The organism is Pseudomonas sp. MF4836 (assembly GCF_002018875.1).
GTDB lineage: Bacteria > Pseudomonadota > Gammaproteobacteria > Pseudomonadales > Pseudomonadaceae > Aquipseudomonas.
This window is the reverse complement of sequence record NZ_MVOL01000022.1, coordinates 1-55,500: the sequence shown is the minus strand read 5'-3', so window position 1 is coordinate 55,500 and position 55,500 is coordinate 1. Positions and strand designations below refer to the sequence as shown.

The following is a 55,500-nucleotide window of genomic DNA, read 5'->3' as shown; positions in this document are numbered from 1 at the left end:
AGAAGTTCTGGGGTTACCCCTTGTTGCACTGCGCTTCAGTCGAGGCCGCGAGTGCCAGGGTCGACAGCCTGCTGAGCCGCGCGCCGGCCACCCGTCACAATGGGTAGGGCGCGTTGTTGCCCGGGGCCCCTGTACCGGGTGGCTTCAGGCCGTGCCCGGGTAGCGGGTCTGCATCACGATCGACAGGGCATCGGGGCGCCAGAACTCCTGGTCGAACTCCACCGGCTGATCCGCTTCGCCGAAGTTCAGGCGCTCCAGGTAGACGCTGGTGGAGCCGGGAGACAGTTGCAGCAGTTCGGCTTGTTGCTCGTTGACCGTGCCGATGTGCATGTCCAGTTCGCAGCGCGATTGCACCCGCGAGAAGCGTTCGCGCAGCAGTCGGGTGAGGGAGGTGTTCAAGTCGGCGTCGAGCAGGCCCGGGCACCAGCTGGCGAGCAGCGCGTTGAACTCCAGAAGCACCGGGCGTCGGTCGATCCAGCGCCGGCGCTGAAGGTAGAACACGGGCTCGTCGGCCGAAGCCAGGCCCATGCGCCGTGCCAGCCAACTGCCGGCCGGGCGCAGTTCGGCCTGCAGGCATTCGGTGCGCGGGGTACGGCCCTGGGCGCTGACGTATTCCATGAAGCCGCTGATGCGCGTCGGGTCATAGCGGATGCGCTGCGGGCTGACGAACCAGCCCCGGCGGTTTTCGCGGTACACCAGGCCTTCGGCTTCCAGTTGCTGCAGGGCCTGGCGCAAGGTGACCCGGGTGCAACCGAAGCGTTCGATCATGTCGCGCTCGGAAGGGAATTTCTGATCGGCCTCGGGTACGCCATTGGCGATGTCGCTGGCGATCTGCTCGCGGATCCGCTGGTAGTGGGGGGAGATGGGATCGAAGGGCATTCGGTCTGGCGCCTGTTGGCGAAGCGAAGAGGACGATGGCGCCAAACGGCGCCATCAATAGGCTGCCTACACTAACCAATCGACTTGCCAGCCGTCGAGCGGGCTCACACGGGGCGCGCGTGTTGTTCCTGGCGCGCCAGGTCCTGTTGCCAGGCACGCAGGCCGTACACCGCCAGCACCACGAAGCCTGCGTACAACCCGGCCGTCAGGCGCAGGTCCTTGAACAGGAACAGGCCGACATACAGGCAGTCGAGGACGATCCACAACCACCAACTGACCACATATTTGCGCGCCGCCCAAACGCTGGCCACCAGGCTGAAGGCAGTCAGCAGCGCGTCCATCCAGGGCGCCGAAGCGTCGGTGTAGCGGTGCATCACGGCCCCCAGCAACAGTGCGCCGATAGCGCCGCACAACAGGCCCAGCAGGCCTTCGCGCAGGGGCAGGCGCGCCACCCGGACCTTGCCGTCGGCCAGGCCGCCCTGGCTCCAGCGCCACCAGCCGTAGCCCTGCAACACCACGAACACGCCCTGCAACAGGGTGTCGGAGTAGAGCTTGGCCTCATAGAAGATCCACCCGTACAGCAGCACCGCAAGCACGTTGACCGGCCAGCACCAGCGGATCCGCCGGGCGGTCAGCCAGACGCCAAGGATGTTGGTGATGACGGCAGCTATTTCGAGATCGGACATAGCAGGTTCCTTAACTCACACGTCAGGGGGGCAATCAGAAGTTGATCGAAGCACTCAGGCGGGCCGTCAGTGGCGCACCCTGGAACAGGTAGGCATCGCCCATGTATTCGCCGGCATCACGCCAGTAGCGCTTGTCGAACAGGTTGTCGACCGTCAGGCGAAACACCGTGTCGTAGCCGTCGATGCGAGTGCTGTAGCGGCTGCCGAGGTTGAAGATGGCGTAGGACCCGGTCTGCACCTGGCCCAGGTTGTCGGCGTACTTGCGGGCACTGTATTGCACGCCGCCGAGCACTGCCAGGCCATCGAACCAGGGCAGGGCGTAGTCACCGTAGAGGCTGGCCCGCAGCTTGGGGACGTTGATTGCCTGGTGCCCGTCATAGGCGTCGGTGCCACTGTCGCTGACCCGGGCGCGGATCGCTGCCACGCTCGCTGAAATCTGCAGGCGCTGGCTGGCCCAGCCATTGGCCGAGAGCTCCAGCCCAGTGTTTTTCTGTTGGCCCTGCTGGACGAAGGTGAAGGAGTTGGCGACGTCATCGTTGGGCCGCGAGTACTGGTAAGCCTGGCGCAGCTGGAACAGCGCGGCGGCGAAGCTGATGCGCTGCCAGTCATACTTGACCCCGGCCTCGATCTGCCGCGACACGCTGGGCGCCAGGATTTCAAATTTGTTGCTGGCAAACCACGGCGCTTCGCCGCCCAGGGACAGGCCCTTGCTGTAGCGGGTGTAGAGCGCCAGGTTGGGCGCCGGTTTATAGATCAGCGCCGCCTCGGGCAGGAACACGTATTGCTGGGTATGGCGGACGTCGCTGCCGTTTTGGTCGAAGGCCTGTTCGTCCAGGCGCACTTCGCGCCCGCCGAGCACGGTCTGCCATTGCTCGTTGAAGCTGATCCGGTCATTGACGAACAGCCCGTACTGGCGGCTGTCGAGGCGGGTGTGGGACTTGTTGAGCGGGCCGCTGTAGCGCGCCAGGTCCGCCGGTTCGCTGTTGATGTTGCCGCTGCCGAGCCACTCGTTGATCGGCTCGCGTTTATCCACCACGCGGCGCAAGGCGCTGGTGCCGACGCTGAGTTCATGGCCCAGGCCGGCGGTGTCGAAGCGGCCGCTGAGCATGGCCTGGGCTTCGTCGGTGCGCCGGGTGTCGTCGGGGCTGCGGAAGTCGTAGATGTCGTAGTCGCCTTCCGGGCTGAAGTAGTTGGCGACGCCGGGGGTGATGCAGCCGACGGTGCAGCCGCCCCAGGCGAACGAACTGTAGTCGTCGATCACCACCTGGCTGCGCGACGCGCTGAAGCTGCCTTTCCACTGTTCGTTGAAACGGTACTCGAAGTTGCCATTGAGGTTCAGCGCCTCGCTGCTGACCGGCTTGGAGCCGCTCTGGTGCGCCAGCAGTTTTTTCGGCGAGGCGTGGTGCGGCAGCTGGGTGCCGCCAAGCAGTTGGTAGCCCGGCACCGAGCGCTGTTCCTTGGTCTGGTACTCGGCATCCAGTTGCAGCAGGGCGTCGGGGCTGATGTTCCAGTCGAAGGCCAGGGACACGAAGTCGCGCTGGCCATTGGCGTGCTCGACGTAGGAATGCAGGTCTTCATGGGCCACGTTGGCGCGCAGGCCGAATTGCTGCTGGCTGCCGAACCATCCGCCGACATCGGTGGCCAGGTAGCCGCTGCCGCGATCGTCGGTGGAGACCGTCACCGAGCGCACGTCGGTCGGACGCTTGGTTACGTAGTTGATCAGCCCTCCGGGTTCACTGATGCCGCTCTGCAGGCCGGCCAGGCCCTTGAGCAGTTCCACCTGCTGCTTGTTTTCCAGGGCGACATTCTGTTCGCCGGTGATGGTGCGGCCGTTGATTTTGTAGCTGCTGGCGGCGTTCAGCGAGAAGCCGCGCACCACGAAGTTTTCGTAGTAGCCGACTGGTGCGTAGCTATCGCCCACCGAGGCATCGTTGCGCAGCACTTCGCTGAGCAGGCGGGCCTGCTGATCCTTGATCATGGCGTCGTTGATCACCGTGATCGAGGCCGGGGTTTCAAGCAGGGGCGCGGCTTCAAAGCCGCCGACCGACGCGCTGTGGGCCTGATAGCCCGAGGTGTCTTCGCCGGTGACGGTCACCGCCGGCAGTTCGGTTTCGCTGGCCTGGGCCGCAGGCATCGCGTTGGCCAGCAGCAGGCCAAGGGTCAGCAGGTTCAGTGCGAACCGCGGGGCGGACACTCCTTGGCGGGCCGTCCGGTAAAGCGTATCCATGTAAAGCTCCTCGACGACTGCGATCCCGGGCCAGGCGCGTGCCGGGCGCAGTAGCCCAGGCGCGCTCCAGGAAGGAGCCGTGCTGTTAAGACAGGAAAAAGCGATGAGTGCCCTAAGGGCGTCAGGCCGGAGTTGCTCCGGTGGTCATTGGCAAGTCTGAATCCGCGGCCCACTCTTGAAGCGAGCCATCATACAAGAGGACGTCGTCGCGTCCGACCCTTGTCAACGCCAACGCGAGCGCCGCCGCTGAAATACCACCGCCGCAATACAGCACCAGCGGGCCCGGAGCCTGGAGCAAGTCGCTGCCCAGTTCCTGCTGCAGTTGTCTGCGTGGCAGGTAGCGGCCCTGGGCGTCGAACACGGTGCGCGCCGGCACGTTCAGGCTGCCCGGCAGGTGCCCGCGGCGGGCGTAACGGCTGGCCGTGGTGCCATGAAAAAGCGCGGCCGACAGGGCGCAGATCAACAGCCCCGGGCGCTCGCCAGCCAGCACGGCCTGCACGCCCTGGCGCTCGATCCAGAACCCCGGGCCCTGTTCCAGGCGCTGGGGAGCGACCGGCACCGGCGTCGATTCACCCTGTTCCAGTGGCAGCCCGGCATCGCGCCAGGCGCTGAGACCGCCGTCCAGCACTTGGGCGTGAATGCCCACGCTGCGCAGCATCCACCACAGGCGTGCGGCCCAGAAACCGTCGCCACGGTCATAAATCACCAGGCGGCTGCTCGCGGCGATCCCCAGGCGGGCCAGGCCGTTGGCCAATGCCTGCGGGCCGGGCCAGGCAAAACTGAATGGGGCCTCGGGCAGGGCCAGGTCATGCAGCAGGTCGGCATGCAGTGCGCCCGGAATATGGGCCTGGCGCCAACCCTCGCGGCCGCTAGCCACGCGGTAGTCCTGGTCGAAGCGCGGCGACGGCAATTCGACGCTGGCGTCGAGCACCCGCCACTGGGGTTGGCCCAGATGCCCGGCCAATTCGGTGGGACTGATCAGGATCGGTTTCATCGGCCATGACCTCCCAGGCTGGCCAGGCGTTGCAGGTGTTCCAGCAGGCCTTGACCGGCATCGCCGGCAAACCAGTGCAGGTGCCCCAGCAGGTAGGCGTGGTAGGCCACATCGGCACTGGCGGTGGAGCCCACCACGCCCTGGAAATAGGCGATTTCCGACAGGGCGAAATCCACATGCACCACCGGCAGCAGGGCGGCCAGGGTCTGCAGGTCCCGGGCGGACAGCGGCTTGACGCTGGCGTAGCCGTCGAGCAGGGCGTCGATATCCCCGAGGGCGGCCCGGGCGCTGCCGCCCTGGTCGAGTTCCAGCCAGGGGATGGCGTTGCGTTCAATGGCCGTGGCCAGGTCGAACAAGGCAAAGGTGCGATCAGCCAGGCCGAAGTCGAGCACGCAACTGACGGCGGCATCCTTGGCGCTGGAACTCCACAACAGGTTGGAGCCGTGCCAGTCGTTATGGGTCCACAGTGCCGGTTGGCGTGCCAGCAGCGGCTGCAAGGTGCGGTGCCAGGGTTGCAGCAGCGGCAGCAAGTGCGCGTGCCAGTCACGCTGCCCCAGGTAATCGGCCAGCGCCGGATCGCGGGCGATGGCTGCGTTGAGGCTGGACCTGAGGTCGCCACCGGCGAGCACTGTGCAGTTGGCCAGCAGGACACGGGCCTGGCGTGTGGGCGCCGGGTAATCCTCGGCGGCACGGTGCAGGCGGGCCAGAGCCTGGCCGGCGGCCCAGGCCTGTTGCTGGCTGAAAAACGGCGTCCAGGACAACGCGTCGCGGTACAGGTCCTGGCCTTCAGCCAGGGCGTGCACCTCGTACGTCCATGGGCCCTGGGCGATGGCCGTGGCGCCGTTTGCGTCCGCCAGCACCGGGCTGACGTTGATGCCGCGCTGGCCCAGGTGCGCCATGAAACGGTGTTCTTCCTGGAGCCAGGCCGGGGTGCGCACACTCTGGTGATGGCGTTTGACGAACAGGGTCGCGGCGTCGGTCTGGACCAGGCTGGCGGCGGAAAACGGCCGGGGGCTGTGCCAGTCGATACGCTGCACCGACCCCAGTTGCGGGTAGCCGCGCAGCAACTGCTCGACGTCGTCGGCCTGCAATGCTGGCCAGTCGGCGGCCACCGGTTCGAGGCTCAGGCCGTGGGCGGTCAATGCCTTGAGCGCAGTCATCAGACTGGCTCCGGCAGGAAGGCATTGCTGGTGGCCTGGCGCCAGGCCTGAGCATCGTCCAGCACCCCGTTGGCGTGCAGCCAGTGGGCGTAGGGTTCGAGCAGTTCATCCCGTTGCCGGCCCCAGGCCCCCTCATGCAGCCAGGTGGGGGCGATCTTGTGCAGCGATGCCGCCAGCAGTTCGCGAGGGAAATAAGGCGTCACGTTTTCGTAGGCCTGCAGGGCGCTGGCCGGGTCCGCCGCGGCGGCCAGGTAACCCCGGGCACTGGCCGCAAGGAACGCTCGGGTCAGCTCCGGTCGGGCCTGCAACGTCTGTTCGTGGGCGCCCAGCAGGTAGCTGTGGTAAGCCGGCGCGCCCAGTTCGTCGACTGGCCAGACCACCCGCCGTTCAGCCTCGATCGGGCTGTCCATCAGGGCCTCCCAGGCCCAGTAGCCTCCGAAGCTGGCATCGGCGATGCCGGCGGCCAGTTGCTCGGGCCGCAGTTCGCGGGTGCCGCTGTCCACCAGGACCAGGGCATCCGGGTCGCCGCCGTCGACCCGCACCAGGTGCCGCACCATGGCCAGGCCGCGCGGTGTGGGGTTGAGCGCCAGACGCCGACCTGCGAGGTCTCGTGGGCGCCGGATTCCCGAGTCGGTGAGGGTCTGGATCGACTCCAGGCCCTGATGATTGATCGCGGCCACGCCTTGCAACGGCTGCCCCAGGGCCCGGCGTACCAGCAGGCGATTGCTGGGGAACAGCCCGAAGTCCACGGCACCGGCCAACAAGTGATCCAGGGTGTCGCCGCGCCAGGGGTCATGCACCACCAGCTCCACATCCAGCCCGGCTTCTTGATACCAACCACGTTCGCGCGCCAGATACAGGCCGGCCGAATTCGGCCAGGGGTGAAAATATTCCAGCATGACCCTTACAGAAACCATCGCATTCGACTCCAACCCGAAGCCTTCGACGGCCTCGTGCACTGTGTTTGATTGCGGCGATTTATAAGGGAGCAATCTGGTATATACCAATATCCTTTATCACTATGGATATACCCGGAATGCGCAACGCCCGCGCAGGGCGGGCGTTGCTTGGGGTGGAGCCGCAGTGCCGGTGCTCCAGGAACGTCGCGCGCAAGTGCGGACGACAACTCGGCGAGGACTTAAGCCCAGCGCTTGAACAGCACGCTGGCGTTGACCCCGCCAAAGCCGAAGCCGTTGGACAAGGCGTACTCCATGGGCCATGGACGGGCCTGGCCGCTGACCAGATCGAGGCCGGCGGCGGCGCTGTCTGGGGTTTCCAGGTTGAGGGTGGCGGGCACGATCTGGTCGCGCAGCGCGAGCACGGTGAAGATCGCTTCGATGCCGCCAGCGGCGCCCAGCAGGTGGCCGGTGGCGGATTTGGTCGAGCTGATGGCCAGGCCGCTGCCTGGGCCGAACACCGCCTGGATCGCCGCCAGTTCGCCTTTGTCGCCGACCGGGGTCGAGGTGGCGTGGGCGTTCAAGTGCTGGATCTGCGCGGCCTGTACCCCGGCCTGGCGCAATGCCTGGAGCATGGAGCGGCGTGCGCCGTCGCCATCTTCCGGGCCGGCGGTCATGTGATAGGCATCGGCGCTGGTGCCGTAGCCCACCAGTTCCGCCAGCGGCGTCGCGCCACGGGCCAGGGCGTGTTCCAGTTCTTCGATCACCAGCAGGCCGGCGCCTTCGCCCATGACGAACCCGTCCCGGGCCTGGTCAAAGGGCCGCGAGGCGCGCTGCGGGCTGTCGTTGTAATCGCTGGACAAGGCGCGGGCGGCAGCAAAACCGGCGAGGCTGACCCGGTGGATCGCGGCTTCCGCGCCACCGCATACGGCGACATCGACTTCACCGGCGCGGATCCTTCGCGCTGCATCGCCAATCGCCTGGACCCCGGCCGCGCAGGCGGTGACCGGCGCGCCCAGCGGGCCCTTCAAGCCATGGCGGATCGACACGTGGCCGGCCGCCATATTGCTCAGGAATGAGGGGATGGTGAACGGCGACAGGCGCCGCGGCCCCTTGCTGTCGGTGGTGCGCACGGCTTCGGCAATCGCCGGAAAACCGCCCACGCCCGAGGCGATGATGGTGGCGGTGCGTTCCTGGGCCTCGGCGGTTTCGGGATGCCAGCCCGCCTGGGTCAGGGCTTCTTCGGCGGCGGCCAGGGCGAACAGGATGAAACGGTCCATCTTGCGCTGTTCCTTGAGCGCCAGCAGGGCGTCGGGATCAAACCCGGCCTCGGGGTCCTGGTCACGGTCCTGGACCTGGCCACCGATGCTGATCGCCAAGTCGCCGATCAATTCCTCGGGCAGGCGACGGATCCCCGATTGCCCGGCCAGCAGGCGTTGCCAGATCTGTTCGACGCCACAACCCAGTGGGGTCAGCGCGCCCATGCCGGTGACGACTATGCGTTTGTTCATGAGGGTCCAGCTCCTTCAGCGTTTGGGGGGGGAAGCGTCTTATGGACGTAACTATCATTATGAAAGTAACATGGCACAGCGATAAAAGTCCTGGCCCACCCCGCCCGCTCGTCCAAGGAGACCCCATGCAGCGCAAGACCCTGATCCACGCCGAATGCCCGATTGCCCTGAGCCTGGAGCGGGTAGGGGAGTGGTGGAGCATCCTGATCATGCGCGACGCTTTGCAGGGGCTGCGGCGCTTCGAGGAGTTTTCCCGCAGCCTGGAAATCGCCCCGAACATGCTGACCCGGCGCCTCAACTCATTGGTCGAGGACGGCCTGCTCGAACGCCAGGCTTACAGCCAGCGCCCGCTGCGCTACCAGTATGTGCCGACCGCCAAGGGCGAGGATTTCGCTGGGGTGCTGCTGGCCCTGGTGGCCTGGGGCAACCGCCATTACGCCCCCGAGGGCGAGAGCGTGCAGATTGTCGAGCGCGGCAGCGGACGCCCGCTGCAACCGATGATGGTAGACAGGGCCGATGGGCGCCTGGTGCCCCTGGACCAGTGCACGGTGCAGGCCGGGCCTGCGGCCAGTGCCGGTATGCGCCAGCGCCTGGAGAGCCTGGCCCTGGAGAGCCTGGCCGAGACGCCATGAGCCTCGGCGGCCATTCGTCAGTTGCCTCGCACCTTGGTTGCCGTGGGGGCTCTTAGCTGTAGGCCGGCGCTTTTGCCGGGCCCTGAGCAGGAGGTGCACATGAGTGCCAGAACACCCACCGGGCCGCGATCGTCCGAGCATGGTTCAGGTCAGGATGATCTGGGTTTCGACCCTGACTCCCCGGACCTGGCCGACCCGCAAGTCGACCCCATCGGCCCGGCCAAGGCGCCACTGGACGATCACGATGACCCGTCCGAGCAGCGCTCCCGGGCCTACGATCCGCTGGCCAACCTGAAGAAAAAGTGAGGCGCCAGCAGCGGCGCCGTCCCGACGTCTGGCGGGCACGGCCCGACCAGCCGGGTGTAAGGTAGTCCAGGCCATGTGCTCGGTCTCGGTCGAGACGGAGCGGCGATAAGGAGGTGACTATGAGCGTTGCGATGCTGAACAAAATGCATATCAACGGCTACGACGTGCTCAGCGTGAACAATGGGCCCTGGCGAGTCTGCACCCAGGGCGACCGCCTGGGTTCCTTCGGTACCCGGGAAGAGGCCCTGGCCTATGCCGCCTGCCTGCCGGTGCGCAAGGAACGACCGGCACTCAAGGCGAGCACGCGCTGAACTATCATCCACGGGCCTGGAGCCTGGATCGGCCTGACCCTCGCCACACCCCCCTGTGGCGAGGGAGCTTGCTCGCGTCGGCGCGCGAAGCCGCCCTGAAAAATCGAACGGCAACCCTTGGCACCACTCAGTGACCTGATCCCCCCGCCTGACCCTGCGCTTTATCCTGCGTCCCCACCCCCAGCGAGACCTGCCGTAGCGGCTTGTCATCAGCCGTCAGGCGCACCTGCAACACCAGCAGCGGCAACCCCAGGAAGTAGATCAGCAGCACCCCGGCGGCGATCATCTGCAACACGCCCTTGCGCCGAGTCAGCGGCGGCCGTTGGCGCGGCGCCGGCTTGCGGCAATAGAAAAACCAGCCGATGCCCAGCCAGCCGATCGCCAGCCACATGGCCAGTTCAAGACTTTTCGGCGGTGGGCTGTATAGCAGGTTGCCGTCGAAATCATCCGGGAAGTTCAGGCGCCAGCCCAGGGAAATGCACAGTTGTACAAGGCCACCGGCAAACCACGCCAGGCGCGCTCCGGGCAGGCGCAGCAGGGCCAGCAGCATCAGGCCCAGGCAGGCCAGGGCCCAGCCCATGGCGATCCAGATAAACCCTATGGACCCGCCAAACAGCGTGCCGCCGATGTCCCTAGGGGTTAGCAGCTCCCAGCAGAAGTAGACGCAATGGGCCACGATCATCGCGGCGGTGAGCCCGCTCAGGGCGTAATACGGGCGTAACCACGAAGGCGGTAACAGACGGGGCATAGAACCTGCTCGGTTGATAAAGGAAAGCAACGCCATGGCTCAGGCCAGCAACAGCGCGGTGCCGACGGCGAACAGCAGCAGCGCCAGACCGATACCCACCAGCGGGATTCTGAACCAGTAGCGTTGCGCCAAAAGCAGCATGGCTCCCAGAAACAGCAGCCCGATGGCTAGCAGCAACGGCGCGTCCAGCAACATTGGCAGGTGCAGCAGGCCCAGGTAGCCGTAAAGGGCGCCAAACAGCATCGCCCCCAGACTGTGGCTGGCATTAAACCCGACCCAGGCGCGCCACAGGGTGGTTTGGCGGGTGATCGCGGGCGACACGCGCTGCATGTGCGCGGTCAGGGCCGCATCTCGGGGCACGAATTTGTCGCTGAAAAAGGTGTAGAGCAGGTGCAGGCTGCCGAGCAGCAGCACAATGGCCGCACTGGCCACGATCAGGGTTTGCGCCAACACAGTCGTTCCTTGGGTGTGTTTTGGGGGCGCAAGTATGCCGTGCCCGGCACTAATTTGCATGGGCAGGCGCCGGGCCTTGCGCCCGACGCCGGATGGCGCTCTAGAACTGTTCGGCGGGCAATTCGAACAACGGGCTGCTGCCGGCGCGAATGCTCTGTTCCAGGCTGAGGATGCGCGGCAGCAGGCGGCTGAAGTAGAAGCTCGCGGTGGCCAGCTTGGCGCTGTAGAACCCCTGGTCCTCGGCGCGCCGATGCTCGGCAATCTGCGCCATGCGCGCCCAGAGGTAGGCGTAGGCCACATAACCGAACAGGTGCAGGTATTCGACGCAGGCACTGCCAATCGCGTTCGGGTCGAGGGCGGCTTGCTGCTGCAGCCAGTCGCTGAGGGTTTCCAGGCGTTGCACCGCATCCAGCAACGGCGCGGCGTAGGCGGCGCCCGGCAGGACGGCGTAGGCGCGGATCTCGCTGGTGAACAGGCGCAGCGCCACACCGCCATTGCCCACCACTTTGCGTCCCAGCAAGTCGAGGGCCTGGATGCCGTTGGTGCCTTCGTAGATCTGCGCGATGCGCACGTCGCGCACCAGTTGTTCCTGGCCCCACTCGCGGATATAGCCATGGCCGCCGAACACTTGCTGGCCGTGGATGCAGCTGTCGAGGCCGGTGTCGGTGAAAAACGCCTTGGCCACCGGCGTCAGCAGCGCCACCAGGGCCTGGGCGTTGTCGCGCTCGGCCGCCTGGTCGGAGAACTTGGCCAGGTCCAGCTGTTGCCCGACATAACTGGCAAAGGCCCGGCCGCCCTCGGTCATGGCCTTCATGCTGAGCAGCATGCGTCGCACATCGGGGTGGACGATGATCGGGTCGGCGCTTTTATCCTTGGCCTGGGCCCCGCCCGGGGCGCGGCTTTGCAGGCGGTCGCGGGCATAGGTGCGGGCGTTCTGGTACGAGGCTTCGGCGCAGCCAATGCCCTGGATACCGATCGACAGCCGCTCGTAATTCATCATGGTGAACATCGCTGCCAGGCCCTTGTTGGCCTCGCCGATCAGCCAGCCGCTGGCGCCGTCGAAGTTCATCACGCAGGTGGCCGAGGCCTTGATCCCCATCTTGTGCTCGATGGAGCCGCAGCTCACTGCGTTGGCCGCGCCCAGGGCGCCGTTGGCGTCCACCAGGACCTTGGGCACCAGAAACAGCGAAATGCCTTTGGGCCCGGGCGGTGCGTCCGGCAGTTTGGCCAGCACCAGGTGGATGATGTTTTCGGTCAGGTCCTGATCGCCGCCGGTGATGAAAATCTTGCTGCCGCTGAGGCGATAGCTGCCATCGGCCTGGGGTTCGGCGCGGGTGCGAATCATGCCCAGGTCAGTGCCGGCATGGGCTTCGGTCAGGCACATCGAGCCGGCCCAGCGGCCTTCGTACAGGGCGGGCAGGTAGCGCTGTTTCAGCTCCTCGCTGGCGTGGGCGTCGATGGCCAGGCAGGCACCGGAGCTCAGGGCCGAATACAGGGCGAAGCTTGAGTTGGCGGCGTAGAGCATCTCCTCGAACTGCACCGCGAGCATCTTCGGCATGCCCATGCCGCCGAACGCCGGGTTGCCGCTCAGGCCCACCCAGCCGCCGGCGATGTACGTCTGGTACGCCTGCTTGAAACCCTCGGGGGTGGAGACCTGGCCGGCCAGCCATTGGGCGCCCTGTTCGTCGCCGCTGCGGTTGAGCGGGGCGATCAGGTTGCCGGTGACCTTGGCCGCTTCTTCAAGGATCGCGTCGGCGGTGGCGCCGTCGACCGTCTCGGCCAGGGCCGGCAAGCGCGCCCAGAGGGCCGGGGCGTCGAACAGTTCATGCAGGACAAAGCGCATGTCGCGCAGCGGAGCGTTGAATTCGGGCATTGCACAAAACCTCGTGTCAGGCGGGGCAGGCGGCCGCAACCGCCTGCTTCAAAAGGGTCCAGGCCGAGTGTCATCAGCCTGGCGTCGCAGGCGCCGCTAGAGCGCCTTGGCCATGTCGCGCAGGACGAATTTCTGGATCTTGCCGGTCGAGGTCTTGGGCAGCAGGGTGAAGACCACGCTGCGCGGGACCTTGAACCCTGCCAGATGCTCGCGGCAGAAGGCGATGATCTCGGCTTCGCGCACCTGCTGGTGATCGGCCTTGAGGGTGATAAAGGCGCAGGGGGTCTCACCCCATTTTTCATCGGGCCGGGCCACCACGGCCGCTTCCAGCACCGCCGGGTGCCGGTAGAGCACGCCTTCGAGTTCGATGGTGGAAATATTCTCGCCCCCGGAAATGATGATGTCCTTGAGCCGGTCGCGGATCTCCACGTAACCGTCGGGGTGGGTCACCGCCAGGTCGCCGGTGTGGAACCAGCCGCCTTCGAAGGCTTCGGCGGTGGCGCTGGGGTTTTTCAGATAGCCCTTCATCACCGTGTTGCCGCGCATGAAGATTTCGCCGATGGTTTGGCCGTCATGGGGCGTGGGTTCGAGGGTTTTCGGGTCGGCCACCATCACCCCTTCCAGGGTCGGGTAGCGCACGCCCTGGCGCGCCTTGATCTGCGCCCGCTGCTCCAGGGGCAACTCGTCCCAGGCCGCGTGCCAGGCACACAGGGTCACCGGCCCGTAGACCTCGGTCAGGCCGTAGACGTGAGTGACCTTGATGCCCATTTCTTCCACGGCGCCGATCACTTTGGCCGGCGGCGCGGCGCCGGCGACCATGGCATTGACCGGGTGGTCGATGGCGGCCTTGGCCGAGTCCGGCATGTTGACCAGGGCATTGAGCACAATCGGCGCGCCGCACAGGTGAGTGACCTGGTGCTCGCGGATCAGGTTGAGGATCTTCTGCGGGTCGACCCGGCGCAGGAACACATGCACCCCGGCCAGGGCGGTCACGGTCCAGGGGTAGCACCAGCCGTTGCAGTGGAACATCGGCAGGGTCCAGAGGTACACCGGGTGGTTGCCCATGGCCCAGGTCATCTGGTTGCCCAGGGAATTGAGGTAGGCGCCGCGGTGGTGGTAGACCACGCCCTTGGGGTTGCCGGTGGTGCCCGAGGTGTAGTTCAGCGAGATCGCCTGCCACTCGTCATCCGGCCATTGCCAGGCAAAATCCGGGTCGCCCTCGGCCAGGAACGCCTCGTAGTCCAGTTCGCTGACTGCCTGGCCTTCGCCGTATTCCGGGTCGTCGAGGTCGATCACCAGGGGCGGGTGGTCGAGCATGCCGATGGCCGCCTGCACCACGTCATGGAACTCGCGGTCGGCGATCAGCACCTTGGCTTCGCCGTGGGCCAGCATAAAGGCGATGGCCTCGGCATCCAGGCGCACGTTGAGGGCATTGAGCACCGCGCCGATCATCGGCACGCCGAAGTGCGCCTCCAGCATCGCCGGGATATTGGGCAGCATCACCGCCACCGTGTCGTTCTTGCCGATGCCGCGTCCGGCCAGGGCCGAGGCCAGGCGTCGGCAGCGGCGGTAAGTGTCGGCCCAGGTGCGGCGGATCGAGCCGTGGATCACCGCCGGGTAGTCGGGGTAAACGCTGGCGGTGCGCTCGATGAAACTCAGGGGCGAGAGGGCGATGTGATTGACGGCAGTCGGCGCAAGGCCTTGCTCGTAGATGGACATGGTTCGGGTACCCGGTGGCTGATTATTAGCTCTATGGACCGAGGCTTTTTTAACGGCGCTCGGTGACTTATCCGGGGTCTTTTATATACTGTTTGCCGGTTGGTATGGAAGTACTACCTGAGTTGTATAGTAGTTGTACTATAATCATAATTCGCTGCTCCGGCTCACAGGTTGATCGACGATGCCCAGCTCCACTCCCTTGAACCGCTGGTTGCGCCAGCAACGTGAAGGCCGGCTGACGGACACGCCCTGGCTTGGCCACGACCCGCAACCCAGTGTGCTGCTGGATGCCCAGGCGCAGCCCCTGGACCTCAACCCGGCCCTGGAGCAATGGCTGGAAACAGCGGCGCCGTGCACGGTGTCGGCGCTGTTGCCGGTCAACCACCCGGCCCTGGTGCGGGCCTGCCTGGAGCAGCAGCGGGCCATCGAAGACGTCGAGGCCCAGTGGGGCGAGCGGATCCTGCTCTGGAGCTTTATCCCCGACCCGCAACGGCAACGGGTCCTGGCCCGCTGCCGTGAGGCCACGGCGCAGATCCACGCCGAGCGCGAGTCGGCCCGGGCCCGGCGTCTGTACCGGCTGATCACCGAAAACACCACCGACCTGATTTCCCGGCACACCCCCGACGGCTGCTTCCTCGATGCCTCGCCGGCGTCCTTTACCCTGCTCGGCTACTGGCCCGAAGAACTGCGCGGGCGCCTGGCCCGCAGCCTGTTCCACAGCCAGGACCTGGCCGGGCTGATGCAGCGCACCCGCGATGCCCTGGAGCAGGACGGCTATCACACCATGACCTACCGCATCCGCCATCGCGACGGCCATTACCTGTGGTTCGAGACCGCCTGCCGGGCCATCCGCGAAACCTACACCGGGGCGGTGGTGGAGGTGGTCAGCGTGTCGCGGGACATCACCGCCCGGGTCCAGGCCGAGGAGACCAAGCGCCGCCTGGCCGAGGTGGTGGAAGCCCATACCGACCCGGTGCTGTTTATCCAGCCCAGCGGCGCCGTCACCTACCTCAACCCGGCAGCCCGGCGCACCCTGGGCCTGACCGCGCGCCAGGAGATGCCCAACCTCGACCGCCTGCTGGCCCCCGAGGCCCTGGCGCGCCTGCAGCGTGAAGGCTGGACCTGCGCCGAGCGCGATGGCCGCTGGAGCCTCGACACTCGCCTGCACCCCGTGGTCGATGGGCAATCGGTGGCGGTGTCACTGATGCTGCTGGCCCATCGCTCGGCCAGCGGCGAGCGCTTTTATTCCCTGGTGGCCCACGACCTGACCGAGCGCGAATTGCGCGAGGCCGAGCAACGCCACCACCAGGACGAACTGGCCCACACCGCGCGCCTGGTGACCCTGGGTGAACTGGCCTCGGGCATCGCCCATGAGATGAATCAGCCGCTGGCCGCAGTGGTCAATTACGCCAGCGCCAGCCAGCGTTACCTGCAAGCCCTGGGTAGCCAGCCCCAGGCGGCCGAGCGCGTGGCCCAGGGCCTGGAGCGGATCGTGGTCCACGCCACCCACGCCGCCGAAGTGATCAAGGGCCTGCGCGCCTTCTTGCGCAAGGGCCGGCGGCGCATGGAGGCGCTGGACATCAGCGAAGTGGCCCGGGAAACCGTACGCCTGTGCGCCTGGGAGGCCGGTGCCTGCCAGGTGACGATCGAGCAGCAGTTGCCGGATAATCTGCCGCCGATTTATGCCGACCGGGTGCTGCTCGAACAGGTGCTGCTCAACTTGCTGCGCAACGCCATCGACGCCAACCGCGAGGTGCACGCGGATGCGCCGTCGCGGATCATCCTCGGCGCCCAGGGGCTGCCTGATGGCGGGGTCCAGGTCAGTGTCAGCGACCAGGGTCCGGGCGTTTCCGAGGCGCAGTTGCAGCAGATCTTCACCCCGTTCTACACCAGCAAGGCCAATGGCCTGGGGCTGGGGCTGTCCATGAGCCGCAGCATTATCGAAGGCTTCGGCGGCGAGTTGCAGGCCCGGCCCCAGGCGGTCGGCTTGCAGATGTGCTGCCGCTTGCCGGCCCCCGCGCTGAGCGGGGCAACCTCACAACAACAGGAGTAAGGCCATGGCGAATGTGGCGCAGCAGGTGGTGTATGTGGTCGACGATGACCAGGGCATGCTCGACTCCACCGTCTGGCTGCTGGAGTCGGTGGGCCTCAAGGCGCTGCCGTTCACCAGCGGCCGCGAGTTTCTGGACGCCTGTGACAGCCGGCTCAATGCCTGTGTGCTGCTGGACGTGCGCATGCCGGGCATGGGCGGGCTGAATGTGCAGGAAGAGATGCGCAGCCGCGAGTTGCGCCTGCCGGTGATTTTCGTCAGTGGGCATGCCGATGTGCCGATCGTGGTCCGCGCCTTCAAGGCCGGGGCCCATGACTTTATCGAAAAGCCCTACAACGAGCAGTTGCTGCTGGACAGCGTGCAACAGGCCCTGAGCCACAGCGATGAGCGTCAGCCCGACGCGGGCCTGGGCGCGGTCCAGGCGCGCCTGCAAAGCCTCACCCCACGGGAGAACGATGTGATGCTGCCGCTGGTGCAGGGGTACAGCAACCGCGAGGTGGCGGAGCAACTGGGGGTCAGCGTCAAGACCATCGACCTGTACCGGTCGCGGGTGATGAAGCGCATGCAGGCCGACAACCTGCCGCAATTGGTGGGCATGGCCATCGCCGCCGGCCTGGTCGATCCGCTGCAACTGCGCTGAGGGGCCGCTTCAGGCCACCGCCACCTGCAGGCTCGGCTTGGCCGCCAGCACTCGCTCGATGGCCCCGGTCAGCAGGTTTTCCAGCAGCTCATCGCGTTCGCCTGGCTCCAGCGCCTGCTGGGCCAGCCAGCTGGGGGCGCTGTTGAGCAGAATGGCGATGGCATGCCCGGCCGCCTTCAGCGCGCCCGGGCTCAAGCGGCGCGGGCGGCCGAGCATCAGCAGCAACTGGCGTTCGTATTGCTCGCGCAACTGCCGCACCCGCAGCTGTTGATCGTCGTTAAGGCAACTGCTGTCGCGCTCCACCAGGCGAAAATGCCAGGGCATCTCGCGGTACAGCTCCAGGTGCGCGCGAATCAGCCGCTGCAGGTTGCCGCGCCGCGAGCGCGGTGTCTGCTCGATGCGCTCCAGAGTTGCCAGCAGCTCCTCGTAGAACTCTTCGATCAGGTCCAGCAGCAAGTGCTGCTTGCTCGGGTAATGGTGATACAGCGAGCCTGGGGTCAGCCCCAGGTAAGTCGCCAGCTCGCGCATGCCGACCTGGCCGAAGCCCTTGCAGGCGAACAGCTCCAGGGCCTTGTCGCGGCTCTCGGCAAAACGCGAGCAGCGCTCAGCCATAGACATGGAAGCCGCGTCCGGTTTTGCGCCCCAGGTAGCCGGCGGCCACCATTTCCTTGAGCAGCGGGGCGGGGCGGTACTTGCTGTCGTTGAAGCCGTCATAGAAGGCTTCGAGAATCGCCAGCAGGGTGTCCAGGCCAATCAGGTCGGCCAGGGCCAGCGGGCCGATCGGCTGGTTGCAGCCCAGGCGCATGCCGGCGTCGATGTCCTCGGCGCTGGCCAGGCCCTCCTGAAACACCAGGATCGCTTCGTTGATCATCGGCACCAGGATCCGGTTCACCACAAACCCCGGCCGGTTGCCGGCGGTGATCGCGGTCTTGCCCAGGCGCTGGGCCAGGTCCATGGCCAGGGCGTGGGTCGCGTCGCTGGTTTGCAGGCCGCGAATCACTTCGATCAGGCCCATCATCGGCACCGGGTTGAAAAAGTGCAGGCCGATAAAACGCTCGGGGGCGTTGACGCTGGCCGCCAGTTGGGTGATCGACAGCGACGAGGTGTTGGAGGCGATCACGCAATCGGCGCCGACCACGCCGGCAATCTGTTGCAGCAGGCGCAGCTTGAGGTCGAGGTTCTCGGTGGCGGCTTCGATCACCAACTGCGCCTCGGCCAGGCTGGCGTAGTCGGTGCTGGTGCGGATCCGGGCCAGGGCGCTGTGTTTTTGCTCTTCGGCCAGGGTCTGCTTGGCGATCTGCCGGTCGAGGTTCTTGCTGATGGTGGCCAGGGCTTTTTCCAGGGCGCTGGCGCTGATGTCCAGCAGGGTCACCTCGAAACCGGCCAGGGCGCAGACCTGGGCGATGCCGTTGCCCATGGTGCCGGCGCCAATCACGCCAAGGGTGTGCAGATTCATAAAGGACAGTCCTGTGCAAACGGGTTCGAATGAGCGCGTGTGGCCGAGGGGGCATCGTCGGTCGCCTGCGACTGGCGTACCATGGCGCGCGGCCCTCGACACGGGGTTGGGCGCCAGTCTAGAGGCCACCGCCTGGCGGGCCTATGCCATAACTGTTCAGCGATGCTGGCGTTTTTTGCCATTCGGCTGATGGGGAGAACCGGCTTTGATGCGGGAAAAGGATTCGGTCGCGGCGTATTTCGTGCACGCCATGATCCACGGGCTGCGTGATCAGCCCCAGCGCCTGGCGGCGGTACTGGCCGAGGCCGGCATCGACCCGTCGTTGATGGAGCAGCCCCACGCCCGGGTGCCGGCCAGTGCGTTTGCCGCGTTGTGGCTGATTCAGATCCGCGAGTTGCAGGACGAGTTCTTCCAGCTCGATGCCCATGGCATGCCCGTCGGCAGTTTCGCCCTGATCTGCCGCGCGCTGATCCAGGAGCCCGACCTGGGCAAGGCACTGCGCCAGTGCCTGGCCAATTTCGGGCTGTTCCTCAAGGACTTTCACGGCAGCCTCAGCGTGCGCGGCAAGCGTGCGGTGATCAGCCTGCACACCACTGCCACGGACCCGGACGCGCGGCGTTTTGGCGAAGAGACCTTCCTGGTGCTGATGATCAGCCTGCTGTGTTGGCTGGGCGGGCGGCGTATCCCCATCGACCGCGCGGATTTTCGTCAGACGCGTTTGTCCTTGAGCGACGACGCGTTGCTCTGGGGGCCGAATTTGAGTTTTGGCGCCGAGCGCACCGAGATCGAATTTGCCAGCCGCTTTCTGCGCTTGCCGGTGGTCCAGGACCTGGCCTCGCTCAAGGTGTTTTTACGCAGCGCGCCGCAGTGGCTGGTGATCCGCTTTCGCAATCAGCATGGGTTGGCGACCCAGGTTCACCAGCGGTTGCGGCGCAGCCACTACAGCCAGTGGCCGACCCTGGATGCCTTTGCCGGCGAGCTGCAAATGAGCCCCAGCACCCTGCGCCGGCGCCTGGAGCGGGAGGGCTGTTCGTACCAGGAAATCAAGGACGAAGTGCGCCGCGGCATGGCCGTGCAACTGCTGCGCAACAGCGCCACCAGCATCGGCGAAATCGCCGAGCAGACCGGCTTCCAGGAACCCAGCGCCTTCCACCGCGCCTTCAAGAAATGGACCGGCGAAAGCCCCGGCCGCTACCGCGCCCGTTTCCAACCCCACACCCTGTAGCCGCTGCCGAGGCGCGAGGCTGCGCTGGCCGGCCGAACGCCGCAGCAATACGGCGCCAATCAGGGCTGTCACCAGCGGCTACAGGCTTCGGCCGGGCATTTCGATGCCGTGCTGGTGCACGCGGCGGTACAGGGTGGCGCGGGAGATGCCCAAGGCCTTGGCGGCGGGCAGGGGTTTCCAGCGGTGGCGCACCAGGGCGTCGAGCAGGGCCTGGCGTTCCGGGCTGGCGTGGCGCTCGGCCGGGCTGTCGAGGGGTGTGCCGTCCAGTGCCAGGCCTTGCAACTGTTCGGGCAAATCCCGCAGCTGGATCAGGTCGTCCTCGCACACCGCACAGGCGTAGCGCAGCACATGCCGCAACTGGCGCACATTGCCCGGCCAGCGGTAACCCAGCAGGCATTCCAGGGCGGCGCTGCCCAGCTGCACCGGCGCCCCGCACAGCTGCGACTCTTCCTGCACAATGCGCTGGATCAGCGCCAGGCGATCGCTGCGCTCGCGCAACGGCGGCAACTGAAAGCGTGCGCCGCCCAAACGAAAATACAGGTCCTCGCGAAACTCGCCCGCCGCCACCAACTGCTCCAGGTCACGGTGACTGGCGCACACCACCTGGATATCCACGGCCTTGCGCCGCGAAGCCCCCAGCGGCGCCACTTCGCCCTCGGACAGCACCCGCAGCAGCCGGGTCTGCAACGCCAGGGGCATATCGCCGATTTCGTCGAGAAACAGCGTGCCGCCATCGGCCTGTTGCAACAGGCCCTGCATGCCCTTGTTCGACGCCCCGGTAAAAGCCCCGGCGACATACCCGAACAACTCGCTTTCAATCAGGCTTTCCGGGATCGCCGCGCAGTTCACCGCCACGAACGGCCGCTCGCGGCGTTGGCTGGCCTGGTGCACCTGGCGGGCAAACACCTCCTTGCCGGAGCCGGTTTCACCCTGGATCAGCACCGGCAGGTTGCGGTCCTTGACCCGTACCGCCAGGCGCAGGCTTTCGGCCAGGCGCGGGTCGAGTTCGGCTGGCGCCAGGGCCAGGCGCTGGCGATTGCGGTTGACGCGCCGCGGCGCACTCAGGCGCCCGTGCAGCGCCTGGCGGCCGCCCAGGCAGGGCAGCAGGCACAGCGACTCATCCCGGGCCCGGTGCAGCGACTGTTGGTCGAACACCTGGCCGATGTGCTCCGGCAGGCGCCCCAGCCCCTGCAATAACCACTGGCGCGCCGCCGGGTTCAGCGCGTGCAGGCGGCCATCGTCGTCCCAGGCCAGCAGGTAGTCCGGCTGGCTGTCGACATAGCCCGGGCTGTGGTGGGCCCGCAGCACCCAGAAGCCCTGGGCGCTGCTCATGAAAAACGCCTGTTCGATCTCCCGTGCGCTCTGCACCACCATCTGCCGGATCAGGTGCTGGGAGCGGCGCTCGTCCGGGGAGCGCACCGCCGACACATCGAGCACCCCGAGCAGTTCGCCCTGGGGGTCGAAGACCGGCGCGGCGGAGCAGGTCAGGCCGATAAAGGCGGCGCGAAAATGGTCGCGCTTGTGCACCGTCACCGGGGCCCGGGCGGTGAGGACTGCGGCCACGCCGCAGGTGCCTTCCTCGCCCTCGGACCAGCAGGTGCCCAGGTACAGCCCGGCCTTGCGGCAATCATTGCGGATGGTGCTTTCGACCCGGTAGTCGATGGTCTGGCCCTGGGCGTCGGTGAGCAGCACGCAATAGTCGGCGTCGCGCACCCGGCCGTGCAGGCGCGCGACCTCTTCGCTGGCGATGCGCAGAAACAGCTCGGAACGCTCGCGGCATTCCTGCAGCACATTCTGCGAAAGGATCCGTGGCCCCTGCAGCGAGCCTGGGTCCAGGTGATGTTGCTCCATGGAGCGGCGCCAGGAATCGAGGATCAGGTCCGAGACCGGCAATTGCGGCAGGTGTTCGGCGTTTCTCAAGACACGGCTGACGCAATCCACATGCGCCTTTGAGTGTGCGCAAAGCATGAGGGCCTCCGGTTCCAGCTTCTTATCGTTGTGCGGGCATTAAGCGCCGAACACCGGCCGCCGACAAGCGCCCTCTGATCGCGGGTCGGGGTGAGACGCAACGTCTCAAGGTCTCGTCCAGGCCCCGTGCAGCCTGACATGCAGCGTCTCAGCCGGTGTCTTCCGATGCCACTCGGCCATCGCTTGCGCGAGGCTCTGGCCCGGGCTTTTTCGGGGGTTTTTCGCAACCTGGCACCGGCCTTGCTCTAGCTCTGATACCCAGCCTGACTGGCCAGATAATAAGAAGAGGTGCCCTATGTCGTTCGCTCAAGGTTCGTTCGCTGTTGTGCCCGGGGTGGCTGCATGAGCCGTTTGCCCTTGACCGTGGGCATCATCGCCAACCCGGCCTCGGGGCGCGACGTGCGCCGCCTGACCGCCAATGCCGGGCTGTTTTCCAGCACCGACAAAGTCTCGGTGATCCAGCGCTTGCTGGCGGCGTTTGGCGCCACCGGTATCGAACGGGTGCTGATGCCCACCGACATGACCGGCATCGCCGCCGCGGTGCAGAAAAACAGCCACAGCCGCCAGGCCCGGGACAGCCATTGGCCGGCGCTGGAGTTTCTCGACCTGACCCTGCGCCAGAGCGTCGAAGACACGCGCAAGGCCGCACGCTGGATGGCCGAGCGCGGCGTGGCGCTGATTGCCGTGCTCGGGGGCGACGGCACCCACAAGGCGGTGGCCGCCGAGGTCGGCGATATTCCGCTGCTGACCCTGTCCACCGGCACCAACAACGCCTTCCCCGAACTGCGCGAAGCCACCAGCGCCGGGCTGGCCGGCGGGCTGTTCGCCAGCGGGCGGATCCCGGCCGAAATCGCCCTGCGGCGCAACAAACGGCTGCTGGTGCGCGAGCCCGCACGGGGCCTGCACGAGATCGCCCTGGTGGACGTGGCGGTGTCCTCGCTGCCCTTTATCGGCGCTCGGGCCATCAGCCGTGCGGCGGACCTGGCCGAGGTCTTCGTGACCTTTGCCGAGCCCCAGTCCATCGGCCTGTCTGCCCTGTGCGGGCTGTGGCTGCCGGTCACCCGCCAGGAACCCTACGGCGCCTGGATGCGCCTGGACCCCCATGCGCCCCAGGCTCTGCTGGTGCCCCTGGCTCCGGGGTTGTTGCAGGGCTGCGGGGTGCGCGACGCCGGTTACCTGCAAACCGGGGTGCCCCGGCCCCTGTCCCTGCCCAGCGGCACCCTGGCCCTGGATGGCGAGCGCGAAATCGAATTCAACCTGCATGACCGACCCACGGTCACCCTCGATGGCGGCGGCCCGCTGAGCATCGATGTCCAGGCGGCCCTGGCGTTCACGGCGCAAGAGCGCCTGTTGGCCATCGGTCGCGAACACCCGCAACACCCCGTGAACCTTCAGCACCAAGACACTCCTGGAGAATAAAAATGTCGACACCTTTGACCTCTGATCAGTTGCTGCATGCCTACCAGGTGATGCGCACCATCCGTGCCTTCGAAGAGCGCCTGCACGTGGAGTTCGCCACCGGCGAGATCCCCGGTTTCGTCCACCTGTATGCCGGCGAAGAAGCCTCGGCCGCAGGCGTCATGGCCCACCTGGGCGACGATGATTGCATCGCCTCCAACCACCGCGGCCACGGCCATTGCATCGCCAAGGGCGTGGACGTGTACGGGATGATGGCCGAGATCTACGGCAAGAAAACCGGGGTCTGCCAGGGCAAGGGCGGCTCCATGCACATCGCCGATTTCGAGAAGGGCATGCTCGGCGCCAACGGCATTGTCGGCGCCGGCGCGCCACTGGTGGTGGGCGCGGCCCTGGCCGCCAAACTCAAGGGCACCGACAGCGTGGCGGTGGTGTTTTTCGGCGATGGCGGCTCCAACGAGGGCGCGGTGTTCGAGGCCATGAACATGGCCTCGGTGTGGAACCTGCCGTGCCTGTTCATCGCCGAGAACAACGGTTACGCCGAGGCTACGGCCTCCAACTGGTCGGTGGCCTGCGACCACATCGCCGACCGCGCCGCCGGCTTTGGCATGCCCGGGGTCACGGTCGACGGCTTTGACTTCTTTGCCGTGCACGAAGCCGCCGGCGCGGCCGTGGAACGGGCCCGGGCCGGGGAGGGGCCATCGCTGATCGAGGTCAAGCTGACCCGCTATTACGGCCACTTCGAAGGCGATGCCCAGACCTACCGCGCGCCGGATGAGGTCAAGCATTTTCGCGAGCACAACGACTGCCTGATGCAGTTCCGCGAGCGCAGCACCCGCGCCGGGCTGGTCCAGGCCAGCCAGCTGGACCAGATCGACCACGAGGTCGAACTGCTGATCGAAAACGCCGTGCGCAAGGCCAAGTCCGACCCCAAGCCGAGCCCCGCCGACCTGCTCACCGACGTCTACGTCTCCTACCCCTGAATACTCCCTATAACAAGAATCGAGACCTCTATCATGGCGAGAAAAATCAGTTATCAGCAGGCCATCAACGAAGCCCTGGCCCAGGAAATGCGCCGCGACCCCAGCGTGTTCATCATGGGTGAAGACGTCGCCGGCGGTGCCGGTGCCCCCGGTGAAAACGACGCCTGGGGCGGGGTGCTGGGCGTGACCAAAGGCCTGTACCACCAGTTCCCCGGGCGCGTGCTCGACACCCCGCTGTCGGAGCTGGGCTATGTCGGCGCGGCGGTCGGCGCGGCCACCTGCGGCGTGCGCCCGGTGTGCGAGTTGATGTTCGTCGACTTCGCCGGCTGCTGCCTGGACCAGATCCTCAACCAGGCGGCCAAATTCCGCTACATGTTCGGCGGCAAGGCGGCCACCCCGCTGGTGATCCGCACCATGGTCGGCGCCGGGCTGCGCGCGGCGGCCCAGCACTCGCAAATGCTGACCTCGCTGTGGACCCACATCCCCGGGCTGAAAGTGGTCTGCCCATCCTCGCCCTACGATGCCAAGGGCTTGTTGATCCAGGCCATTCGCGACAACGACCCGGTGATTTTCTGCGAGCACAAAATGCTCTACAGCATGCAGGGCGAAGTGCCGGAAGAGCTCTACACCATCCCCTTCGGCGAGGCCAACTTCCTGCGCGACGGCAAGGACGTGACCCTGGTCTCCTACGGGCGCACGGTCAACACCGCGATGGACGCGGCGCGCAGCCTGGCCGGGCGCGGCATCGATTGCGAGGTCATCGACCTGCGCACCACCAGCCCGCTGGATGAAGACAGCATCCTCGAAAGCGTGGAGAAGACCGGGCGTCTGGTGGTCATCGACGAAGCCAACCCGCGCTGCTCCATGGCCACCGATATCTCGGCCCTGGTGGCGCAAAAAGCCTTTGGTGCGCTCAAGGCACCGATTGAAATGGTCACCGCGCCGCACACCCCGGTGCCGTTCTCCGATGCCCTGGAAGACCTGTACATCCCCGACGCGGCGAAGATCGAAAACGCCGTGCTCAAAGTCATCGAATGGAGCAAGCGCTGATGAGCCAGATCCATACCCTGACCATGCCCAAGTGGGGCCTGTCGATGACCGAGGGCCGGGTCGATGCCTGGCTCAAGGAAGAAGGCCAGGCCATCACCAAGGGCGATGAAGTGCTGGACGTCGAGACCGACAAGATCTCCAGCAGCGTCGAGGCGCCGTTCTCCGGCGTGCTGCGGCGCCAGATTGCCCGCCAGGACGAAACCCTGTCCGTCGGCGCCTTGCTCGGCATCGTGGTCGAGGGCGACGTCAGCGACGCCGAGATCGACGCGGTGATCGAGCAGTTCCAGGCCGACTTCGTGCCCGGTGCCGGTGCTGAAGAAGACAGCGGACCCAAGCCCCAGAAAGTCGAACTGGACGGGCGCCTGGTGCGCTATTTCGAGCGCGGCGAAGGCGGTGTGCCGCTGGTGCTGGTGCACGGTTTTGGCGGCGACCTCAACAACTGGCTGTTCAACCATGAAGCCCTGGCCGCCGGGCGCCGGGTGATCGCCCTCGACCTGCCGGGCCATGGTGAGTCGGCCAAGCAGTTGCAGCGCGGCGACCTGGATGAACTGAGTGGCGTGCTGCTGGCGCTGCTCGATCACCTGGATATCCCCGAGGCGCACCTGGTGGGCCATTCCATGGGCGGTGCGGTGTGCCTCAACGCCGCGCGCCTGTCCCCGCAGCGGGTGCGCTCGCTGACCCTGATCGGCAGCGCCGGCCTGGGCACGGAAATCAATGGCAGCTACCTGCAGGGATTCGTCGAGGCGGCCAACCGCAACGCCTTGAAGGCGCCGCTGATGCAGCTGTTCTCCAACGCCGAACTGGTCAACCGGCAGATGCTCGAAGACATGCTCAAGTACAAGCGCCTGGAAGGGGTGGACAGCGCCCTGCGGCAACTGGCGGCGAACCTGTTCGGCGAAGGCCGGCAACAGCTCGACCTGCGAGCCGTGGTCCAGGACGGCGCGCAACCGGTGCTGGTGATCTGGGGCAGTGATGACGCGATCATCCCGGCGGCCCACAGCCAGGGCCTGGCGGCGCAGATCGAGATCCTGCCGGGCCAGGCGCACATGGTGCAGATGGAAGCGGCGGAACAGGTCAACCGGCTGGTGCTGGAGTTTATCCGCCAGCACTGAAGCCCGTGATGGCTGCGCCGGCCCCCTGGCTGCGCAGCCCTATAACAATAAGGAGTAGCCAAGATGGGTGTTTCTCTCAAATCGACTCAAAGCATGCGTGCCGCCGTGTGGCATGGCCGCAACGACATCCGCGTCGAAGACGTGCCGCTGCCGGGCGCGCCACCGGCCGGCTGGGTGCAGATCCGCGTCGAGTGGTGCGGGATCTGCGGTTCCGACCTGCATGAATACGTGGCCGGCCCGGTCTTCATCCCGGTGGATGCGCCGCACCCGCTGACCGGCATCAAAGGCCAGTGCATCCTTGGCCATGAGTTCTGCGGCGAGATCGTCGAGCTCGGTGCCGGGGTCCAGGGCTTCAGCGTCGGCGAGCCGGTGGCGGCCGATGCCTGCCAGCACTGCGGCACCTGTTATTACTGCACCCACGGCCTGTACAACATCTGCGAAAACCTGGCCTTCACCGGGTTGATGAACAACGGCGCTTTTGCCGAACTGGTCAACGTGCCGGCCAACCTGCTGTACAAATTGCCGGCCAACTTCCCGGCCGAAGCCGGGGCGCTGATCGAGCCCTTGGCGGTGGGCATGCACGCGGTGAAAAAGGCCGGCAACCTGCTGGGGCAGAACGTGGTGGTGGTCGGCGCCGGGACCATCGGCCTGTGCACCATCATGTGCGCCAAGGCCGCCGGCGCGGCCCAGGTCATTGCCCTGGAAATGTCCGGCGCACGCAAGGCCAAGGCCCTGGAAGTCGGCGCCACCCACGTGCTCGACCCCAAGGAATGCGACGCCCTGGCCGAGGTCAAGCGCCTCACCGGCGGCCTGGGGGCCGATGTCAGCTTTGAATGCATCGGCAACAAACGTACGGCCAAGCTGGCCATCGACCTGATCCGCAAGGCCGGCAAATGCGTGCTGGTGGGCATCTTCGAAGAGCCCAGCGAGTTCAACTTCTTCGAGCTGGTGGCCACCGAGAAACAGGTGCTGGGCTCCCTGGCCTACAACGGCGAATTCGCCGATGTGATTGCCTTTATCGCCGACGGCCGCCTGGACATCACGCCGCTGGTGACCGGGCGCATCCAACTGGAAGAGATCGTTGGCCAGGGCTTTGAGGAGCTGGTCAACAACAAGGAACACAACGTGAAAATCATCGTTTCACCGGGTCGCGTGTAGCACGCCCAAGCGGGCGATTTGGCGATGGCCGTGGGTGGCCATCGCACTTTTTTAGGTTTTGCCGCTCTATTCATGGCCAGGCCGCGCTGATCCCCAGCTATGCCAGTGAATATTGACCCGGTGCCGATGGCCTACGCCCCCTTCTTTTGCATGAAGCAATTGCTGCGCCGCCCCCTGCTGTTGGCAGGGCTGTTGGTGCTCTGTTCCAGTGGCTGCAGCCAGCAGCAAGGACGCGATATCGCGGAACAGTTTCGTAAAGGCAAACCCGACGAATTCTTCCAGACCAGCGTCGACCGCATGGCCACCCTGGGCATGCGCGACAACCTACAAAGCCTGTACCTGCTGATGGGCAAGCTGTACCTGCGCAACCCGGCGCAGTGGCGCAAATCGGGCTACCCCGACGGCACCACCGCCCAGCGCGAAATCCGCAACGCCATCGAAAAGCGCCAGCCGCTGCCTTCATTGGGCAATCGCCGGGATCTGGCGGCCTTGAGTTATTCCCTGAGCCCGGAATTCCAGGGGGATCGGGTCGGGGCGTTTATCTATGCCATCGGCAGCATGCTGGTGACGGCCCATGGGGGGCGCACCGAGTTTTATATGACTGATGCGATTGATCCGCAGTTTGTCAGCAATGCGGCGCGCAATATTGAGAAGGCCACTTGGTTGTTGAGCCAGCGGCAGGATGCCAATGGGGTGCTGTTGTTGTTTTCCAATGAGATTTCGGAGGAGGGCAGTAACCTGAGTTTTGCGGTTGAGTTTGGGAAGATTGTGGCGCGGTTGGATTTGCTGACGCAGATGTTGGATGAGCGGTATCGGCGGATTGGGTTGAATTATGCGCAGAGTTTGCTGTTCATGAATTTTTTGCCGGTGCAGTGATTTGGGGCTCCCAGGCGGCCCTCCGGCCGGCCTGCCTTACCCCTGTGGCGAGGGAGCTTGCTCCCGCTGGGCCGCGTAGCGGCCCCAAGACCTGGCTCCTCGGTTTTATGGGGGTGCATATCCATTGCTGCGGGTGTGGCGGCTAAGGGTTCCGCCCTTACGGCGGCTCACTTTTGAACAGCGCAAAAGTAAGCAAAACGCTCTTGCCCCACCACTCGGTGCCTCGCCTAGGCTCGGCATGCCCTCACTCCGGCAGTGATCCGTGGGCCGCCGCGATGGGCCATCCCTGGCCCAGCGCGGCTAACCCGGCGTCCTGCCGGGTTGCCCACGGCTCACTGCCTGCGTTCGGCCATCGTGGTTTAACGGGGCGCTTCAGATCAAAATCAAAATCAAAATCAAGGGCAAGACGGCGGCCTTCCGGCCGGCCTGGTGCGTCGCTCTGTCGCCGCTGCCGAGCCTGCGCTGGCCCTTACCGACGCCCAACACATCTGCTACTGCCACCGTCCGAACGCCCCCCAATCCTCAACGCCCCAATTTCTCCATCGCCGCATCCGCCAGAAAAGACGACCGGCTCTTGATGTTGTGCTCTCGCACGAACCGGTCGATCCGTTGAATCACGTACCCGGGCAAGGTCACGTTGACCTTCTCGGTTTTGCCCAGGTAAGGCGCGACGTCGATGTCCAGCATGCCCCAGCCCATCCCCGCGAAATCGGGGTTGGCGCGGTGCTGGCCGATGGAGGTGGGCAGGGGAATGGCGTGTCCTGCACGGGCCAGTTCTTCGAGCATGATGTGGGCGATTTCCATGGCGGCGCCGTACGCGGACTCGAAGCTGTCGCCAGCGGTGACGGCTCCAGGAATGTCGGGAATCTGGATGCCGGTGGCCGTCTGTTCGTCGCCCCACTCGATGCAGATGGGATATTGCACGGGGATTTCCTCAATAGATGAAGGCTGAAGGGCTATATCAGTCCAGGCAGTTTCCGGATGGCCCTGACCGTGCCCCGTGGCAGGTCCTTTTTCGGGGGCGGCACCGGAACGGTCTCGGGCCGGTAGGGATGCTTGAAAAGATGGTGGCTTCCGGTAACCCGGTCCAGTACCCATCCTGCGGCTTCAAGCTCCTTGATCAGCTGTCTGCTTTGCACCTCCATCTCCTTATCGGGGTGAGGGGTGCTTTATAACTCTAGGCGCATGGTAACGCAGGTTGAATTGTGTGTCTGGAGTTATGTATCGGAAAGTATCGTTCAGGCGTCTTGGCAAACATCAAAGCGCTTTCGGCCAACGGCTGCCGGTTGTAAGGGGCTGCAAGGGGTCGATTTTTGAAAAAACCGCGCTTTGTACAACACTTAGGGTTCGCCTGTGGATGTGCCTAGGTTCAGCGCGGCTGGAGTGAAGGTATCAGGCCTGATTCTGGAGAAGAAAAATGCTCAACAAAAACACCATCTGCCTCTGGTACAACGGCACCGCGCAAGACGCTGCGCAGTTCTACGCCCAGACCTTCCCGGACAGCGCCGTAATCGCCGTTCATCACGCGCCTGGCGACTACCCGGCGGGCAAGCAGGGCGATGTCATAACGGTCGAGTTCACGGTCATGGGCCTCCCTTGCCTCGGATTGAACGGCGGGGCGGGGATCACCCATAACGAGGCTTTTTCATTCCAGGTGGCGACCGACGACCAGGCCGAAACGGACCGCTTGTGGAACGCGATTGTCACCAACGGAGGCCAGGCAAGCGTCTGTGGCTGGTGCAAGGACAAGTGGGGCGTGTCATGGCAGATCACGCCCCGTGTGTTGACCGCCGCGATCATCGACCCCGATCCCGCGGCGGCCAAGCGCGCTTTCGACGCCATGATGACCATGACCAAGATAGACATCGCGGCCATCGAAGCCGCACTCGCCGGTTAGCGGGCCTGTGAGCCGGTGCGTTTTGGTATTGGCCGTCATCCGAACGCCAGCGGCTACAGAGCCTGTAGCCGCGCCGAGGCACGAGGCTGCGCCGTGATACTTCAGGCGCATCAGAGCTCTTGTCCCGTACGCCACTGAATCACCTCCAACACCGCGCACCCTTCCCGGGTGAGCAGATGCACCCCACGAGTGATCCGCGTCAGATCACAGTCGGAAATATCTTTCAGATTAAGCGTGGACAGCGTGTCCATCAGATCCCGCACCACAGTGAAACGATGGGCCGCACTGCTGGCCAGATCGTTCAGGGAGGCTTGGGTGTCGAGGTAGAAAACCGCTTGATCGGCGTCGTGGGTGTCGACGGCGGTAAAGCGCGAGAGTGCTTGGTCAATCATCGGTGCAGCTCCTATGCATGGAGCAATCACCTGAGGTGCCGGCTACGAGGGAAATGACGATTGTGCGGGTATGTGCCGACCTGGGATCCACCGCGCACAGCCGTCATAACATCCTGTCGCGGGCACCTGATAGGCGACTGCAAGAGTGTGTCGAACGCTGATGCTGCGTTGTAATCCCGACCGGCCAAGGTCGTTCGCGATTTTGCTGCGAGGGCGAACTATAGGGTGGGTGATTGAGAGCGACAACTGGGTATCGGTTGAGATTGTTTGAGTAGGTGTGTCGTGGAAGCAGTGGCGACGACACATAGGTGATTAAGCTGTGGTTTGCCTTCGGGCATTGAGTACATACAAGAGGCCGCTATCGGCCAGAAGCCGCCAGTGGCGAAAGACTGCTCTCGACCCAAAGCTGTCGGTCAAGAACGCCGAAGACATGATTGCATTCATGCATTCATGTCGTTCAGACGCAGTTCAGATCATTGCTTGATCAAATCCCCCGGTTTCCATGCCTTCTCGAAGAACGCCTTGGTCGGGCCATATAACCGCAGAATCACGAAGTAGCCTTCGCCAGGCAGGGTTTTGATCCAGTTTTTGCCGGCGCCCGGTGAGTTCGGGCCGAAATGCACATCGATCGAGCCGTCGGCGTTGGTGACGGGCTTGTCCATGGTGTTCAGCGACGGGAACGGCTGGCCGTTATCCAGGCCTGATGCAGTGATCGAGTCATACGCCGTCACCGACCAGAACAATGCCGCCGGAATGCCTTTGGGCAGGTTCAGCGAGTAGCTGTTGCTGCCGGACAGGAATTGGCCTTTGGCATCGACGAAAGTGGCCGGGTACTTGGCGCCGACGTTTTCCATGTTCACCGCCATTCCCGGACTCGCCGAGTAGGCATTGGTGAAAAAACCGGTGCGCGGGTCGATGTAATTGAAGGTGTCGGCGGTGAACGTCGCATTGCCGGGGAATACGTTCAACCACTTGCGATCCGGATACCAGGTGCCATTGGCGACAATGGTTTGCGGCGTGTAAGAAATGGCATGGCCGATCTTGCTCGCGGTTTTCGCTGCCTTGTCGAGCAGGTCGCGGGTGGCAGGCTCCGGTTTGAACGGTTTGCCTTTGACGATGCCCAGAGCGGCGAGCATGCCGCGCATTTCCATGTCTTGCGGGTCAACGTATTCGTGATCGATGAACCGCGACAGCATGTCGAACGCACTGCCGTCGGAGGGGTAGAGCATGTTGACCGGAGTTTTCGAGGCGTTGGGGAATTCCATCGCTTTGGCCGTGGCCTGTTTGCCCAGCGGATAGATGCGCGTCTGCTCCATGACTGCGACCGGTACCGCCAGTTGTTTCGGGTCCTTGAAGAATCCGCGCCAGAACACGAACACACCGTAAGTGCGCGAGCGGTAAGTCAGGTAGCCCGGCGGTACCTCGCCCTTGTAGTCCGGTGGCAGCACCAGATACTTGGCACCCTTGCCTTTATCCGGTCCCGGCAGCCCGACATCACCACACCATTGGCGACCTTCGATCTGGCCCTCGGAGCAGATCGGCCGTTGGAAGAAGTCATCGAGAATGCCCTGCAAGCCTGGCGGGACTTCGATCACCATCGGGCCGTCCTGCTTGAGATCCAGATAGCCCATGGCATAGATCACGTCGGAATTGGGCGTGGTGACGCGGGTCTTGGCGTTGAGGCGGTCCTTCCAGATCGGCAGCACGTTGTAGCCGGCACCGAAGGCTTTTTCCGAACCTTCTTTCATGGCGTACATGTTCAACGCCGGCAGTGCCCAGATGTACGACTGCACGGCACGCTGGAAAAGCAATTCGTTTTGCAGTTGCGCCACGCCCTCTAGTGTTGGATAGCCGCCGGCAAAAGGCAGATCGGCCAACTGTTCATAGTGCGTGGCGGCCTGGGCGCTGAGGCTGATCGAGATGGCCAGGCCCGTTGCAGTCAGTGATTTTGCAAATGTGCTCATCGCGAACGTCCTGTTCTGGTCAATTGGTTTTCAGTACGGCTGGGGGCACCCACTGGCCATTCAGTGCGGCCGGTTCAGGCCAGTAGGCGCGGATGTACAGCGAGAAATCAGCACCTTGGGGCGTCGGCAGCCAATTGCTTTCCTTGTCCTTGCCCGGTGATTCGCTCTGCACGTAAATCGTCAACGAACCATCGGCATTGGCCTGCAGTGATTTGTTCTTGGTGCCGATCGAATAGCGCTTGAGGTCATTCGGGGAAAAGAAGTGCTGCTCGTTGTACAGGGTCAGCGACCAGAAGCCTTTAACCGGCGGCAGTTGCCCCTTAGCAAAGGTCACGGAGTAGCTGTTCTGCCCATTGAGACGCGTGCCGGACTTGTCCAGATCCTGATAGAAGTATTTGGTCTCTTTCTGTTGGTTGACGAAAATATTCGAGCGTGCCACGGCGGTACGGCTGAAGTAGTCGGTGCCAAACGCTGCACCGTTGCTGATGGTGCTCCAGTGATCCGGCAGTTGCAGGCCGTAGTTGCGGAACTGCAACAGCGGATCGATCACTTCGCTGTCGGCTTTTTTCGCTTCATCGATCATCGCCGCCTTCAGTTGCGGATCAGCCTTGGCGATGGCCGCGAGGGAGGCCATTTGCGCGTAACGGGCTTCTTCGCCCGGCAACGGTTTGGCGTCCTTGAGTAGCGCCGGCAACTCGTCGAAGAATTTCTCCGGCATCACCCATTTGGTTTCGCCGCTGCCCGCCGCCTGCGCGGGGAATTTTGGCAGTTTCGCCCAGTCCCGGTGTTTGATCTTGCCGTCGTATTGCGACAACGGGTACATGTCCACGCCCGACAGCGACGCTTGAATGGCTGTGCGGTCGGCTGCGGTATCGTCCTGGAACACTCGGGGAATCACGAAGCCGGTGCTGGTACGTGCCCGAAAGACTTTGGTGATGCCCGCAGGCACCTTGCCATTCCAGTCAGGGCCAACCAGCAGATAGAAGCCGGGTTTGCTGCCGTACATCTTGCCGAGTTCGGCAAAGCTATCGGAGCGTAGATCCACCACCTGATACACCCAAAAACGGCTGCCGAAGTCCGGCACTTGCAGCACGACCGGTTCCAGATCCAGCGCGATGCTGCCCGCGCCGTACACCACATCCTGATTCGGGCATGCGACCAGCCGTTCCGCCGGATCAATGTAATCACTGAGCATCGACAGTCGATTGATCGGCGCGACCGGAACGATGCCACCCATCAAGCCCGGTTCGGGCAGGTCTTTGAAGGCCTGGCGACGGTTGAAAATATTGGCCATCGGCCAACCCCAGAAATACGCTTCGCGCGCCATCATGCGCACATAGGGTTCGGTGACCTTGGTGCCGGCGACAGGCCCGGCAACGGAAGCTTCGCCAGCGTAGCTGGGTGGCACCAGCAGGGATGTGGTTGCCAGTGCACCGAGCAGTGTCAGTGCGAACAGGTTCAGGCGATGGGGTGATTGATTCATAAAAGCATCCTTACTTGCGGGATCACCTTTTGCTGGTGAGTCGCAGGAAAGATAGCTCAAGTTTGGTGGGGTGACGTTTGATCGGCTTGAACGTCAGCTTTTGGCCGATAGCCGTCCTTCGTTAACGACCGCTATCGGCCAGAAGCCGCCAGTGGCGAAAGACTACTCTCGATCCAAAGCTGACCTTCACCCAGCCTGCTAAAACCGAGAAGCTGAATCAATGTAGACGATCAGCACCAAGGGAAAACGGCTGGAGCATGCTCGACCTCAAGCCGCACCAGTCTTCCTTGGCGACCTTCCAAACAATGTAAAGCTGAGTAAAAAGTAGAGCAGACGAGGATCAGGACATTAGATTCGTTACCGCTCCAACGGCTACATGGTTGCAACGAATGCTTCCGCCAATTCCCCAGATCGAGACGATCTCCACGAGAATCGATAAGTCTTGTAATCGCTTCAGATCAATTGATTCAAGCACGTTTTGATGATTGAAATCTGTCAGTGAAAGGTCATGGATATCACTGAATATCAGCTCAACCAGTAAACTTTTCTGGCATCCGTATTCAAAGTCCGCCGTCCCAACGCCAACCGCATCATGCTCTCGATAGTGCACGCACAGCTTCGCGATCGTAGCCGAACCTTGGTCCGGCAGGGCACGCGATACCAAAAAAGAGATCACCTCTGCGTCGTGAAACGATGGCCAGAAACCAATAGTTTCAATCACATTTTCGGCTCCGCTGATCAGCTCTTCGGGTTTCACTGTGTGCCTCCAGGATGACGTCAATGATTGATATTCATCAGATATGCAGCAAACGGCAAGTCATTGTGCAGCGACCGCGCCTCACACTTTAGAGATCCTATGCAGGAAAAAGCCTGAATCGGTAGGCTTGCTCAGTGATGACTGCAAAGGATCTTTTGGGTCGACTGTAGCCCTTCGCGACAGGCAGAAATCGGCTCTAAGTCTTCCTTCTCGTAGAAGGCTATTGATCAGAGGCTGCTGGTCAATGTTTCTCAATATTCACGCACAGTCCATCCCGCAAGACTCCCAATATTTCCTACACCAGAAAACCCCAACCGGCTTTTCATGGACGCCCCCATGCCGTCCATTGCACTATTGCGCCGACCTTTCAGTCACCCACCATTCTCCCGTCAATGGCCGCCCCATCAACGGCCCACGCTAAGGAAGCAACCCGTTTTATGACCGTCTCCGAACTGTTCGCCGCTATTCGTAAACCCTATGTTGAAACGCTGTCACGTGTCGCTGCGCAGTGCGCGTCGCATATTGAGCCGGCTTATAGAAACAGCGATGGCTCATTGGCCACTGAAGGGGCAATGGACACGCCCTGTCGGGTGGATGTCATTGCAGCGGAGGGCGTTTCGGCTGGGCAGCTGGTGCAGGTCGACTCTGAAACCGAGCTGGCCTTTGAGCCTGTACGTTTTGAGCTTGGGCAGACGGCGGTGGTCATTTCTCCGTTTGGTTGGGACTGGTTGCCGTTGCAGGTGCGGGGCTTGAGTGGGGAGGTGGCCTCACAGGTGGTTCGGGCCTGGTTCCTGGAGTGGTTCGATGGGGAGGATGAGAACTCGCCTACCGAAGAAGGGCTGCAAGGTGTGGTGCACTTTGTGTCGGACCCGGAGGCGACGGAGGAGGGGTACAGGGTGAAGATTGATTTGGGGTCGGCTCCGGGGGAGGCGGTGGAGGGGCTGCTTTTTGAGTTGTCAGATGCGGGGGCTGTTGGGGTTGCGCTTGGGTGAATGAGTGCATCTGAGGGGGCATGGGGTTTTACAGGGCCCGATCAGGCCGGCCGGAAGGCCGCCGTCTTGCTCTTGATTTTGCTTTTGATCTGAAGCGCCCCGTTAAACCACGATGGCCGAACGCAGGCAGTGAGCCGTGGGCAACCCGGCAGGACGCCGGGTTAGCCGCACTGGGCCAGGGACGGCCCATTGCGGCGGCCCACGGATCAATGCCGGAGTGAGGGCATGCCGAGCCTAGGCGAGGCACCGAGTGGTGGGGCAAGAGCGTTTTGCTTACTTTTGCGCTTTTCAAAAGTGAGCCGCTGTAAGAGCGGAACCCATAGCCGCCACACCCGCAGCAATGGATATGCACCCCCATAAACCCGAGGCGTCAGGTCTTGGGGCCGCTGCGCGACCCAGCGGGAGCAAGCTCCCTCGCCACAGCAAGCTCCACCACCTCACAAAGTCAGCTCGCCAGACCCGCAGATCACACATCTACATCCCAAAAATCAATGCACAATCTGCGCAAGAAACGCCTTAGCCCTCTCACTCTTCGGCGCCCCAAAAAACGCCTCCGGCGGCGCATCCTCGACAATCCGCCCCCCATCCAAAAACAACACCCGCTCCGCCACCTGCCTTGCAAACCCCATCTCATGGGTCACACACAGCATGGTCATGCCACTCCCCGCCAGCTTCACCATCACATCCAGCACCTCACTGACCATCTCCGGGTCCAGCGCCGAGGTCGGCTCATCGAACAACATGATCTTGGGCTCCATGCACAACGCCCGGGCAATCGCCACGCGCTGCTGCTGCCCGCCGGACAGCTGGCTCGGGTATTTGTCGGCCTGGTTCTCGATCCCCACCTTGGCCAGAAACCCCCGGGCCAGTTCCTCGGCTTTTTTGCGCGACAGGCCGCGGACGGTGATCGGCGCCAGGGTGCAGTTGTCGAGCACGCTCATGTGCGGGAACAGGTTGAAGTGCTGGAACACCATGCCCACTTCGCTGCGCACGCGGGCCGCTTCGCGGGTGGCTTGGGAGAGGTCGGTGTTGTCGATGAGGATCCGGCCTTTCTCGGCGATTTCCAGGCGGTTGATGCAGCGGATCAGGGTCGATTTTCCCGAGCCGGAAGGGCCGCAGAGGACGATGCGTTCGCCCTCGCGCACTTTGAGGTCGATGTCGTGCAGCACGTGGAACGCGCCATAGAATTTGTTCAGGCCGCTGATATCCACCACCACTTTGCGGGTGTCGGTGGCGATGATCGGCGCGGTGGTCAACGGGGCAGTCTGGGTCAGCATGGTCGGGTCTCCGGCGATCAGTGGAAGCGGTCGGCGCTGTAGGGCGCAGGGTCGGTGAACGGCGTGGCGCCGGTGAGCATTTCCGCCAGCAGGCGGCCGCTGACCGGGCCCAGGGTCAGGCCGTGGTGGGCGTGGCCGAAGTTGAACCACAGGCCTTTATGGCGTGCGGCCGGGCCGATCACCGGGCACATGTCGGGCAGGCATGGGCGACGGCCGAGCCAGGGTTCGGCGTCGACCCGCTCGCCCAGGGGGTAGAAGCGGCGGGCCAGGGCTTCGCAGCGGCGCAGTTGGATTTCATTGATCGGGTCGTCGCGGTCGGCGAATTCAATGCCGGTGGTCAGGCGAATGCCGCCGACCATCGGCGCCAGCACGTAGCCGCCCACCGGGTCCAGCAGCGGGTGCTGCAAACGGGTGCCCGGCAGCGCCGCGTAGTGCATGTGGTAGCCGCGCTTGATCGCCAAGGGGATCTGGTAGCCCAGGGGTTCGAAAATCCCCCGCGCTTCAGGGCCCAGGGCCACCACCGCCTGTTCGGCGCTGATCACCCCGGCCTCGCTCTGCACCTGCCACTGGCCGTCGACCTGGCGCACGCTCAGGGCATCGCCGATCACGAAGAGGCCACCGCGCTGCTTGAACAGTTCGGCGTAGCCGCGGGTCAGGCCGCCCGGGTCGGTGACGGTCTTGGGGTCGAGCCAGTGCAGGCCGCCGACCACATCGGGGTGCAGTCCGCTTTCCAGTTGATGGATCTGCTGGCGGTCGAGCACCCGGTAGTTCAGGCCGTATTCCTCCAGGGCCAGGGCGTCGGCCTGGGCCTTGGCGAAGGCGGCCGGGTCGTTGAAGGCTTCGATCCAGCCTTCACCCTGGATCAGGCCCTGCATCCCGGCGGGTTCGGCCAGTTGCATATGTTCGCTGACGCAGCGCTCGATCAGCGGCAGCATGGCGCGGGTGGCGCGGGCCAGGCCTTTGGGCGAGGAATGGCGCCAGTACTGCAGCAGCCAGGGGCCGGCCTTGGGCAGGTGGCTGAAGCTGTAGCGCACGTCCGATTGCTGGTTGAGGCCGTAGCGCAGCAGCTTCGACACTTCCCGGGGGAAGGCGTAGGGGATCACGCTGGCGCGCTCGATCAGCCCGGCGTTGCCGTGGCTGGTGCCGTTGCCCGGTGGCTGGCGGTCGAGCAGGATCACCTGCTGGCCGCGCGCTTGCAGGTGCAGGGCGGTGCTGACGCCGACGATCCCGGCGCCCAGAACGATGGTTTGGCAATGCATGGGGTCAATCCTTGGTACGCGGGCCGCCAGGGCGTCCCGCTGGAGTTCGGTCAGTTGAGGTGGCGGCTGAGGCGGCCTTCGAGGAGTTTCAGGCTGCGCCGCACCACTTCAACGATCACCAGGTACAGCACCGCGGCCCAGAGGTAGATCTGGAAGTCGAAGCTGCGGGAGAAGGCCAGTTTGGTCACGCCCATCAGGTCGTAGATGGTCACCAGGGAGGCGATGGCGCTGGCCTTGATCATCAGGATCAGCTCATTGCCCAGGGGCCCGATGGCCACCAGCAGCGACTGCGGCAGGATCACTTTGCGAAAGCTGGTCCAGCGCGACAGGCTCAAGGCCTTGCACGCTTCGCGCTGGCCCTCGGCGACCGCCAGCAGGCTGCCGCGCAGGATCTCGGCCTGGTAGGCGGCGGTGTTCAGGGTGAACGCCAGCAGGGTGCAGAACCACGCATCGCGGAAGAACCACCACAAGCCCACGTCCTGCCAGAAGCCTTTGAACGAGCCCAGGCCGTAATACAGCATGAACAGTTGGGCCAGCAGCGGCGAGCCGCGGAAGAAGTACACATAGGCGCCGCTGACGTTGCGCAGCAGGCGGCTGTTGGACAGGCGGGCGAGGGCGATCAGCAGGCCGAGCACGGCGCCGAGGCTGAAGGAGATCGCCACCAGCTTGCCGGTGACCAGCAGGCCGTCGATAAAACGCGCGCCGTAGCGGTCCAGCAGCTCGGGGCTGAGGAACAGGTTGAGCAATTCATCCAGGCTCATGGGCGCGCGCTCCGTTGATGACGGTTGAAGTACTGCTCAAGGAAGCGGAACAGTTGCCCGGACAACGCCGAGAAAAACAGATAGCCGAAGCAGGCCACGGCGTAGAACAGCATCGGTTCCTTGGTCACGCTGACGGCCAGGTTGGTCTGGCGCATCAGGTCCACCAGGGAGATGGTCGAGACCAGGGACGTGTCCTTGAGCAGTGACAGCCAGTTGTTCGACAGGCCCGGCAAGGCGATGCGGGTCAACTGCGGCAGCACCACCTTGGTGAAGGTGGTACGGCGCGACAGGCTCAGGGCCGAGGCGGCTTCGTACTGGCCCTTGGAGATGGTCTTGAAGGCGCCCAGCCAGATCTCGCTGGAGAACGCGGCGAACACCAGGCTGAAGGCGATCATCGCGGCGACGAAGGTGTTGATCGCCACTTCGCCGGGGTAGCCCATGGCGCCGAGGATCTTCTGTGCAGCAATCTGGCAGCCGTAGTAGATGATCAGCAGGGTCAACAGCTCCGGCAGGCCGCGAAATACGGTGGAGAAGGTGGTGGCCCAGGCCCGCACCCAGCGGTTTTTCGAGCGGGCGGCCAGGGCGACGGCGAGCCCCAGGGGCAGGCCGATGGGCACGCAGCTCAGGGCCAGGGCGATGGTGACCAGGGCCCCGGCCAGCAAGGCCGAACCCCAGCCGCCGCTGGCGAACGATAACAGTGACAGATGTTCGAACATGCTCGAACCCTCAGAACAAATTGAGCCTGCACGCCGGCGCCGCACTCAGGGGGTGAGTGCAGGGCTGGGGTACTCGAAAGAGGCGGGCCGCCACGCGGCCCGGGGCGGTCAGTAGATATCGAAGGCGAAGTAGCGGCTGGAGATCTTCTTGTAGGTGCCGTCGGCCACGATCTCGTCCAGGGCCTTGTTCAGGCGCTCGCGCAGGGCGTTGTCTTCCTTGCGCACGGCGATCGAGGCGTCGGCGGTGGTGCCTTGCACGTCACCGATGATCTTGCAGCAGTCCTTGCCGGCGGTTTCGGCCCAGGCCAGCAGCGGAAACTTGTCGGCGATCACGCCGTCGACACGGCCGGCGGCCAGGTCGCTGTTGGCTTCGTCCAGGGTCGGGTAGAACTTCACGTCGGCACCGGCCGGGCCGTAATGGTCTTCGGCGTAGATGGCCTGGGTCGAGGACGACTGGGCGCCGACGGTGCGGCCTTTAAAGCTGGTCTGGGCGTCGGTGATGTCCGAGTCCTTGGCCACGGCGACCGACAGCGGGGTGCGGTAGTAGTGGTTGGTGAAGGCGATTTTCTTCTTGCGCTCGTCGGTGGCGATCATCGAGGCCACCACGGCGTCGTATTTCTTCGCCAGCAGCGCGGGGATGATGCCTTCCCAGTCCTGGGCGACGATGGTGCATTCGACCTTCATGCGTTCGCACAGGGCGTTGGTGATGTCGACGTCAAAGCCGTGCAGCTTGTTATCGGAGTCGACGTAGTTGAAGGGCGGGTAGGCGCCTTCGGTGGCGATTTTCAGGACTTCAGCCTGGGCACCGGTAGCACCGGCGAGGACCATGGCACATGCACTGGCAAAGCGAACGACATTCTTCATTTAGCACCTCGATTATTGTTTTGGTCTGGCAGAGGATGTGTAACCCACGAACTCGTTATGCAGGGCGGCGGTGGCTTCCAGGCGGCGCTCGACGTCCGGGCCCAGTTGCTTGCACACCTCGTTCACCAGCAGGTGCACCAGCGACAGCATGGCTGCGGTGGACTCCCAGAACAGGTTGAACTCGGTGGGCACGCGGAACACTTCATCGGCGTTCTGCTCGGCCCAATCGCAGAACGTGTCGGTGACCAGGGTCACCGCGATCCCGGCCTCACGGGCCTTGCGGCACAGATGCAGGGCGTGGCGCGAATAGCGCCGGGCCTCGAACACCACCAGGGCGCAATCCCCCGGCTGGCTCAGCAGCACCTCGGCGTAATGCCCGGCGGCACCGTCCACCAGGTGCACGTCATCGCGCAGGTACTGCAGCAGGTGGACCATGGACGCGGCGATACCACGCTCGGTCTGGAACCCGGCGACAAACACCTTGCGCCGGGTGGCCAGGCGCTGGGCCACGGTGATCCAGGCCGGGGTCAGGCTGTATTCATAGACTTTCATCAGGGCGCCGACTTCCAGCTCGAAGCTGCGCGGCAAACCCTGGGGCGCCTGGTTCGGCTGCTGGCGAAATTCCTGCAACCGATCGCCGACCAGCCACGGGCCTTCGCCGAGGTCATTTTTCAGGTCGTTTTTCAGGTCTTTGAAGTGGCTGTAACCGATGGCGCGGCAGAAACGCCCAACGCTGGATTCGCTGACGCCGAGCTTGTCGGCAATGTCGGCGGCGGTCTGGAAGGGCAGCTCGTAGAGGTTGGCCAGCATGTAGCTGGCAATGGCCCGGCCCGAAGCGGTGGCGCTCGACAGACTGCTTTCAAGGCGTTGTTTGATGGGCTGGCTCACGGCGAATTCCTGTGGTTGGACAGCGCGTGGAGTGGAAAATGAATGTTTTCTGTCATTAAGTCAATGTTTGACAGATAACTGGCGTGACGCGATAGTCAGGCCACTTCCAATAACAACTCCACCGGAGCCTGCGATGTCCGAAGCCACCCCCGTGCACGCCGAAATCGAGCACCTTGAGCTGTCCGAATTGACCCAGTTGTTGCAGCGCATTTTCCTGCGCCACGGCACCAGCCCCGAGGTCGCGCAGGTACTGGCCGACAACTGCGCCCGGGCGCAACGCGACGGCTCCCACAGCCATGGGGTGTTTCGCATCCCGGGTTACCTGGCGTCCCTGGCCAGCGGCTGGGTCGATGGCCAGGCGCGGCCGGTGGTGGAGGATGTGGCCAGCGGTTTTATAGCCGTGGATGCGGCCAACGGCTTTGCCCAGCCGGCCCTGGCCGCGGCCCGCGAGGCCCTGATCGAGAAGGCGCGCAGTGCCGGGATCGCGGTGCTGGCGATTCGCAATTCCCACCACTTCGCCGCGCTCTGGCCCGACGTCGAGCCCTTTGCCGAAGCCGGCCTGGTGGCCCTGAGCGTGGTCAACAGCATGACCTGCGTGGTGCCCCACGGCGCCCAGCGGCCGCTGTTCGGCACCAACCCGATTGCCTTTGCTGCGCCACGCGCCGGGGCCGACCCGATTGTGTTCGACCTGGCCACCAGCGCCATCGCCCATGGCGATGTGCAAATCGCCGCGCGCCAGGGCGAGCAGCTGCCGCCGGGCATGGGCGTCGATCGCCAGGGCCAGCCGACCTGCGACCCCAAGGCGATTCTCGACGGTGGCGCCCTGCTGCCGTTTGGCGGGCACAAGGGCTCGGCGCTGTCGATGATGGTCGAGCTGCTGGCCGCGGCGCTGACCGGCGGCAACTTCTCCTTTGAGTTCGACTGGTCCCAACACCCCGGCGCGCAAACCCCCTGGACCGGCCAGTTGCTGATCGTCATCGACCCGAGCAAATCCGGGGGCGGGCGCTTTGCCAGCCGCAGTGACGAGCTGGTGCGGCAGATGCAGGCGGTAGGCCTGGAGCGCCTGCCGGGCGACCGCCGTTATCGCAGCCGCGCCCAGGCCCGCGAGCACGGGATCCCCCTGGCCGCTGCCGAGCTGGCCAAGTTGCGCCAGTTGGCGGGTTGAGCCGCAAGTCGTTCATCCTCTCGGGCCGGGGCTTGTAGGCCTTAAGTTTTGCTCCCGGTAGCGGTCCGGTCTTACGTCGAGTTTGCCGGGCCCTGCCAGCCACTCCAAAGCAGCCGCCATTCAGCGCCAAGGCAGCATGGGCCTGGCCGCAGGTCCTTTTGATAATCGCCTCCGACATCTCGTCCCCCGTTTGCGGAGCGCGCCATGCATAACAATAAGAATTTGCGGCAGTCTTTCCTGCCGGCCCTGATCGCCGGCTTTTCGACCCTCGGCCTGAGCACCATCGCCGAGGCCGAGATCATGCTGTACGACAAGGACCAGACCACCTTTTCCACCGACGGCTACATCAACGCCTTCTACGTCAACAGCGATGTCGACCGTGCCGGCGATCAGTACGACCGGCGCCAGGCACGGGTCAAGATGGGCTTTTTGCCCAACTACCTGGGCTTCAACATGGGCAAGCAGGTGGACGACTTGAAACTCGGGGCCCGCGCCTCGTTCTGGGTGCCCATCAACGACAGTGAAACCAACGGCACCGACACCGCCATCGACGTGCGCCAGTTCTACGGCACCGTGGCCAACCCGGAGTGGGGCGAGGTGCTGATCGGCAAGGACTTCGGGCTGTTCGCCCGGTCCAACATCCTGCTCGATGAACTGCTCGCCGGTTACGGCCAGGTCAGCGACAGCCTGGGCCTGGTGGATGGGGGCGGGGTGTCGTTCGGCAATATCGGCAGCGGCTACCCGTACCCGTTCCCGACCTCGCAGATCACCTATCGCACCCCGGTAATGGACGGCCTGCGGGTCGCGGTGGGGATCATGGACCCGGTGGACACCAACGACAGCAGCCCGACCGGCAAGGCCTACCAGGAGAACCCGCGCACCGAGAGCGAGATCACCTACCAGTTCGATCTGGGCGGGGCCAAGGTCTACAGCTGGCTCAACGGCAGTTACCAGAGCTCGGACAACACCGACTCCACGGTCAAGTCAGTCACCTCCAAGGGCCTGGGCTATGGGGTGCAAGCCAAGATGGGCGGCTTGTCCCTGACCGGCTCGGGGTTCCAGGCCAAGGGCATCAACCCGTTCTTCACCAACAACGCCGGCGAAGCCACGCTGCGCAATGTCGACAGTAACGGCTACCTGCTGCAGGGCTCGTACAAACTCGGCAAGAACCGCCTGGCCCTGTCCTATGGCAAGACCCGTGACGACGGCAACGGCGTGGTCGGCAGCGGCGCCGACTATGAAACCCGCGGCATCGCGCTGTTCCACGACATCAACGACAACCTCAAGCTGGTGGCCGAGTACAACCAGTTCGAGATCGATGGCCACGACACCAGCGCCCAGAACGAAAACACCGACACCTTCGCCGTCGGCGCAGTCCTCACCTGGTAACCCCCTGGCCCGGATCCCGCCGTGCGCATCGCGGCGTGGCCCGGGCCGTCTGCCTGGCGCCGGCGGTCGGCGTCTCATCCCATTGAAGCGCCCACCCACTACCCAAGTAGCATTCGTCGGGCGCGGGTGACTTCGTACACTCATGCCTCATACAGCGCACCCGCGGGAGGCGAAGATGCAACAAGCCCAGAGCGAGGGTGTCGTCAGCGCGATGTCCCAGGCCACCGATGTGCAGCAGGTCGCCCAGGAGCTGGCGCGGCAGCTGTTGCACCCGCACCTGGGGTTCGTGCTGTTTTTCTGTTCGGCCGAATATGACCTGCAGGCCCTGGGCCAGGCCCTGCATCAGGGTTTTGGCGGGATCCGCCTGGTGGGCTGCACCAGCGCCGGGGAGATCACCCCCCAAGGCTACGGGCGCAATTGCGTGACTGCGATCGGCTTTGACCACCGGCACTTTTCCATCGCCACCGAGCTGATCGACCAGATGGAGCACTTCAGCCTGATCGACGCCCAGCAGATGGTCGAGCGCCTGGTCAGCGACTGTCGCAGCAACACCCTGGCGCCGATCAAGGGCAACAGCTTTGCCCTGACCCTGCTCGATGGCTTGTCCAGCCGCGAAGAAATGGTCCTGGCGGCGCTGAGTGCGGCCCTGGGGGATATCCCGCATTTCGGCGGCTCGGCCGGCGACGACAATTACCTGACCCACACCCATGTCTACTTCGGCGGCGAGTTCCACAGCGGCGCGGCGGTGGTGGTGCTGGTCAATACCTGGCTGGATTTCGAGGTGTTCACCACCCACCACATCCTGCCGCGGGAAGAAAAACTGGTGGTCACCGGCGTCGACAGCAGCTTGCGCCGGGTCTACGAACTCAACGCGGAGCCGGCCGCCGAGGAATACGCGAGGCTGATCGGGGTGCCGGTGGCCGAACTCGACCACCGGGTATTCGCCGCCCACCCGCTGGCGGTGCGCATCAACCAGCACTACTACGTGCGCGCGGTGCAACAGGTGCACCCGGACCTGAGCCTGAGTTTTTACTGCGCGGTGGAAAACGGCATCGTCCTCACGGCCATGACCCCTGGGCCGTTGCTGCCCAACCTGCAAGCGCTGTTCGACGGCCTGCAACAGCGCCTGGGCGGGCTGTTGCTGACCATCGGCTGTGACTGCTTTTTGCGTCGACTGGAGCTCGAAGACCGCGGCAGCCTGGACGAGATCGGGGCCTTTTTGCGCGAGCAGCGGGTGATGGGGTTCAACACCTACGGAGAACAGTTCAATGGCATGCATATCAACCAGACCTTTACCGGGGTTGCCATTGCCCGCAGCCGAACCCCCGCCAGCCGCTGAGCTGCAAGCCCAGGTCACGCGGCTTGCAGAAGAGAACCGCAAACTGCGGCGGATCAACGCCGCGCTGATCGAGCGGGTCGAATCCGGGGTCACCCGGGGCAACGACCCCTACGCGGCGTTCCAGCATTCGGTGGTGTTGGCCGAACAGGTGCGCGAGCGCACCGATGCGCTGAACCAGGCCATGGCCGAGCTCAAGGCCGGCAACCGCCTGTTGAGCGAGGCGCGGCTGCGGGCCGAGACCGCCCATCAGTATCTGATCGATGCCATTGAGAGTATTTCCGACGCCTTTGTGCTGTTCGACGAAGAGCAGCGCATCGTGCTGTTCAACAGCCGGTTCAAGGCGTTCTGGAGCAACAGCCGAGTTCGGATCATGGCCGGCATGCGCCTGGCCGAAGTCAAGCGGCTGATGACCAGCACCGGGATGTTCAGCGAAGAACCTCGGGGTCATGGTGACGAACACTTGCTGTATCGCTTGCAGGACGGGCGCTGGTTGCAGATCAGCGAACGGCCGACCCTGGAGGGCGGGCGGGTGATCCTGTTCACCGACATCACCGAGGTCAAGCTCAGCGAAACCCTGCGTCGGGAGCAGGCGGTGGCGCAAAAATCCCACCTGCTGCAGCGGGCGGTGGACAACCTGTCCCAGGGCGTGGCCATGGTCAACGCCGAGGGCATCCTTGAACTGTGGAACCGGCGCTTCCTGGAGCTCAGCGGCCTGGCCCCGGTGGCGGCCCACCGGCCATTCGCCGAGGTCATCGCCGACAGCGAACTGAGCCTGCTGACCCCCGCCAGCCGCGACAGCAACGGGCGGGTGATCCATGAATGCGAGCAGCGCCTGTACGACGGGCGCATGCTGGAAATCCGCACCCATCCGCTGCCCACCGGCGGTTTCGTCAACACCTTCACCGACATCACCGAGCGCTACCAGCACGCCGAGGCCCTGAGCGAAAGCGAGCGTTGGATCCGCCTGATCACCGACCATGTACCGGCGCTGATCGCCTACCTCAACGCGGACCTGGTCTACGAATTCACCAACAAGGTCTACGAGGAATGGTACTGCTGGCCGCGCGGGGTGATGCTCGGCCAGAGCCTGCGCGAGGTCCACAGCGAACAGCACTACCAGCGCCTGGAGTCCTACGTGGCGCGGGCCCTGGCCGGGGAGAGCGTGACCTTCGAGTTCCCGGAAACCAACATCAATAACCAGGAGCGCTACATGCTGCGCTCCTACGTGCCCAACCGCCTGGCCACGGGTGAGGTGGTGGGGATTTTCGTGCTGATCCGCGACATCACCGAACGCCGGCGCACCGCCGAGGCGCTGCACCAGGCCTATCAGAACCTGGAGCTGCGGGTCCGGGAACGCACCGCGGAATTGACCACCCTCAACCAGCAGCTGCTGCGGGAAATCGACGAGCGCAGCCGGGTCGAATCGCGCCTGCGGGAAGCCAAGCTGGAAGCGGAGCAGGCCAACCTGTCGAAAACCAAATTCCTCGCGGCGGTCAGCCATGACCTGCTGCAACCCCTGAACGCGGCGCGGCTGTTCACCAGCGCGCTGCTGGAGCGGCGCGAGCCCCAGGCCTGCCAGGTGCTGGTGCGCAATGTCAGCAATTCCCTGGAGGACGTGGAAAACCTGCTGGGGACCCTGGTGGATATTTCCAAGCTCGATGCCGGGGTGATCAAGGCCGACATCGCGCCGTTCGCCCTCAGCGAGCTGCTGGACAACCTGGCGGTGGAATACGCCCAGGTGGCGCGCAGCGAAGGCCTGGAGCTGCATTTTGTCGGCTGCTCGGCACTGGTGCGCAGCGACATCCAGTTGCTGGCGCGGATCCTGCGCAACCTGCTGAGCAATGCCATTCGCTACACCCGCAGCGGGCGCGTGGTGCTCGGCTGCCGGCGCCAGCGCCAGCGGCTGTCGATCGAGGTGTGGGACAGCGGCATGGGCATCGCGGAAAACCGTCTCGAGGAAATCTTCCAGGAGTTCAAGCGCGGCGATGTACAGCGCCCGGACCAGGATCGCGGGCTGGGCCTGGGGCTGGCGATCGTGGAGAAAATCGCCGGCATCCTCGGCCACCGGATACGGGTGCGCTCGTGGCCGGGCAGGGGGTCGATGTTCGCCGTCGAAGTGCCCCTCAGCGCCACCGCGCCCAAGGCCCTGCCCAGCCTGAACATGAGCGAACCGATGCTCGAACGGCTGCGGGGCGCGCGGGTGTGGGTGCTGGATAACGACGCGGCGATCTGCGCCGGCATGCGCACCCTGCTCGAAGGCTGGGGTTGCCGGGTGGTGACCGCCTTGTCCGAGCAGGACCTGGCGCGTCAGGTCGATAACTACCACGCCGAAGCCGACCTGCTGATCGCCGACTATCACCTGGACAACGACCAGAACGGCGTCGACGCCGTGGCCCGGATCAACGCCCGCCGTGCGTCGCCGGTCCCGGCACTGATGATCACCGCCAACTACAGCAACGAACTCAAGCAGCAAATCCGCGAGCTGGGCCACACCCTCATGCACAAACCCGTGCGCCCGATGAAACTCAAAACCGCCATGAGCCACCTCCTGGGCCCCAACCCATAGCCGCTGCCGCCAGGCTGCGCTGCGCCGAGGCACTCAGGTCAATTGGGGGCGTTATTGAGGGCCAGCGTCCAACCGCGGCCCGAGCCTTCGGCATCGGCTACAGGGTGCTGCGGCTTCCCGTTTCGGGCTGCGGTAAGACGCCGATGGGCTACCGGCGTCAACGACGCAAATAGGCGCCGAAGTCGATGTCCCCGGCGCTGAGGATGGCCTGGACGCGGTTGTGGACGTTGAGTTTGCGCAGGATGGCCGAGACGTGGGCTTTGACCGTGGTTTCGGCGATGTCCAGGGTGTAGGCGATCTGTTTGTTCGATTCGCCCTTGGTCATGCGTTCGAGTACCAGCAGTTGCTTGCGAGTCAGGGCCTGGAGCAGTTCCGGCGGGAAGCTGGGGTTTTCGTTCATGCGCCGCCCGGAGCTGCTCTTCTGGGTGCGGATGATGTCCGGCGGCAGGTACACGTTGCCGTTGAGGATCTGCTCGATGGCCTCGGTCATCTGCGAGCGCGGCGAAGACTTGGTGATAAACCCCACCGCGCCATAGGTGATGGCCTGGAGCACGATCTGCTTGTCCTGTTCGGCCGAGACGATCACCACCGGGATGGTCGGCGCTTCGTTGCGCAGGTTGATCAGGCCGTTGAGGCCGTGCATGCCCGGCATGTTCAGGTCGAGCAGGATCAGGTCCAGGTCGTCGTGCTGCTGGGTCAGGGCCAGGGCGCTTTCCAGGTCGGCGGTTTCCATGACTTCGCTGCCGGGGAAACCATCGCTGATAACGTTGTGGATCGCTTCACGAAACAGGGGGTGATCGTCGGCAATCAGAATTTTGTACATGGCCTTTCACCTCGTTATTATTTGATTGTGGTGGGGCTGGAGCACGCGGGTATTGGCTCAGGGAAAGGGTTCGGGCTGGGCTGGCGACACGGGCAGGTTGGCGGCTTGCCAGGCGTCGAGGCCGTCGCGGTACCAATACAGGGTTTTATAGCCCAATGCTGCGGCGCGTTTTACCGCGTTCCAGCTCAACCAGCAATCGGATCGGCAATAAAAGACCAACGGTTGTTCCAGGCGGCCGGCGCTGGCCTGTTGCAGATGGCGGGCGAAGTAGGCCTGCCAGGGTGCGCCGAGTTCGCCGTCGCCGGTATTGGCCAGCCACAGGCTGCCGGGCAGGTTGGCATGGGGTTCGTCCTCGATGAAGCGGCCTTGCAGCCATTGCCGGCGATAGACATCGACCAGCACCGGGCGCGGGGTCTGTTGCAGCAGTTGTTGCAGGGCGGGGGTGTCGATGATCTGCGCACCGTCCAGCTGGTTCGGCGTCGGGCTGCGGTACAGGCTGGTGCGATAACCCTCGGCGGAAAACAGCGGGGTTTCGGCGTGTGCCGGGCCGGCCAGCAGGCTCAGCCAGGCAAGTGCCAGGCAGGGGCGTAACAGACAACGCAGGGCACGTGGCATAGGGCTTTTATCCTTCTTGTTATAGGCCCATTACATGCCACGGATGGAGCTTTGTGAATGCGACGATAGACAGTAAAACCGCTACGAAAGTACTGTTTTCTGCCCGCAGCAGGGCTCGGCGGCGCCCTCAGCCCTGTTTGCGCAGCGCCGCATGCTGCGGGTTGAAGGTCAGCACCGCCAGCAGCGAGAACAGCAGGGTCAGGCCCAGGCACACCGCCAGGGCCAGCGGGTTGAAGCGCTGGTACAGGGCAAAGCGCACCAGTTCCACGCCATGGGTGAAGGGGTTGAGGGCGCACAGCCAGTACAGCCACTGGCTGGCTTCGAGCATCTTCCACAGCGGGTACAGCGCCGACGACAGGAAGAACAACGGGAAGATCACGAAATTCATCACCCCGGCAAAATTCTCCAGCTGGCGAATGGCATTCGACAGCAGCAGCCCCAGGGCGCTCAGCATCAGGGCCACCAGCAGCAACGCCGGCAAGACCATCAGTAAGCCCATGGCCGGCGGCTGCACGCCGTACAGCCAGGCGATGGCCAGGAAGGCATAGACCTGCAGCAACGAGATCAGCGAGGTGGCCAACAGCTTGCTGGCCAGCAGGAAGGCCCGGGGCAGGGGGCTGGTGAGCAGCACCCGCATGCTGCCCATTTCCCGGTCGTAGACCATCGACAGCGAGCCCTGCATGCCGTTGAACAGCAAAATCATGCAGGCCAGCCCGGGGATGATGTAGACCTCATAGGGGATGTAGGTGTCGTAGGGCTCGATGATGGCGATCCCCAGTGCCGCGCGAAAGCCGGCGGCGAACACCAGCAACCACAGGAGCGGACGCACCAGGGCACTGAGAAAACGCGTGCGCTGCAACACGAAACGCAGCCATTCGCGCAGCACGATACCGCTGAAACACTGCCAGTAGGCGTTCATCGGCCTGCGACTCCAGAAGGGGATGGGGCGGTGAGGCGGGCGAAGGCCGAATCGAGATCGCCGCCGTGTTCTTGGCTCAAGGCTGCGGCCTGTCCGCTGGCCACCAGCCGGCCCTGATGCAGGATCAGCAGGTCGTCGCTGGCCTGCACTTCGTCCAGCAGGTGGGTGGTCCAGAGCACGCTTAACTGCTGCTCGCGGCACAGGTTGCGGATGTGCTGGTTGAGGGCCAGGCGGCTGGCCGGGTCGAGGCCGGCGCTGGCCTCGTCGAGCAATAACAGGCGCGGTTCATGCAACAGCGCGCGGGCGATTTCGACCCGCCGCCGGTGCCCGCCATTGAGCTCGCGGACCCGTTCCCGACGGCGCTCGGCGAGGCCCTGGCGCTCCAGTTCAGCGTCGATGCGCGCATGGCTCTGGCGCCGTGACAAACCGTGCAACGCCGCGTGGTAACGCAGGTTCTGCTCGATGCTCAGGTCCAGGTCCAGGGTGCTTTGCTGGAACACCACACCCAATTGGCGCAGGGCCGGGCGCGGGGCCTCGCGCAGGGAGTGACCGCCGACCCGGATCTCGCCCTGCTGCACGTCATACAGCCGGGTGAGCAAGGCGATCAGGGTCGACTTGCCGGCGCCATTGGGTCCCAGCAACGCGGCAAAACGCCCGGGTGCCAGGCTGAAGCTGACCTGTTTCAGGGCCTCGCGCGGGCCATAGGCAAAGCTCAGTTGGCTGACCTCCAGGGCATTCATGGGGTGACCACCACACCCCACGGATAACGCCCGACCTTGATCGACTTCAGCACCTTGCGGCTTTGCACATCGATCACCGAGACGTCGCCGCTGACGCCGTTGGTGGCCAGCAGTTGGCGCTGGTCCGGGGTAAATGCCAACTGCCAGACGCGCCGGCCCACCAGCAGGTAGTCGAGAATTTCGAAGGTCTTGGCGTCGATCACCGCCACATGGTTGGCCGGGCCCAGGGCGACGAAAGCGTACTGGCCGTCGGCACTGAGCTTGATCCCCACCGGCTGCACTTTGTCGGGGTGCACGCCCTTGATCTGGAAGTTCAGGGTCTTGAGGATCTTGCGTGTGGCGACGTCGAGAATGGTCACCGTGCCGCCGATTTCCGCCGAGGCCCAGAGCTGTGAACCGTCCTGGCTGAACTCGACAAAGCGCGGGCGCTGATCCACCAGGGTGCTGTCGGCCAGGGTCTGGGTGCTGGTGTCGATCCAGTGCAGCATGTTGGTGGTTTCACTGGTATTGACCGCCCACTTGCCGTCGGGGCTGACTGCCATGCCTTCGGGCTCGACCCCGACATTGATCTGGCCGATGACCTTGGAGGTCTCGGTATCGATCACCGTCACCAGCGCATCGTCCTCGTTGGACACATACAGCCAGCGGTTGTTGGGGTGCAGGGCGAACTGCTCGGGGTCCTTGCCGGACGGCAGTTCCTTGATGATCTTGCGCGTGGCCACGTCCATCACCTGGACCCGGTCCGAGTCGCTGGCGCAGATGTACAGCAGCTTGTTGTCGTGGGACAGCAGCAACCCGCGCGGACGCTGGCCCACGGGCAGGGTTTCGGTGACTTGCAGGGTCTGCATGTCGATCAGGCTCAGGCTGTTGTCTTTCTCGTTGGAGACCCAGGCGGTGGCGGCCGCGGCGTTTCCGGCAGCGAGCAGCAGGGCGCATGAGAGCAGGGTGCGACGCATGGCGGATTCCTTGTTGTTGTGGTGTTGGGATCAGGGGTAGCGGCAGGTCACCTCGGGCTTGTCGTAGCCCAGGCTGTCCATTTCATTGAAGGGGTGCAGGAAGCCGTCCTGGGGCGAGGTGCTGACCAGTGCCCGGGGTTGGACGATGGGGATCGGTTGGCGCAACTGGCCGTTCCACGGGCGATAGCTGAGCTTGCGGCCCTTGAACCCGTCCAGGGGCAACTGCTCGGACAGTTCCAGCTGCTGGATGGCCACGGGGTCGGCCTGGCGCAATTTGCTGACGGCGCTGGCGATGCTGCGCACGGCGATCCAGGCGGCGAAATCCCGGTCGTTCATCCAGCGTCCGGCCAGGGCCTCGAAGCGTTTCTGCAATTGCGCGGCGCCGTAGGTTTCCACCGTCTTGTGCCAGCCGGTGGGCGTCAGGCCCTGGGTCCCGGCCACCGGCCGCGGGTACCAGGTCTGGTACGGCACGTACTCGCCGAAATCACCGCGTTCGTCGGCCACCAGCACCACGTCGTATTCGGCGGTCTGGGTGAACAGCGGCATGTCGGCCTGGGCGCTGCGGCGCTGGTCGTTGTCGAAGCTCCAGGGTTTTTCGGCGACGATCTTTACCCCGAAACGCTTGCTGGCGCGGCGCAGGGCGGCCGCATAGGCCTCGTCGTCCGGGGTCTGGCCGACGATCAGCAGCGCGCGCTGCCATTTGCGCACGGCCATGAACTGCACCAGCGCGTCGGCGAGCATGGCCCGGCTCGGCAGGCTGTGCAGTACGTTGCCCAGGCAGGCGGTGCTGCGCAGGCTGTCATCGGCGCTGCCGACGTTGAACAGCAGGCTGTCGGGCAGGGCGGCGCTGAGCTGGCGCAGACTGGCCGCCGGCGCATTGACCACGAACAGCCGCAGGCCCTCGGCGTGCTGGGCCTGGGCGGCTTGCAGCAGGGCCTCGGGGCTGTCGACGCTGGCGCTGCGCAGTTGGTAGTCGTGCTTGAGAAAACGCCCGGTGCTGTTGCTGTCCTCGATCGCCAATTGCGCGCCGCGCTCACCGGCATCATTGGGCTCGGGAATGACGTTGGACAGCAGCGGGCCGGGGTCGGGGCGATACCCCAGGTAGCCGATGCGCACGCTCAGCGTGCCTTCGTCGGCCTGGCTTTGGGTCGCCAGCAACGCGGCGCTGGCAATCGCCAGCAAGTAGATCAAGGCGTAACTGACGAGCTGGCGCATGGGGCACTCCGCTAGGGGAGGCGTCAGCATAGGAAGCCCTGGCGGGCGGGGAAATATGCAGAAAGTACCGCTCGGCCAGTACCAAGGTAGTACCCCGCTGGCTGCGGCGCGGTTTTAGCATGAGGGCAACGGTCACCTGGCGCGCCACCTTCCTTGCATCGCCACCTTGGAGAGCACCGAACATGCGGATTCTCAAAGCGTTGCTGTTGCCGCTGTTACTGATCCTGAGCCTGATCGGCGTCGACAAACTGCACCCGGCGCGACCCTTGCAGACCCTGGTCGCGCCTGCAGTGCCGGGGCGTTAGGGATGTCGGCACTGTGGCGGATCAACCTCTGGGTGACGGCGTTTTTCGCCCTGGTCACGCTGGCCTGCATGGCGCTGCTGCTGCACCAGGCGGTGGCGGATGTGGAGCGCGAGCTGCAATCGGCCGAGGCGGTGGTGCAGTACCTGGGTGAAACGGCCGAGCGCGATCCGGCCAGCCTGCAACCGCGCCTGACCCGCAGCCTGCGCCATGTGCGGGTGCACTGGCTGGCGCCGGGCGAGTCACTGGAGCTGGCCCCCGAGCAGGGGCTGGATGCCTGGCTCGGTCGCCAATTGTTCGACGGCAGCCGTCGCAGCCACAAGGTGCTGGACTTGAGCGACGGGCGCCGAGTGCTGATCGGCGTCGACCCCAGTGATGAGATCGATGAAGTCTGGGATTCATTGCAGCAACTGCTGAGCCTGTGTGGCCTGGCGCTGTTGCTCAGCCTGCTGACCATCCGCTGGGCGGTGCGCCGCGGCATGGGCCTGCTGGACGACCTGCTGCGCGCCTTGCGGCAAGTGTCGGGCGGGCAACTGGCGGTGCGCCTGCGGGCCGAGGGTCTGCCCGAGGCGCGGCAGCTGGCCGGCCACTTCAACCACATGGTCGAGGCCCTGGAACAGGCCCGGGCCGATAACACGCACCTGACCCAGGCCCTGCTGGCGGTGCAGGAACAGGAGCGCACCCACCTGGCCCAGACCCTGCACGATGACCTTGGGCAATACCTGGCGGGGATTCGCGCCCAGGCCTGCCTGCTGCGGGTGGTGACCGACCAGCCGGCGCTGCTGGCGCAGACGGTGCAAGCCCTGGAATCGAACTGCGAACACCTGCAACAGGGCTTTCGCGCCCTGGTGCACGACCTGTATCCGGTGGTGCTGCAACACCTGCCGCTGGACCAGGCCCTGGGCCTGCTGGTGGAGCATTGGCGGGGTAGCCAGGGCATCGATTGCCAACTGCGGGTGGACCAATACCTGCCGCCGCTGTCGATGCCGAGCAAGACCCATCTGTATCGGCTGCTCCAGGAAGCCCTGACCAACGTCGCCCGCCACGCCGGGGCGAGCCGGGTACGGGTGCGCCTGCAACACCGCGCCGGGCGCCTGCGCCTGTCGATCCGCGACAACGGCCGTGGCGCCCAGCAGCCGCAGCAGCCTGGGGTGGGCCTGCATTCGATGTTCGAACGCGCCCGCAGCCTGGGTGGCGAACTGCGCATCAACAGTCAGCCCGGCGCCGGTTGGGCGCTGGCCTTGAGCATTCCCTTGGAGGCGTGATGAATATTTTGCTGGTCGATGACCACGCGGTGGTCCGCCAGGGCTATGCCAGCCTACTGCGGGCCTTGTTGCCGGCGATCCAGGTGCGCGAAGCGGCCACGGGCGAGGAGGCCCTGATTCGGGTCCAGGAAGAGGTGCCGAACCTGGTGATCATGGATTTTGGCCTGCCCGGCATCAGCGGCCTGGAAACCACCCGGCGCTTGCGCCAGCGTTTACCGCAGTTGCGGGTGCTGTTCTTCAGCATGCATGACGAGCTGCCGCTGGTGCGTCAGGCGCTGGATGCGGGGGCTTCAGGCTACCTGACGAAGAACTCGGCACCTGAGGTGTTGATCGAGGCGGTGCGCAGAATCCTCGCGGGGCACGCTTACATCGAACAGCCCCTGGCCACGCAACTGGCCTGCACGCCCCAGCAGAACGCCAGCGACCCGCGCCTGCAAAGCATGACCCAGCGCGAACTGGAGATTTTTGTGATGTTGGCCAAGGGCACGCCGGCGCGGTTGATTGCGCAGCAGCTGTGCATCAGTGCGAAAACGGTGTCCAACTATCTGACCATGCTCAAGAGCAAGTTGCAGGTTAGTTCTCATGCGGAGTTGGTGCATTTGGGGATTGATATGGGGGTGGTGAGGG

54 protein-coding genes (1 of these 54 only partly in view) are annotated in these 55,500 nt (G+C 64.7%); 22 read left to right on the top strand and 32 right to left on the bottom strand.

All coding sequences use genetic code 11. The annotated features are described in order from the left end of the window. Nucleotides 1–107, top strand: the 3' portion of a protein-coding gene (locus MF4836_RS32640; protein ID WP_078473822.1) for a hypothetical protein. It extends 304 nt beyond the left edge of the window; 107 of the gene's 411 nt are visible here — the last part of the coding sequence; the start codon falls outside the window, past its left edge; it ends in the stop codon at nt 105–107. 37 nt (nt 108–144) lie between these two features. On the opposite strand, the gene MF4836_RS32635 is transcribed toward MF4836_RS32640, so the two are convergent. The 7 genes from MF4836_RS32635 to fabF all read right to left on the bottom strand — a co-directional run bounded on the left by MF4836_RS32635 (nt 145) and on the right by fabF (nt 8,353). After that, nucleotides 145–879 carry a UTRA domain-containing protein gene (locus MF4836_RS32635; RefSeq protein WP_078473821.1) on the bottom strand — a complete coding sequence of 245 codons (735 nt, stop codon included), beginning with the start codon at nt 877–879 and terminating at the stop codon, nt 145–147. 104 nt (nt 880–983) lie between these two features. After that, nucleotides 984–1,565: a nicotinamide riboside transporter PnuC gene (gene pnuC, locus MF4836_RS32630; protein ID WP_078473820.1), complete on the bottom strand. Its 582-nt coding sequence runs from the start codon at nt 1,563–1,565 to the stop codon at nt 984–986. A gap of 34 nt (nt 1,566–1,599) precedes the next feature. Beyond that, the gene (locus tag MF4836_RS32625; protein ID WP_078473819.1) at nt 1,600–3,792 is read right to left on the bottom strand and encodes a TonB-dependent siderophore receptor; all 2,193 of its coding nucleotides are present in this window, start codon (nt 3,790–3,792) and stop codon (nt 1,600–1,602) included. Nucleotides 3,793–3,913: 121 nt separating this feature from the next. After that, on the bottom strand, nt 3,914–4,786 hold the full coding sequence (locus MF4836_RS32620) for a sulfurtransferase (RefSeq protein WP_078473818.1): 873 nt from the start codon (nt 4,784–4,786) through the stop codon (nt 3,914–3,916). Next, on the bottom strand, nt 4,783–5,946 hold the full coding sequence (locus MF4836_RS32615) for a phosphotransferase enzyme family protein (RefSeq protein WP_078473817.1): 1,164 nt from the start codon (nt 5,944–5,946) through the stop codon (nt 4,783–4,785). The genes MF4836_RS32620 and MF4836_RS32615 overlap by 4 nt, the downstream gene beginning before the upstream one ends. Next, nucleotides 5,946–6,863: an ABC transporter substrate-binding protein gene (locus MF4836_RS32610; protein WP_078473816.1), complete on the bottom strand. Its 918-nt coding sequence runs from the start codon at nt 6,861–6,863 to the stop codon at nt 5,946–5,948. The genes MF4836_RS32615 and MF4836_RS32610 overlap by 1 nt, the downstream gene beginning before the upstream one ends. Nucleotides 6,864–7,084: 221 nt before the next feature. Beyond that, nucleotides 7,085–8,353 (bottom strand): beta-ketoacyl-ACP synthase II, encoded by a 1,269-nt coding sequence (fabF, locus tag MF4836_RS32605; RefSeq protein ID WP_078473815.1) that lies wholly within the window; start codon nt 8,351–8,353, stop codon nt 7,085–7,087. Between the two features lie 125 nt (nt 8,354–8,478). On the opposite strand from fabF, the gene MF4836_RS32600 reads away from it, so the two are divergent. The 3 genes from MF4836_RS32600 to MF4836_RS32590 all read left to right on the top strand — a co-directional run bounded on the left by MF4836_RS32600 (nt 8,479) and on the right by MF4836_RS32590 (nt 9,602). Continuing rightward, nucleotides 8,479–8,985: a winged helix-turn-helix transcriptional regulator gene (locus MF4836_RS32600; RefSeq protein ID WP_078473814.1), complete on the top strand. Its 507-nt coding sequence runs from the start codon at nt 8,479–8,481 to the stop codon at nt 8,983–8,985. A gap of 99 nt (nt 8,986–9,084) precedes the next feature. Further along, entirely contained in the window at nt 9,085–9,291 is a 207-nt protein-coding gene (locus MF4836_RS32595) for a DUF6021 family protein (protein ID WP_078473813.1), read from the top strand. A 119-nt stretch (nt 9,292–9,410) separates the two neighbouring features. Further along, nucleotides 9,411–9,602 (top strand): DUF2188 domain-containing protein, encoded by a 192-nt coding sequence (locus tag MF4836_RS32590; protein ID WP_078473812.1) that lies wholly within the window; start codon nt 9,411–9,413, stop codon nt 9,600–9,602. Nucleotides 9,603–9,729: 127 nt separating this feature from the next. Here MF4836_RS32590 and MF4836_RS32585 read toward each other — a convergent pair whose 3' ends face one another. From MF4836_RS32585 to MF4836_RS32570, 4 genes are all read right to left on the bottom strand, one after another. Continuing rightward, entirely contained in the window at nt 9,730–10,350 is a 621-nt protein-coding gene (locus MF4836_RS32585) for a hypothetical protein (protein WP_153050291.1), read from the bottom strand. Nucleotides 10,351–10,389: 39 nt separating this feature from the next. Continuing rightward, entirely contained in the window at nt 10,390–10,803 is a 414-nt protein-coding gene (locus MF4836_RS32580) for an LIC_13387 family protein (protein WP_078473810.1), read from the bottom strand. A 100-nt stretch (nt 10,804–10,903) separates the two neighbouring features. Further along, nucleotides 10,904–12,676: an acyl-CoA dehydrogenase C-terminal domain-containing protein gene (locus MF4836_RS32575; RefSeq protein WP_078473809.1), complete on the bottom strand. Its 1,773-nt coding sequence runs from the start codon at nt 12,674–12,676 to the stop codon at nt 10,904–10,906. 96 nt (nt 12,677–12,772) lie between these two features. Further along, complete coding sequence (locus MF4836_RS32570; RefSeq protein WP_078473808.1) at nt 12,773–14,395, bottom strand: acyl-CoA synthetase; 1,623 nt, start codon at nt 14,393–14,395, stop codon at nt 12,773–12,775. Nucleotides 14,396–14,576: 181 nt separating this feature from the next. Here MF4836_RS32570 and MF4836_RS32565 point away from each other — a divergent pair, with 181 nt between their 5' ends. Both MF4836_RS32565 and MF4836_RS32560 read left to right on the top strand, forming a co-directional pair. Then, nucleotides 14,577–16,448: a PAS domain S-box protein gene (locus MF4836_RS32565; RefSeq protein ID WP_078473807.1), complete on the top strand. Its 1,872-nt coding sequence runs from the start codon at nt 14,577–14,579 to the stop codon at nt 16,446–16,448. A gap of 4 nt (nt 16,449–16,452) precedes the next feature. Continuing rightward, complete coding sequence (locus tag MF4836_RS32560; RefSeq protein WP_078473806.1) at nt 16,453–17,085, top strand: response regulator transcription factor; 633 nt, start codon at nt 16,453–16,455, stop codon at nt 17,083–17,085. Nucleotides 17,086–17,094: 9 nt separating this feature from the next. On the opposite strand, the gene MF4836_RS32555 is transcribed toward MF4836_RS32560, so the two are convergent. Then, complete coding sequence (locus MF4836_RS32555; protein ID WP_178103003.1) at nt 17,095–17,703, bottom strand: TetR/AcrR family transcriptional regulator; 609 nt, start codon at nt 17,701–17,703, stop codon at nt 17,095–17,097. After that, entirely contained in the window at nt 17,690–18,541 is an 852-nt protein-coding gene (locus MF4836_RS32550; RefSeq protein ID WP_078473804.1) for a 3-hydroxybutyryl-CoA dehydrogenase, read from the bottom strand. The genes MF4836_RS32555 and MF4836_RS32550 overlap by 14 nt, the downstream gene beginning before the upstream one ends. 208 nt (nt 18,542–18,749) lie before the next feature. On the opposite strand from MF4836_RS32550, the gene MF4836_RS32545 reads away from it, so the two are divergent. Continuing rightward, nucleotides 18,750–19,766 (top strand): AraC family transcriptional regulator, encoded by a 1,017-nt coding sequence (locus tag MF4836_RS32545; protein WP_078473803.1) that lies wholly within the window; start codon nt 18,750–18,752, stop codon nt 19,764–19,766. 78 nt (nt 19,767–19,844) lie between these two features. Here MF4836_RS32545 and MF4836_RS32540 read toward each other — a convergent pair whose 3' ends face one another. Beyond that, nucleotides 19,845–21,734, bottom strand: a complete 1,890-nt coding sequence (locus MF4836_RS32540; RefSeq protein WP_078473802.1) for a sigma-54-dependent Fis family transcriptional regulator — start codon at nt 21,732–21,734, stop codon at nt 19,845–19,847. Nucleotides 21,735–22,076: 342 nt separating this feature from the next. On the opposite strand from MF4836_RS32540, the gene MF4836_RS32535 reads away from it, so the two are divergent. The 6 genes from MF4836_RS32535 to MF4836_RS32510 all read left to right on the top strand — a co-directional run bounded on the left by MF4836_RS32535 (nt 22,077) and on the right by MF4836_RS32510 (nt 28,329). Then, nucleotides 22,077–23,153 (top strand): ATP-NAD kinase family protein, encoded by a 1,077-nt coding sequence (locus MF4836_RS32535; RefSeq protein ID WP_078473801.1) that lies wholly within the window; start codon nt 22,077–22,079, stop codon nt 23,151–23,153. Between the two features lie 2 nt (nt 23,154–23,155). Beyond that, nucleotides 23,156–24,133 carry a thiamine pyrophosphate-dependent dehydrogenase E1 component subunit alpha gene (locus MF4836_RS32530; RefSeq protein WP_020300038.1) on the top strand — a complete coding sequence of 326 codons (978 nt, stop codon included), beginning with the start codon at nt 23,156–23,158 and terminating at the stop codon, nt 24,131–24,133. Nucleotides 24,134–24,166: 33 nt separating this feature from the next. After that, complete coding sequence (locus MF4836_RS32525) at nt 24,167–25,183, top strand: alpha-ketoacid dehydrogenase subunit beta (RefSeq protein WP_078473800.1); 1,017 nt, start codon at nt 24,167–24,169, stop codon at nt 25,181–25,183. Beyond that, complete coding sequence (locus MF4836_RS32520; RefSeq protein ID WP_078473799.1) at nt 25,183–26,295, top strand: acetoin dehydrogenase dihydrolipoyllysine-residue acetyltransferase subunit; 1,113 nt, start codon at nt 25,183–25,185, stop codon at nt 26,293–26,295. Before MF4836_RS32525 ends, MF4836_RS32520 begins: the two co-directional genes overlap by 1 nt. 93 nt (nt 26,296–26,388) lie before the next feature. Continuing rightward, a complete protein-coding gene (locus MF4836_RS32515; RefSeq protein ID WP_238596245.1) occupies nt 26,389–27,453 on the top strand; it encodes a 2,3-butanediol dehydrogenase in 1,065 nt (354 codons plus the stop codon). Nucleotides 27,454–27,579: 126 nt separating this feature from the next. Then, nucleotides 27,580–28,329 (top strand): hypothetical protein, encoded by a 750-nt coding sequence (locus tag MF4836_RS32510; protein WP_102047966.1) that lies wholly within the window; start codon nt 27,580–27,582, stop codon nt 28,327–28,329. 522 nt (nt 28,330–28,851) lie between these two features. On the opposite strand, the gene MF4836_RS32500 is transcribed toward MF4836_RS32510, so the two are convergent. Both MF4836_RS32500 and MF4836_RS32495 read right to left on the bottom strand, forming a co-directional pair. Beyond that, a complete protein-coding gene (locus MF4836_RS32500) occupies nt 28,852–29,253 on the bottom strand; it encodes a type II toxin-antitoxin system HicB family antitoxin (RefSeq protein WP_078473797.1) in 402 nt (133 codons plus the stop codon). 32 nt (nt 29,254–29,285) lie between these two features. Then, nucleotides 29,286–29,468, bottom strand: a complete 183-nt coding sequence (locus MF4836_RS32495; protein WP_078473836.1) for a type II toxin-antitoxin system HicA family toxin — start codon at nt 29,466–29,468, stop codon at nt 29,286–29,288. 278 nt (nt 29,469–29,746) lie between these two features. Between MF4836_RS32495 and MF4836_RS32490 the strand changes: the two genes are divergently transcribed. Then, complete coding sequence (locus tag MF4836_RS32490; RefSeq protein WP_020300027.1) at nt 29,747–30,226, top strand: VOC family protein; 480 nt, start codon at nt 29,747–29,749, stop codon at nt 30,224–30,226. Between the two features lie 110 nt (nt 30,227–30,336). On the opposite strand, the gene MF4836_RS32485 is transcribed toward MF4836_RS32490, so the two are convergent. The 4 genes from MF4836_RS32485 to MF4836_RS32470 all read right to left on the bottom strand — a co-directional run bounded on the left by MF4836_RS32485 (nt 30,337) and on the right by MF4836_RS32470 (nt 34,822). After that, the gene (locus MF4836_RS32485; RefSeq protein ID WP_078473796.1) at nt 30,337–30,618 is read right to left on the bottom strand and encodes a hypothetical protein; all 282 of its coding nucleotides are present in this window, start codon (nt 30,616–30,618) and stop codon (nt 30,337–30,339) included. Between the two features lie 473 nt (nt 30,619–31,091). Continuing rightward, entirely contained in the window at nt 31,092–32,582 is a 1,491-nt protein-coding gene (locus MF4836_RS32480; RefSeq protein ID WP_078473795.1) for a DUF1254 domain-containing protein, read from the bottom strand. A gap of 19 nt (nt 32,583–32,601) precedes the next feature. Further along, the gene (locus MF4836_RS32475) at nt 32,602–34,065 is read right to left on the bottom strand and encodes a DUF1254 domain-containing protein (protein ID WP_102047965.1); all 1,464 of its coding nucleotides are present in this window, start codon (nt 34,063–34,065) and stop codon (nt 32,602–32,604) included. 340 nt (nt 34,066–34,405) lie between these two features. Beyond that, nucleotides 34,406–34,822 (bottom strand): Imm50 family immunity protein, encoded by a 417-nt coding sequence (locus tag MF4836_RS32470; protein ID WP_161955780.1) that lies wholly within the window; start codon nt 34,820–34,822, stop codon nt 34,406–34,408. Nucleotides 34,823–35,259: 437 nt separating this feature from the next. On the opposite strand from MF4836_RS32470, the gene MF4836_RS32465 reads away from it, so the two are divergent. Further along, nucleotides 35,260–35,814 (top strand): hypothetical protein, encoded by a 555-nt coding sequence (locus MF4836_RS32465; RefSeq protein ID WP_078473793.1) that lies wholly within the window; start codon nt 35,260–35,262, stop codon nt 35,812–35,814. A 488-nt stretch (nt 35,815–36,302) separates the two neighbouring features. Here MF4836_RS32465 and MF4836_RS32455 read toward each other — a convergent pair whose 3' ends face one another. From MF4836_RS32455 to MF4836_RS32430, 6 genes are all read right to left on the bottom strand, one after another. Further along, nucleotides 36,303–37,091, bottom strand: coding sequence for an amino acid ABC transporter ATP-binding protein (locus MF4836_RS32455; protein WP_078473792.1), 789 nt, complete (start codon nt 37,089–37,091; stop codon nt 36,303–36,305). 17 nt (nt 37,092–37,108) lie between these two features. Next, nucleotides 37,109–38,350 carry an NAD(P)/FAD-dependent oxidoreductase gene (locus MF4836_RS32450; protein WP_078473791.1) on the bottom strand — a complete coding sequence of 414 codons (1,242 nt, stop codon included), beginning with the start codon at nt 38,348–38,350 and terminating at the stop codon, nt 37,109–37,111. 50 nt (nt 38,351–38,400) lie between these two features. Beyond that, nucleotides 38,401–39,111, bottom strand: a complete 711-nt coding sequence (locus tag MF4836_RS32445) for an ABC transporter permease (protein ID WP_020300018.1) — start codon at nt 39,109–39,111, stop codon at nt 38,401–38,403. Then, the gene (locus tag MF4836_RS32440) at nt 39,108–39,827 is read right to left on the bottom strand and encodes an ABC transporter permease (protein ID WP_020300017.1); all 720 of its coding nucleotides are present in this window, start codon (nt 39,825–39,827) and stop codon (nt 39,108–39,110) included. The genes MF4836_RS32445 and MF4836_RS32440 overlap by 4 nt, the downstream gene beginning before the upstream one ends. Nucleotides 39,828–39,935: 108 nt before the next feature. Further along, nucleotides 39,936–40,691 (bottom strand): transporter substrate-binding domain-containing protein, encoded by a 756-nt coding sequence (locus tag MF4836_RS32435; RefSeq protein ID WP_020300016.1) that lies wholly within the window; start codon nt 40,689–40,691, stop codon nt 39,936–39,938. A 12-nt stretch (nt 40,692–40,703) separates the two neighbouring features. Further along, on the bottom strand, nt 40,704–41,579 hold the full coding sequence (locus MF4836_RS32430; protein WP_020300015.1) for a MurR/RpiR family transcriptional regulator: 876 nt from the start codon (nt 41,577–41,579) through the stop codon (nt 40,704–40,706). 133 nt (nt 41,580–41,712) lie between these two features. Here MF4836_RS32430 and MF4836_RS32425 point away from each other — a divergent pair, with 133 nt between their 5' ends. From MF4836_RS32425 to nahK, 4 genes are all read left to right on the top strand, one after another. Beyond that, nucleotides 41,713–42,744, top strand: a complete 1,032-nt coding sequence (locus MF4836_RS32425; RefSeq protein WP_078473790.1) for an Ldh family oxidoreductase — start codon at nt 41,713–41,715, stop codon at nt 42,742–42,744. A gap of 204 nt (nt 42,745–42,948) precedes the next feature. After that, entirely contained in the window at nt 42,949–44,133 is a 1,185-nt protein-coding gene (locus MF4836_RS32420; RefSeq protein ID WP_078473789.1) for a porin, read from the top strand. Nucleotides 44,134–44,308: 175 nt separating this feature from the next. Beyond that, complete coding sequence (gene nosP, locus MF4836_RS32415) at nt 44,309–45,472, top strand: nitric oxide-sensing protein NosP (RefSeq protein WP_020300012.1); 1,164 nt, start codon at nt 44,309–44,311, stop codon at nt 45,470–45,472. Continuing rightward, entirely contained in the window at nt 45,402–48,038 is a 2,637-nt protein-coding gene (gene nahK, locus MF4836_RS32410; RefSeq protein ID WP_161955779.1) for a hybrid sensor histidine kinase/response regulator NahK/ErcS', read from the top strand. Before nosP ends, nahK begins: the two co-directional genes overlap by 71 nt. A gap of 157 nt (nt 48,039–48,195) precedes the next feature. Here the strand turns inward: nahK and MF4836_RS32405 are convergent, their stop codons facing one another. From MF4836_RS32405 to MF4836_RS32380, 6 genes are all read right to left on the bottom strand, one after another. Then, the gene (locus MF4836_RS32405) at nt 48,196–48,861 is read right to left on the bottom strand and encodes a response regulator transcription factor (RefSeq protein ID WP_078473787.1); all 666 of its coding nucleotides are present in this window, start codon (nt 48,859–48,861) and stop codon (nt 48,196–48,198) included. Between the two features lie 57 nt (nt 48,862–48,918). Continuing rightward, nucleotides 48,919–49,476, bottom strand: coding sequence for a PQQ-dependent catabolism-associated CXXCW motif protein (locus tag MF4836_RS32400; RefSeq protein WP_020300009.1), 558 nt, complete (start codon nt 49,474–49,476; stop codon nt 48,919–48,921). Between the two features lie 127 nt (nt 49,477–49,603). After that, a complete protein-coding gene (locus MF4836_RS32395; RefSeq protein ID WP_078473786.1) occupies nt 49,604–50,395 on the bottom strand; it encodes an ABC transporter permease in 792 nt (263 codons plus the stop codon). Continuing rightward, a complete protein-coding gene (locus tag MF4836_RS32390; RefSeq protein ID WP_078473785.1) occupies nt 50,392–51,135 on the bottom strand; it encodes an ABC transporter ATP-binding protein in 744 nt (247 codons plus the stop codon). Before MF4836_RS32390 ends, MF4836_RS32395 begins: the two co-directional genes overlap by 4 nt. Further along, nucleotides 51,132–52,091: a YVTN family beta-propeller repeat protein gene (locus MF4836_RS32385; protein ID WP_078473784.1), complete on the bottom strand. Its 960-nt coding sequence runs from the start codon at nt 52,089–52,091 to the stop codon at nt 51,132–51,134. The genes MF4836_RS32390 and MF4836_RS32385 overlap by 4 nt, the downstream gene beginning before the upstream one ends. Nucleotides 52,092–52,121: 30 nt before the next feature. Further along, entirely contained in the window at nt 52,122–53,306 is a 1,185-nt protein-coding gene (locus MF4836_RS32380; RefSeq protein WP_078473783.1) for an ABC transporter substrate-binding protein, read from the bottom strand. Nucleotides 53,307–53,488: 182 nt separating this feature from the next. On the opposite strand from MF4836_RS32380, the gene MF4836_RS36010 reads away from it, so the two are divergent. The 3 genes from MF4836_RS36010 to MF4836_RS32370 all read left to right on the top strand — a co-directional run. Then, nucleotides 53,489–53,611 (top strand): hypothetical protein, encoded by a 123-nt coding sequence (locus MF4836_RS36010; RefSeq protein WP_020300004.1) that lies wholly within the window; start codon nt 53,489–53,491, stop codon nt 53,609–53,611. A 2-nt stretch (nt 53,612–53,613) separates the two neighbouring features. After that, on the top strand, nt 53,614–54,873 hold the full coding sequence (locus tag MF4836_RS32375; protein WP_078473782.1) for a HAMP domain-containing sensor histidine kinase: 1,260 nt from the start codon (nt 53,614–53,616) through the stop codon (nt 54,871–54,873). Beyond that, the coding region (locus MF4836_RS32370) for a response regulator (protein WP_078473781.1) at nt 54,873–55,500 on the top strand (628 nt) is incomplete at its 3' end. The genes MF4836_RS32375 and MF4836_RS32370, both read left to right, overlap by 1 nt.

Coding starts and splice junctions, on each gene's coding strand:
- MF4836_RS32635 (WP_078473821.1), bottom strand. CDS start 879: ATGCCCTTCGATCCCATCTCCCCCCACTACCAGCGGATCCGCGAGCAG.
- pnuC (WP_078473820.1), bottom strand. CDS start 1,565: ATGTCCGATCTCGAAATAGCTGCCGTCATCACCAACATCCTTGGCGTC.
- MF4836_RS32625 (WP_078473819.1), bottom strand. CDS start 3,792: ATGGATACGCTTTACCGGACGGCCCGCCAAGGAGTGTCCGCCCCGCGG.
- MF4836_RS32620 (WP_078473818.1), bottom strand. CDS start 4,786: ATGAAACCGATCCTGATCAGTCCCACCGAATTGGCCGGGCATCTGGGC.
- MF4836_RS32615 (WP_078473817.1), bottom strand. CDS start 5,946: ATGACTGCGCTCAAGGCATTGACCGCCCACGGCCTGAGCCTCGAACCG.
- MF4836_RS32610 (WP_078473816.1), bottom strand. CDS start 6,863: ATGGTTTCTGTAAGGGTCATGCTGGAATATTTTCACCCCTGGCCGAAT.
- fabF (WP_078473815.1), bottom strand. CDS start 8,353: ATGAACAAACGCATAGTCGTCACCGGCATGGGCGCGCTGACCCCACTG.
- MF4836_RS32600 (WP_078473814.1), top strand. CDS start 8,479: ATGCAGCGCAAGACCCTGATCCACGCCGAATGCCCGATTGCCCTGAGC.
- MF4836_RS32595 (WP_078473813.1), top strand. CDS start 9,085: ATGAGTGCCAGAACACCCACCGGGCCGCGATCGTCCGAGCATGGTTCA.
- MF4836_RS32590 (WP_078473812.1), top strand. CDS start 9,411: ATGAGCGTTGCGATGCTGAACAAAATGCATATCAACGGCTACGACGTG.
- MF4836_RS32585 (WP_153050291.1), bottom strand. CDS start 10,350: ATGCCCCGTCTGTTACCGCCTTCGTGGTTACGCCCGTATTACGCCCTG.
- MF4836_RS32575 (WP_078473809.1), bottom strand. CDS start 12,676: ATGCCCGAATTCAACGCTCCGCTGCGCGACATGCGCTTTGTCCTGCAT.
- MF4836_RS32570 (WP_078473808.1), bottom strand. CDS start 14,395: ATGTCCATCTACGAGCAAGGCCTTGCGCCGACTGCCGTCAATCACATC.
- MF4836_RS32565 (WP_078473807.1), top strand. CDS start 14,577: ATGCCCAGCTCCACTCCCTTGAACCGCTGGTTGCGCCAGCAACGTGAA.
- MF4836_RS32560 (WP_078473806.1), top strand. CDS start 16,453: ATGGCGAATGTGGCGCAGCAGGTGGTGTATGTGGTCGACGATGACCAG.
- MF4836_RS32555 (WP_178103003.1), bottom strand. CDS start 17,703: ATGTCTATGGCTGAGCGCTGCTCGCGTTTTGCCGAGAGCCGCGACAAG.
- MF4836_RS32550 (WP_078473804.1), bottom strand. CDS start 18,541: ATGAATCTGCACACCCTTGGCGTGATTGGCGCCGGCACCATGGGCAAC.
- MF4836_RS32545 (WP_078473803.1), top strand. CDS start 18,750: ATGCGGGAAAAGGATTCGGTCGCGGCGTATTTCGTGCACGCCATGATC.
- MF4836_RS32540 (WP_078473802.1), bottom strand. CDS start 21,734: ATGCTTTGCGCACACTCAAAGGCGCATGTGGATTGCGTCAGCCGTGTC.
- MF4836_RS32535 (WP_078473801.1), top strand. CDS start 22,077: ATGAGCCGTTTGCCCTTGACCGTGGGCATCATCGCCAACCCGGCCTCG.
- MF4836_RS32530 (WP_020300038.1), top strand. CDS start 23,156: ATGTCGACACCTTTGACCTCTGATCAGTTGCTGCATGCCTACCAGGTG.
- MF4836_RS32525 (WP_078473800.1), top strand. CDS start 24,167: ATGGCGAGAAAAATCAGTTATCAGCAGGCCATCAACGAAGCCCTGGCC.
- MF4836_RS32520 (WP_078473799.1), top strand. CDS start 25,183: ATGAGCCAGATCCATACCCTGACCATGCCCAAGTGGGGCCTGTCGATG.
- MF4836_RS32515 (WP_238596245.1), top strand. CDS start 26,389: ATGCGTGCCGCCGTGTGGCATGGCCGCAACGACATCCGCGTCGAAGAC.
- MF4836_RS32510 (WP_102047966.1), top strand. CDS start 27,580: ATGGCCTACGCCCCCTTCTTTTGCATGAAGCAATTGCTGCGCCGCCCC.
- MF4836_RS32490 (WP_020300027.1), top strand. CDS start 29,747: ATGCTCAACAAAAACACCATCTGCCTCTGGTACAACGGCACCGCGCAA.
- MF4836_RS32485 (WP_078473796.1), bottom strand. CDS start 30,618: ATGATTGACCAAGCACTCTCGCGCTTTACCGCCGTCGACACCCACGAC.
- MF4836_RS32480 (WP_078473795.1), bottom strand. CDS start 32,582: ATGAGCACATTTGCAAAATCACTGACTGCAACGGGCCTGGCCATCTCG.
- MF4836_RS32475 (WP_102047965.1), bottom strand. CDS start 34,065: ATGAATCAATCACCCCATCGCCTGAACCTGTTCGCACTGACACTGCTC.
- MF4836_RS32465 (WP_078473793.1), top strand. CDS start 35,260: ATGACCGTCTCCGAACTGTTCGCCGCTATTCGTAAACCCTATGTTGAA.
- MF4836_RS32455 (WP_078473792.1), bottom strand. CDS start 37,091: ATGCTGACCCAGACTGCCCCGTTGACCACCGCGCCGATCATCGCCACC.
- MF4836_RS32450 (WP_078473791.1), bottom strand. CDS start 38,350: ATGCATTGCCAAACCATCGTTCTGGGCGCCGGGATCGTCGGCGTCAGC.
- MF4836_RS32445 (WP_020300018.1), bottom strand. CDS start 39,111: ATGAGCCTGGATGAATTGCTCAACCTGTTCCTCAGCCCCGAGCTGCTG.
- MF4836_RS32440 (WP_020300017.1), bottom strand. CDS start 39,827: ATGTTCGAACATCTGTCACTGTTATCGTTCGCCAGCGGCGGCTGGGGT.
- MF4836_RS32435 (WP_020300016.1), bottom strand. CDS start 40,691: ATGAAGAATGTCGTTCGCTTTGCCAGTGCATGTGCCATGGTCCTCGCC.
- MF4836_RS32425 (WP_078473790.1), top strand. CDS start 41,713: ATGTCCGAAGCCACCCCCGTGCACGCCGAAATCGAGCACCTTGAGCTG.
- MF4836_RS32420 (WP_078473789.1), top strand. CDS start 42,949: ATGCATAACAATAAGAATTTGCGGCAGTCTTTCCTGCCGGCCCTGATC.
- nosP (WP_020300012.1), top strand. CDS start 44,309: ATGCAACAAGCCCAGAGCGAGGGTGTCGTCAGCGCGATGTCCCAGGCC.
- nahK (WP_161955779.1), top strand. CDS start 45,402: ATGGCATGCATATCAACCAGACCTTTACCGGGGTTGCCATTGCCCGCA.
- MF4836_RS32405 (WP_078473787.1), bottom strand. CDS start 48,861: ATGTACAAAATTCTGATTGCCGACGATCACCCCCTGTTTCGTGAAGCG.
- MF4836_RS32400 (WP_020300009.1), bottom strand. CDS start 49,476: ATGCCACGTGCCCTGCGTTGTCTGTTACGCCCCTGCCTGGCACTTGCC.
- MF4836_RS32395 (WP_078473786.1), bottom strand. CDS start 50,395: ATGAACGCCTACTGGCAGTGTTTCAGCGGTATCGTGCTGCGCGAATGG.
- MF4836_RS32390 (WP_078473785.1), bottom strand. CDS start 51,135: ATGAATGCCCTGGAGGTCAGCCAACTGAGCTTTGCCTATGGCCCGCGC.
- MF4836_RS32385 (WP_078473784.1), bottom strand. CDS start 52,091: ATGCGTCGCACCCTGCTCTCATGCGCCCTGCTGCTCGCTGCCGGAAAC.
- MF4836_RS32380 (WP_078473783.1), bottom strand. CDS start 53,306: ATGCGCCAGCTCGTCAGTTACGCCTTGATCTACTTGCTGGCGATTGCC.
- MF4836_RS36010 (WP_020300004.1), top strand. CDS start 53,489: ATGCGGATTCTCAAAGCGTTGCTGTTGCCGCTGTTACTGATCCTGAGC.
- MF4836_RS32375 (WP_078473782.1), top strand. CDS start 53,614: ATGTCGGCACTGTGGCGGATCAACCTCTGGGTGACGGCGTTTTTCGCC.